49 protein-coding genes and 1 tRNA gene are annotated in these 57,671 nt (G+C 61.5%); 38 read left to right on the top strand and 12 right to left on the bottom strand.

Annotation, left to right across the window (positions count from 1 at the left end):
• Nucleotides 1–2 precede the first annotated feature (2 nt).
• Nucleotides 3–2,606, top strand: coding sequence for a DEAD/DEAH box helicase (locus LPC22_RS05140; RefSeq protein ID WP_229132923.1), 2,604 nt, complete (start codon nt 3–5; stop codon nt 2,604–2,606).
• Between the two features lie 11 nt (nt 2,607–2,617).
• Here LPC22_RS05140 and LPC22_RS05135 read toward each other — a convergent pair whose 3' ends face one another.
• The gene (locus tag LPC22_RS05135) at nt 2,618–3,433 is read right to left on the bottom strand and encodes an amino acid ABC transporter ATP-binding protein (RefSeq protein WP_229132921.1); all 816 of its coding nucleotides are present in this window, start codon (nt 3,431–3,433) and stop codon (nt 2,618–2,620) included.
• Nucleotides 3,430–4,944 carry an amino acid ABC transporter substrate-binding protein/permease gene (locus tag LPC22_RS05130; RefSeq protein WP_229132919.1) on the bottom strand — a complete coding sequence of 505 codons (1,515 nt, stop codon included), beginning with the start codon at nt 4,942–4,944 and terminating at the stop codon, nt 3,430–3,432. The genes LPC22_RS05135 and LPC22_RS05130 overlap by 4 nt, the downstream gene beginning before the upstream one ends.
• A gap of 268 nt (nt 4,945–5,212) precedes the next feature.
• On the opposite strand from LPC22_RS05130, the gene LPC22_RS05125 reads away from it, so the two are divergent.
• Nucleotides 5,213–6,607: a replication-associated recombination protein A gene (locus tag LPC22_RS05125; protein WP_229132917.1), complete on the top strand. Its 1,395-nt coding sequence runs from the start codon at nt 5,213–5,215 to the stop codon at nt 6,605–6,607.
• Between the two features lie 185 nt (nt 6,608–6,792).
• Nucleotides 6,793–8,190: an MFS transporter gene (locus LPC22_RS05120; protein WP_229132909.1), complete on the top strand. Its 1,398-nt coding sequence runs from the start codon at nt 6,793–6,795 to the stop codon at nt 8,188–8,190.
• Between the two features lie 16 nt (nt 8,191–8,206).
• Here the strand turns inward: LPC22_RS05120 and LPC22_RS05115 are convergent, their stop codons facing one another.
• Nucleotides 8,207–8,647, bottom strand: coding sequence for a MarR family winged helix-turn-helix transcriptional regulator (locus LPC22_RS05115; protein WP_229132907.1), 441 nt, complete (start codon nt 8,645–8,647; stop codon nt 8,207–8,209).
• A 432-nt stretch (nt 8,648–9,079) separates the two neighbouring features.
• Here LPC22_RS05115 and LPC22_RS05110 point away from each other — a divergent pair, with 432 nt between their 5' ends.
• The 8 genes from LPC22_RS05110 to LPC22_RS05075 all read left to right on the top strand — a co-directional run bounded on the left by LPC22_RS05110 (nt 9,080) and on the right by LPC22_RS05075 (nt 18,810).
• Nucleotides 9,080–9,658: a haloacid dehalogenase-like hydrolase gene (locus tag LPC22_RS05110; RefSeq protein WP_229132906.1), complete on the top strand. Its 579-nt coding sequence runs from the start codon at nt 9,080–9,082 to the stop codon at nt 9,656–9,658.
• A gap of 120 nt (nt 9,659–9,778) precedes the next feature.
• The gene (gene mtrA, locus LPC22_RS05105; protein ID WP_284143465.1) at nt 9,779–10,492 is read left to right on the top strand and encodes an MtrAB system response regulator MtrA; all 714 of its coding nucleotides are present in this window, start codon (nt 9,779–9,781) and stop codon (nt 10,490–10,492) included.
• An 80-nt stretch (nt 10,493–10,572) separates the two neighbouring features.
• A complete protein-coding gene (mtrB, locus tag LPC22_RS05100) occupies nt 10,573–12,126 on the top strand; it encodes an MtrAB system histidine kinase MtrB (protein ID WP_229132904.1) in 1,554 nt (517 codons plus the stop codon).
• A gap of 68 nt (nt 12,127–12,194) precedes the next feature.
• On the top strand, nt 12,195–13,871 hold the full coding sequence (locus LPC22_RS05095) for an LpqB family beta-propeller domain-containing protein (protein WP_229132903.1): 1,677 nt from the start codon (nt 12,195–12,197) through the stop codon (nt 13,869–13,871).
• A gap of 192 nt (nt 13,872–14,063) precedes the next feature.
• Nucleotides 14,064–15,038: a fructose ABC transporter substrate-binding protein FruE gene (fruE, locus tag LPC22_RS05090; protein ID WP_045924190.1), complete on the top strand. Its 975-nt coding sequence runs from the start codon at nt 14,064–14,066 to the stop codon at nt 15,036–15,038.
• 135 nt (nt 15,039–15,173) lie between these two features.
• Nucleotides 15,174–16,730: a fructose ABC transporter ATP-binding protein FruK gene (fruK, locus tag LPC22_RS05085; RefSeq protein WP_144086018.1), complete on the top strand. Its 1,557-nt coding sequence runs from the start codon at nt 15,174–15,176 to the stop codon at nt 16,728–16,730.
• Nucleotides 16,727–17,806 (top strand): fructose ABC transporter permease FruF, encoded by a 1,080-nt coding sequence (gene fruF, locus LPC22_RS05080; protein ID WP_045924192.1) that lies wholly within the window; start codon nt 16,727–16,729, stop codon nt 17,804–17,806. Before fruK ends, fruF begins: the two co-directional genes overlap by 4 nt.
• A complete protein-coding gene (locus tag LPC22_RS05075) occupies nt 17,803–18,810 on the top strand; it encodes an ABC transporter permease (protein WP_229132901.1) in 1,008 nt (335 codons plus the stop codon). The genes fruF and LPC22_RS05075 overlap by 4 nt, the downstream gene beginning before the upstream one ends.
• A gap of 79 nt (nt 18,811–18,889) precedes the next feature.
• On the opposite strand, the gene LPC22_RS05070 is transcribed toward LPC22_RS05075, so the two are convergent.
• Genes LPC22_RS05070 through LPC22_RS05050 form a run of 5 tightly spaced genes read right to left on the bottom strand, consistent with a single transcriptional unit; the run spans nt 18,890 to nt 22,028 of the window.
• On the bottom strand, nt 18,890–19,936 hold the full coding sequence (locus LPC22_RS05070) for a Gfo/Idh/MocA family protein (protein WP_229132899.1): 1,047 nt from the start codon (nt 19,934–19,936) through the stop codon (nt 18,890–18,892).
• Nucleotides 19,902–20,393, bottom strand: coding sequence for a very short patch repair endonuclease (locus LPC22_RS05065; RefSeq protein ID WP_229132898.1), 492 nt, complete (start codon nt 20,391–20,393; stop codon nt 19,902–19,904). The genes LPC22_RS05070 and LPC22_RS05065 overlap by 35 nt, the downstream gene beginning before the upstream one ends.
• Before the next feature lie 12 nt (nt 20,394–20,405).
• Nucleotides 20,406–20,945 carry a peptidylprolyl isomerase gene (locus LPC22_RS05060; RefSeq protein WP_045924196.1) on the bottom strand — a complete coding sequence of 180 codons (540 nt, stop codon included), beginning with the start codon at nt 20,943–20,945 and terminating at the stop codon, nt 20,406–20,408.
• 28 nt (nt 20,946–20,973) lie between these two features.
• Entirely contained in the window at nt 20,974–21,330 is a 357-nt protein-coding gene (locus LPC22_RS05055; RefSeq protein WP_045924197.1) for a YccF domain-containing protein, read from the bottom strand.
• Nucleotides 21,321–22,028 (bottom strand): TetR/AcrR family transcriptional regulator, encoded by a 708-nt coding sequence (locus tag LPC22_RS05050; RefSeq protein ID WP_229132896.1) that lies wholly within the window; start codon nt 22,026–22,028, stop codon nt 21,321–21,323. The genes LPC22_RS05055 and LPC22_RS05050 overlap by 10 nt, the downstream gene beginning before the upstream one ends.
• A gap of 207 nt (nt 22,029–22,235) precedes the next feature.
• Here LPC22_RS05050 and LPC22_RS05045 point away from each other — a divergent pair, with 207 nt between their 5' ends.
• The 15 genes from LPC22_RS05045 to LPC22_RS04975 all read left to right on the top strand — a co-directional run bounded on the left by LPC22_RS05045 (nt 22,236) and on the right by LPC22_RS04975 (nt 40,838).
• The gene (locus tag LPC22_RS05045) at nt 22,236–23,930 is read left to right on the top strand and encodes an MFS transporter (protein WP_229132894.1); all 1,695 of its coding nucleotides are present in this window, start codon (nt 22,236–22,238) and stop codon (nt 23,928–23,930) included.
• Nucleotides 23,931–24,012: 82 nt separating this feature from the next.
• Nucleotides 24,013–25,692 carry an NAD+ synthase gene (locus LPC22_RS05040; protein WP_373312897.1) on the top strand — a complete coding sequence of 560 codons (1,680 nt, stop codon included), beginning with the start codon at nt 24,013–24,015 and terminating at the stop codon, nt 25,690–25,692.
• A gap of 5 nt (nt 25,693–25,697) precedes the next feature.
• Nucleotides 25,698–25,934, top strand: a complete 237-nt coding sequence (locus LPC22_RS05035) for a hypothetical protein (protein ID WP_229132892.1) — start codon at nt 25,698–25,700, stop codon at nt 25,932–25,934.
• Nucleotides 25,935–26,176: 242 nt separating this feature from the next.
• The gene (gene pflB, locus LPC22_RS05030; RefSeq protein WP_045924199.1) at nt 26,177–28,552 is read left to right on the top strand and encodes a formate C-acetyltransferase; all 2,376 of its coding nucleotides are present in this window, start codon (nt 26,177–26,179) and stop codon (nt 28,550–28,552) included.
• Between the two features lie 98 nt (nt 28,553–28,650).
• Nucleotides 28,651–29,532: a pyruvate formate-lyase-activating protein gene (gene pflA / locus LPC22_RS05025; protein WP_015021700.1), complete on the top strand. Its 882-nt coding sequence runs from the start codon at nt 28,651–28,653 to the stop codon at nt 29,530–29,532.
• A gap of 368 nt (nt 29,533–29,900) precedes the next feature.
• Nucleotides 29,901–31,187, top strand: coding sequence for an HRDC domain-containing protein (locus LPC22_RS05020; protein ID WP_229132891.1), 1,287 nt, complete (start codon nt 29,901–29,903; stop codon nt 31,185–31,187).
• Between the two features lie 49 nt (nt 31,188–31,236).
• Nucleotides 31,237–32,613, top strand: a complete 1,377-nt coding sequence (gene tig, locus LPC22_RS05015; protein ID WP_229132889.1) for a trigger factor — start codon at nt 31,237–31,239, stop codon at nt 32,611–32,613.
• Nucleotides 32,614–32,792: 179 nt separating this feature from the next.
• Nucleotides 32,793–33,380 carry an ATP-dependent Clp protease proteolytic subunit gene (locus LPC22_RS05010; RefSeq protein ID WP_029676324.1) on the top strand — a complete coding sequence of 196 codons (588 nt, stop codon included), beginning with the start codon at nt 32,793–32,795 and terminating at the stop codon, nt 33,378–33,380.
• Nucleotides 33,381–33,389: 9 nt separating this feature from the next.
• On the top strand, nt 33,390–34,058 hold the full coding sequence (locus tag LPC22_RS05005; RefSeq protein ID WP_229132883.1) for an ATP-dependent Clp protease proteolytic subunit: 669 nt from the start codon (nt 33,390–33,392) through the stop codon (nt 34,056–34,058).
• 144 nt (nt 34,059–34,202) lie between these two features.
• On the top strand, nt 34,203–35,516 hold the full coding sequence (gene clpX, locus LPC22_RS05000) for an ATP-dependent Clp protease ATP-binding subunit ClpX (RefSeq protein ID WP_229132881.1): 1,314 nt from the start codon (nt 34,203–34,205) through the stop codon (nt 35,514–35,516).
• Nucleotides 35,517–35,585: 69 nt separating this feature from the next.
• Nucleotides 35,586–36,524: an NAD kinase gene (locus tag LPC22_RS04995; RefSeq protein ID WP_121914580.1), complete on the top strand. Its 939-nt coding sequence runs from the start codon at nt 35,586–35,588 to the stop codon at nt 36,522–36,524.
• Entirely contained in the window at nt 36,524–38,296 is a 1,773-nt protein-coding gene (locus LPC22_RS04990; RefSeq protein ID WP_229132879.1) for a DNA repair protein RecN, read from the top strand. The genes LPC22_RS04995 and LPC22_RS04990 overlap by 1 nt, the downstream gene beginning before the upstream one ends.
• Nucleotides 38,297–38,738: 442 nt before the next feature.
• A complete protein-coding gene (locus tag LPC22_RS04985; protein ID WP_229132877.1) occupies nt 38,739–39,146 on the top strand; it encodes a GntR family transcriptional regulator in 408 nt (135 codons plus the stop codon).
• Nucleotides 39,147–39,168: 22 nt separating this feature from the next.
• The gene (locus LPC22_RS04980) at nt 39,169–40,125 is read left to right on the top strand and encodes an ABC transporter ATP-binding protein (RefSeq protein ID WP_373312910.1); all 957 of its coding nucleotides are present in this window, start codon (nt 39,169–39,171) and stop codon (nt 40,123–40,125) included.
• The gene (locus tag LPC22_RS04975; RefSeq protein ID WP_229132869.1) at nt 40,122–40,838 is read left to right on the top strand and encodes an ABC-2 transporter permease; all 717 of its coding nucleotides are present in this window, start codon (nt 40,122–40,124) and stop codon (nt 40,836–40,838) included. The genes LPC22_RS04980 and LPC22_RS04975 overlap by 4 nt, the downstream gene beginning before the upstream one ends.
• 17 nt (nt 40,839–40,855) lie before the next feature.
• Here LPC22_RS04975 and thrC read toward each other — a convergent pair whose 3' ends face one another.
• Nucleotides 40,856–42,337 carry a threonine synthase gene (thrC, locus tag LPC22_RS04970; RefSeq protein WP_229132867.1) on the bottom strand — a complete coding sequence of 494 codons (1,482 nt, stop codon included), beginning with the start codon at nt 42,335–42,337 and terminating at the stop codon, nt 40,856–40,858.
• A 202-nt stretch (nt 42,338–42,539) separates the two neighbouring features.
• Between thrC and glyA the strand changes: the two genes are divergently transcribed.
• The 12 genes from glyA to LPC22_RS04910 all read left to right on the top strand — a co-directional run bounded on the left by glyA (nt 42,540) and on the right by LPC22_RS04910 (nt 53,536).
• Nucleotides 42,540–43,847, top strand: coding sequence for a serine hydroxymethyltransferase (gene glyA / locus LPC22_RS04965; RefSeq protein WP_029678938.1), 1,308 nt, complete (start codon nt 42,540–42,542; stop codon nt 43,845–43,847).
• A gap of 119 nt (nt 43,848–43,966) precedes the next feature.
• Entirely contained in the window at nt 43,967–45,280 is a 1,314-nt protein-coding gene (locus LPC22_RS04960) for a glutamate-5-semialdehyde dehydrogenase (protein WP_373312909.1), read from the top strand.
• Complete coding sequence (locus tag LPC22_RS04955) at nt 45,277–45,834, top strand: phosphoribosylglycinamide synthetase (RefSeq protein ID WP_121914587.1); 558 nt, start codon at nt 45,277–45,279, stop codon at nt 45,832–45,834. The genes LPC22_RS04960 and LPC22_RS04955 overlap by 4 nt, the downstream gene beginning before the upstream one ends.
• A 5-nt stretch (nt 45,835–45,839) precedes the next feature.
• Complete coding sequence (nadD, locus tag LPC22_RS04950) at nt 45,840–46,520, top strand: nicotinate-nucleotide adenylyltransferase (protein ID WP_229133146.1); 681 nt, start codon at nt 45,840–45,842, stop codon at nt 46,518–46,520.
• A 103-nt stretch (nt 46,521–46,623) separates the two neighbouring features.
• A complete protein-coding gene (locus LPC22_RS04945; protein ID WP_029676331.1) occupies nt 46,624–47,640 on the top strand; it encodes a ribose-phosphate diphosphokinase in 1,017 nt (338 codons plus the stop codon).
• An 82-nt stretch (nt 47,641–47,722) separates the two neighbouring features.
• A tRNA-Gln gene (locus LPC22_RS04940) sits at nt 47,723–47,793 on the top strand.
• Between the two features lie 67 nt (nt 47,794–47,860).
• Nucleotides 47,861–48,658: an HAD-IIA family hydrolase gene (locus LPC22_RS04935; protein ID WP_024627950.1), complete on the top strand. Its 798-nt coding sequence runs from the start codon at nt 47,861–47,863 to the stop codon at nt 48,656–48,658.
• Nucleotides 48,659–48,672: 14 nt separating this feature from the next.
• A complete protein-coding gene (gene glmU, locus LPC22_RS04930) occupies nt 48,673–50,049 on the top strand; it encodes a bifunctional UDP-N-acetylglucosamine diphosphorylase/glucosamine-1-phosphate N-acetyltransferase GlmU (RefSeq protein ID WP_284143468.1) in 1,377 nt (458 codons plus the stop codon).
• A 41-nt stretch (nt 50,050–50,090) separates the two neighbouring features.
• Nucleotides 50,091–50,567, top strand: coding sequence for a ribosome silencing factor (gene rsfS, locus LPC22_RS04925; protein WP_024627952.1), 477 nt, complete (start codon nt 50,091–50,093; stop codon nt 50,565–50,567).
• On the top strand, nt 50,560–51,300 hold the full coding sequence (locus tag LPC22_RS04920) for a histidine phosphatase family protein (protein WP_183129771.1): 741 nt from the start codon (nt 50,560–50,562) through the stop codon (nt 51,298–51,300). The genes rsfS and LPC22_RS04920 overlap by 8 nt, the downstream gene beginning before the upstream one ends.
• Before the next feature lie 95 nt (nt 51,301–51,395).
• Nucleotides 51,396–52,322, top strand: coding sequence for a hypothetical protein (locus tag LPC22_RS04915; protein ID WP_229132858.1), 927 nt, complete (start codon nt 51,396–51,398; stop codon nt 52,320–52,322).
• Between the two features lie 128 nt (nt 52,323–52,450).
• On the top strand, nt 52,451–53,536 hold the full coding sequence (locus LPC22_RS04910) for a glycerol dehydrogenase (RefSeq protein WP_229132857.1): 1,086 nt from the start codon (nt 52,451–52,453) through the stop codon (nt 53,534–53,536).
• 89 nt (nt 53,537–53,625) lie between these two features.
• Here the strand turns inward: LPC22_RS04910 and LPC22_RS04905 are convergent, their stop codons facing one another.
• From LPC22_RS04905 to LPC22_RS04895, 3 genes are all read right to left on the bottom strand, one after another.
• Nucleotides 53,626–54,594, bottom strand: coding sequence for a PfkB family carbohydrate kinase (locus tag LPC22_RS04905; protein ID WP_229132855.1), 969 nt, complete (start codon nt 54,592–54,594; stop codon nt 53,626–53,628).
• Nucleotides 54,587–56,053: a purine-cytosine permease family protein gene (locus tag LPC22_RS04900; RefSeq protein ID WP_229132846.1), complete on the bottom strand. Its 1,467-nt coding sequence runs from the start codon at nt 56,051–56,053 to the stop codon at nt 54,587–54,589. The genes LPC22_RS04905 and LPC22_RS04900 overlap by 8 nt, the downstream gene beginning before the upstream one ends.
• Nucleotides 56,054–56,206: 153 nt before the next feature.
• Complete coding sequence (locus LPC22_RS04895; RefSeq protein ID WP_024627958.1) at nt 56,207–57,202, bottom strand: ADP-ribosylglycohydrolase family protein; 996 nt, start codon at nt 57,200–57,202, stop codon at nt 56,207–56,209.
• Between the last annotated feature and the right edge of the window lie 469 nt (nt 57,203–57,671).

The raw sequence follows: 57,671 nt of genomic DNA, 5'->3' as shown, positions 1-57,671 counted from the left end.
ACATGGTCCAAGAACATGCTGATTCCTCAACCGCCCCAACCGACCAGCCTCCCTCCTTGGGCGACCTGGTTCCCGAGGCGGGAGGTCCCCGCAACCTGACCGAGGATCAGATTTATGACCGCTTTTTCTCCTGGGTGGCTTCCCGGGGCATCACCCCCTGGCCGCACCAGGAGGAGGCCGTCCTCTCCCTGGTTTCAGGCGACCATGTGATTCTGTCGACCCCGACCGGCTCCGGTAAGTCCATGGTGGCCCTGGCCATGCACTTCATCGCTCTGTGCACCGGGCGGCGCTCCTACTACACGGCTCCCATCAAGGCCCTGGTCTCCGAGAAGTTCTTCGACCTGGTTTCGATTCTGGGCCGCGACCGGGTGGGCATGATCACCGGCGATACCCACATCAATACGGATGCTCCGGTCATTTGCTGCACGGCCGAGATCCTGGCAAACCAGGCTTTAAGGGAGGGTCGCCGTGCTGATATCGGCTGCGTGGCCATGGATGAGTTCCACTATTACGGGGATCCTGACCGTGGCTGGGCATGGCAGGTGCCCCTGCTGACCCTGCCCGATGTACAGTTTTTGCTCATGTCGGCCACCTTGGGCGACGTGGATCAGATCGCTCAGGACCTGGAGCGCAAAACCGGGGTGGGTGTTGACGTCGTCGCCGATGCCCCCCGACCGGTGCCTCTGGATTACCGATACGTGGACACCCCTCTGCCTGCGACTGTGGAGTCCCTGCTGGCCGATGGGGATTCGCCGGTCTACATCGTTCATTTCTCCCAGGATGCCGCCTTGGAGACGGCCCAGGCCCTGTCCAGCACGGGGGTCTCCGACCGGGGCCAGCGCGAGCGGATCAAGGAGGCCATGGCCGGCACTCGTTTTACCACGGCCTTTGGCAGGATTTTGCAGCGGCTGTTGCGTACCGGGGTCGGGGTCCACCATGCAGGCATGCTGCCCAGGTATCGGCGCTTGGTGGAACAGCTGGCCCAAGATGGCCTCCTGCCGGTCATTTGCGGCACAGACACTCTGGGGGTCGGTATCAACGTGCCCATCCACACCGTCCTGCTGACCGGGCTGACCAAGTTCGACGGTTACAAAATGCGCCGTCTGCGAGCCAGGGAATTCCATCAGATCGCAGGCAGGGCCGGACGCATGGGTTTCGATACCAGCGGACTGGTTGTGGCCGAGGCACCTGAATACGAGATAGAGAACGCCAGGGCTGTGGCCAAGGCGGGCAACGACCCCAAGAAGCTCAAGCGGATCAAACGCAAGAAGCCCCAGGAGGGGTTCGTCACCTGGGGCAAGGGGACCTTCGACAAGCTGATCGAGGCCCGTCCCGAGACCCTGACGCCGCACCTGAAGATCACCCACGCCATGGTCCTCAATGAGGTTGATCAGGGCGGGGATGCCAGGAGGCGGGTGGAGGACCTGATCGAGGACTCCCGCCAGACCCCGCAGCAGAAGGAGCATCTGCAGGACCGGGCCGGCGAGATTTTCCAAACCCTGACCGACACCGGGGTCATCGAGACCGAACGGAACCCGGAGGGCGGCCTGGACTACTTCACGACCGTGGATCTGCCCGAGGATTTCGCCCTGGACCAGCCCCTTTCGCCCTTTCTGTTGGCCGCCCTGGAACTGCTGGATCCCGAGGACCCCGATTACGACATGAATCTGCTCTCCATGGTTGAGGCCACTCTGGAGGATCCCCGGCAGATACTCAAGGCCCAGCACCGGCAGGCCCGCGATGCGGCCATCCAGCAGATGAAGGAGGATGGCCTGGAGTATGAGGAACGGATGGAGCGTCTGCAGGAGGTGACCTGGCCCAAGCCCCTGGAGGAGCTTCTGGGGGAGGCCTTCGACCGCTACCGTCGGGATGTTCCCTGGGCCAATGACTATGAGATCCACCCCAAGTCCGTTCTGCGCGACATGATCGAGACGGCCTCGGACTTCAACGGCTACATCGCCCGCTATGGGATATCCCGGTCGGAGGGGACCCTGCTGCGATACCTGTCCGATGCCTATCGGGCGCTCGGCAGGACGGTTCCCGAAGAGTTCATGGATGAGCGGCTGGAGGACATCCTGGCTTGGCTGGGACTGATCGTGCGCTCGGTGGACTCCAGCCTTGTGGATGAATGGGAGGCTGCAGGCAGGATTGAAAACGGAGATGTCACAAGCGGCTTGGACGCCGCCCCGCCCAAGGTGGAAAATCAGGTGGTGGCAGACCGGCGGGGGCTGACCCTGCTGGTGCGCAATGCCATGTTCCAACGGGTGGAGCTGGTGGCCGCTGACCGGCCGGAGGCCCTGGCCGATCTGGATACGGACTGGGGCTACGGCCTGCGAGCCTGGAGCGACGCACTGGATGACCTCTACGAGGACCATGAGCAGATCCTGACCGATGCCCAGGCCCGGTCATCGGACTTCTTCAGCCTGGATGACCGGGACGAGCGTCAGGGACACACCTGGCGGGCTCAGCAGATCTTCGACGATGTGGAAGGCGAACGGGACTGGGGCATCGCCGGCATCGTGGACCTGGACGCCACCCAGGAGAGCGGTCAGGTGGTCTTCAAGGAATACCGGGCGGGTCCCATCGAGGAGCTGATGGACCTATAGACCCGGATCCTTTACAGGACCTTGGAGAGGAAGGACTGCAGCCGAGGGCTCTGCGGGTGGCCGAAGATCTGTTCGGGCGTGCCCTCCTCCTCGATGATTCCAGCGTCGGTGAAGATCACCCTGGAGGAGACCTCACGGGCGAAGGCCATCTCGTGGGTGACCAGGATCATGGTCATGCCGCCCTCAGCCAGGGAGCGGATGACTTGGAGCACGTCGCCCACCATCTCCGGATCCAGGGCCGAGGTGGCCTCGTCGAAGAGCATGATATCCGGGTGCATGGCCAGTGCGCGGGCGATGGCCACACGCTGCTGCTGCCCGCCAGACAGATCCGTGGGCCGCGCGTCCGCCTTCTCCTGAAGCCCTACGGTCTCCAGCAGGTCCAGGGCCTGCTGCCGGGCATCCTCCTTGGGTGTCTTGTGCAGCATGTGGGGGGCCAGCGTGATGTTGTCGGCCACGCTCATGTTGGGGAAGAGGTTGAAGTGCTGGAAGACCATGCCCACGTGCTCGCGCAGCTTGTCGATGTTGGTCTTGGGATCGGAAATGTCGATTCCATAGACGCTGATGGTGCCCGAGGTCGGCATCTCCAGGGCATTGATGCAGCGCAGCAGGGTGGACTTGCCCGCGCCCGAGGGGCCGATGATGGAGATGACCTCGCCCGGCTTGACCTCCATGTCGATCCCCTTGAGGACCTCGGTGTCGCCGTAGCGCTTATGCAGGTCGCGGATGGATACGGCCGCCTGGGAAGTTCCCTGGTTGAGGCGACTTTGGTTCTGGCGGATGCGACGTGTCAGTCGTCCGGTGTCCATGTCCGGGTCCTCGAAGTTCATCGATGCAGCCTCCTATCGAGCATATTGGCCATCCAGGTCAGGGCGCTGATGGCGACGAAGTAGATGACGCCCACCATGAACAGGGTCTCGGTCACGCGGAAGTTGGCCGCGTAGATCTGCTGGGCCTGGTAGAGCAGCTCGCCGAAGCCGATGGCCAGCAGCAGGGAGGAGTCCTTGAGCATGATGACCAGCTGGTTGATGATGGAGGGCGTGGCGAATCTGACGGCCTGGGGCAGGATGACCCGACGCAGGGCCATGCGACGTGTCAGGCCCAGGCTGCGGGCTCCCTCCATCTGCCCGACATCCACCGACTCGATGGCACCGCGCACGATCTCCACCAGGTAGGCTCCGGAGTTCAGGGACAGGGTCAGCGCGCCGGCCAGCCAGATGCTGATGCGGTGACCGATCAGCTGGGGGACGCCCAGGTAGAAGAAGAAGGCCCAGACCAGGACGGGTGTGCCCCTGAAGACCGCCACGTAGATCCGGGCGATCCAGGACAGTATCCGATTGGGGCTGATCCGCCACAGTCCCAGGATGATGCCGATGGCCAGGGCGATGACGAAGGATATGGCCGTGATGGCCAGGGTGTTGCGCAGGCCCAGCATCAGGGAGGGGAAGGCCTGGCGGACCAGCTCGAAGAATCCTGGCCTGGAGGCTGGGGCGCTCTTGCTGGACTGGCCGCTGCCCACATAGGAATCGACCAGCTGTTTATAGCTGCCGTCGGCCTTCATCTTGGCCAGACCCTCGTTGAAGGCGGCCACGAACTCCTTGTTCTCGCCCTTGCGGACGGCCGCCCCGTAGGAGGCGCCAGGCTCCTTCTTGGTCACGGTCTTCAGCCCGTTGCCCTGGGCGATGCCGTAGGCCAGGACCGGGTAGTCGTCAATGACCGCCTGGGCATTGCCGGACTTGACCATCTCGTACATGGTGGAGGACTGGTCCACCGCCTTGACGCTAAACCCGTACTGGGCCGCACGCTGCTTGGCGAAAGCCTCGCCCTCGCTGCCGGTCTTGACGGCCACCACGCTGCCTCGCAGATCCTTGTAGCTGTGGATCTGGTCGTTGTCCTTGGCGATGGCCATCTGCACGCCGGAGTCGAAATATGGGTCGGTGAAGTCGTAGACCTGCTTGCGCTGGTCGGTGATGGTCATGCCGGCTATGACCACGTCGGCCTGCTGGGAGTTCAAGGCCTGCAGGGCGGCGTTGAAGCCCAGGGACTGGATCTGCACCGAGAAGCCCTCGATGTCGGCGATCTTGCGGATCAGATCCATGTCGATGCCGACCAGCTTGCCGGAGGAGTCGCGGAATTCGAAGGGGGCAAAGGTGGTGTCGGTGGCGACGCGGAAGGTGCGTCCGTGGACCGCCTGCGCGGCGGGTGAGTCCTGGGCCGCCTGCGCCGGCGTGGCCAGGGGGGCGACAATCAGGGCTGAGAGCCCCAGGACCAGGGCGAGCAGGCCCATGGCCCACCTGCCTGGACCGGATGTCCATCCCTGGCGAACATGCTTGGCGATCACTGGCGATTCTCCTTATTGCTCCTACTGTGCCGGTCCCGGTTGTTTCAGGGCGCAGGCCTTGCTGCCGCCCATGGGCCTACCTGAAGATGATCAGGCGGATGACCAGTAAACTGTACACACACCGGGTTTCCGGGACCCAACTACGCGCTGGGCGATACGGTCATATAGGTTTCCAGTCTAGCGCGTTCGTCTTGCTGTTTGTGGCAGGTGCAGGCTTATGCTGGTGAAGGCGGGGAGCCATAGGGCCCCGAGGAATGAGGTATTGCAGATGGTTGATGATCTCTTCCAGGCGGCGGATCCCCCCGAGGAGCACACTCTGCCTCTGGCGGTCAGGATGCGGCCCAGGAGCCTGGACGAGGTGGTCGGCCAGGACAAGGTCACGGCTCCTGGAACCCCCTTGGAGCGGCTGGCCCGGTCGGATCCGAACAACCGCCTGACGGCTCCCAGTTCGGTCATTCTTTTCGGACCTCCCGGGGTGGGCAAGACCACCCTGGCCTACATTGTCGCCCGACAGTCAGGGCGGCATTTCGAGGAGCTTTCGGCCGTCACCTCGGGGGTCAAGGAGGTCCGGCAGGTCCTCGCCCAGGCCCGGGAGCGGCTGGTCAGCCAGGGCCAGGAGACGGTCCTCTTCATCGATGAGGTCCACCGCTTTTCCAAGTCCCAGCAGGATGCCCTGCTGCCCAGCGTGGAGAACCGGGATGTGACTTTCATCGCAGCCACCACGGAGAATCCCAGCTTTTCGGTCATTGCGCCCCTGCTTTCGCGCTCGGTGGTGGTCAAGTTGGAGGCCTTGGACGACCAGGACCTGGCCAAGCTGGTCCGCCGGGCTGTCAAGGACCAGCGGGGGCTCAAGGACCAGGTGCGGCTGGATGCAGAGGCTCTGGACCAGATCGTGCGTTTTTCCGGGGGCGACGCCCGCCGGGCCCTGACCATTCTGGAGGCTGCGGCCGGGGCCGTCACCGAGGGCGGGCCTCGTGCCAAGGGGGCGCGTCGGTCCCTGATCAATGCCAAGGTGGTCTCCTCGGTCATGGACGTAGCTGCAGTCCGCTATGACAAGAAGGGCGACGACCACTATGACGTGGCCTCGGCCTTCATCAAGTCCATGCGGGGTTCCGACGTGGATGCGGCCCTGCACTACCTGGCTCGGATGATCCGGGCAGGCGAGGACCCGCGTTTCATCGCCCGACGGATCATGATCGCCTCCGCCGAGGAGGTGGGCATGGCCTCTCCGGAGGTGCTGGAGATCACGGTCGCGGCTGCCCAGGCCGTGGCCATGGTGGGCATGCCGGAGGCCCGGCTGATCCTGGCCGAGGCAGTCATCGCCGTGGCCACTGCGCCCAAGTCCAACGCCTCCTACCTGGCCATCAACCAGGCCCTGGAGGATGTGGACGCCGGGCATATCGGCCAGGTTCCCCTGCACCTGCGCAATGCCCCCACCAAGCTGATGAAGGCCTGGGGCAACCATGAGGGCTACCAGTATGCCCACGATGCGCCGGATGCGGTGGCGCCCCAGCAGTACATGCCCGACGAACTGGTCGGGCGACGCTACTACCACCCCAATGATCGTGGCTATGAGCGTCAGCTGGGTCCACGACTGGAGGCCATCAGGGCCATCCTAGACAGGGCAGCTGGGCCGGGGGGAAACGCCGGGTCTGGGCAATGACCGTCCAGACTCCTATACTGGGCACCCAATAGACGTTGAGCAGCCACACAATGACCGAAACGCCGCAGGGTCCAGGCCTTTCATATTGACGGTCGCCACGCTCCCAGAAGGAGCCTGTCGTCGTCGGCAGGTCTGGCATGGACGCATGGGGCATGCCTGCCTCATGCACGGGCGCGAGGGTGACGATGTCGACAGCGGTCATTGACAATGCAGACATATCCGAACAATCAAAGGGCCTCGGCGTGGCCGAGGACGACCTGGCGGTCCGCGAGATTACCCGGCGAGTAGACAATGCTCGTGAATCGGCTACTTTTTACAAGATCGTGGCCTTGGTGGCCGCGGGAATGCTCATGGACAGCATCGATGTCTATGTGGGCAGCGCAGTAGCCAGTTCGGCATTGAGCACCGGGTGGTCCACGGTCGCCCAGAACTCCCTCTTCCTGTCGGCTGGTTTCCTGGGGCTCCTGGTGGGCTCGCTGCTGGCCGGATTCATCGGAGATCTGCGTGGGCGCAAGACCGCCTATCAGATCAACCTGCTGCTCTTCGGAGGCTTTACCCTGCTGGGCGCTCTGGCCCCGAACATGGCCGTCCTCTCGGTCTGCCGCCTGGGGGCCGGCCTGGGGCTGGGCGCCGAAATCGTCACCGGATTCTCCATGGTCAACGAATTCGCTCCCATCAAGCATCGCGGCCGCTGGAGCGCCATCGTCTCGCTGGTGGCCAACACCGGAGTGCCCCTGGCCATGCTCCTGTGCGCCTGGATCATTCCGCGCTGGTCCTGGCGGCCGCTCTTCGTGGGCATTGGTCTGGCAGCGGCGTTGATCTGGTATCTGCGGCGTGACATCCCCGAGTCCCCTCGCTGGCTGGCCCTGCATGGGCGGATGGACGAGGCCATCCAGGTGGTTGAGCTTCTGGAGGCCGACAATGGCCGGGGAGGGTCAAGCTCCGATTCTGCCAGCGGTTCCGCACTTGCCGGCAAGGATGAGGGCCTTGAGGCACCCGCCAAGGCATCGGGTAGCGTGGTTCGCGGACTGATTGTGGCCACCGTGGCGGTATCGGCCACCAACGTCTGCTCCTACGCCTTCACCTCCTGGGTGCCCACCATCCTGCTCAAGCGGGGCATAAATCTGAGCGGATCCCTGTGGATCAGCACCCTGATGATGCTGGGCGCTCCGCTGGGCTGCCTGATCGGATCCCTGCTCCTGGACCGGATCGGCCGCAAGCGGATCATCGTCACGGCCTTCCTGCTGACGGCGGTCTTCGGCCTGCTCTACGCTGCGCAGACCAGCCAGGTCACGGCCATTCTGGTGGGCATCCTGCTCATGGCCAGCCTCTACGTGCTCATGTCTTCGGTGGTGGCCGTCTATGCGCCCGAGCTCTTCCCGACCACGGTCCGCTTCCGCTGCGTGGGCATCGCCAATGCCGTTGCCAAGCTCTGCAATGTGCTCATGCCCGTGCTGATCGGTGCCATGCTCAGCGTATGGGGGAGCACCTCGATCTTCATCACCATCAGCCTGGTGGCCTTGGTCTCCATGCTGGTCGTGGGCCTGATGGGTTGGGAGACCTCGGGCCGTTCGGTGGGCTGATTCTGCGGTAAGCGGGTCAGAGCTGATTGGCCAGCAGACGGTTGTAGACGCAGCGCAGCTCGGACTGGAAGGTCTCGGGGTCGATATCGGGGTTCTGCTTGAACAGGTCCGTCCACCAGTTGTTGACCGACCTGATCCGTTTGCGCGCTATGTCTGCGCCCGACCTGGTCAGGGCGATGATATTGACGCGGTGATCGGCGGGGTTCTGTTCACGGCTGACCAGGCCCTGGGCCTTCAGAGCCTTGAGATCCCTGGCCAGCAGACTGGGGTCTACGCACAGATCCCGGGCGATCTGCCGCTGGCTGAGGCCTGGATGATCATAGAGATATACGATCAGATCACCTTGAGTGCCCCGTAAGGTGGAGTCGCCTGTGTACCGGCTGGTGTCATTGCGTGCATGCCGGTAGATTCCGGCTATGCAGCTGCTCAGGTTGTGGTAGTGGCTCTTCTTCAACATCGCTGCTGCCCCCTAGCTGGTAAGGAAAATCAAAGAGCTCGGCGGACATGATTGACCGCATAGACCCCTTCGGCGCCGTTCCCCTTCCAGGCCTATTTTCGACAAGTCCCAAACCTCGGCCTTATGTGAACAACGCATTTTCATCATATCAATACCGTCGACACCATGGGGATGATCCACGATCAGGACATGGATCAGGCAGGCCATGATTGCCTAGACGACGATTCCGATCGAGGCCTGTCACGGTCGATCGTCTAGGGATTGTCGGTCTCCTTCGTGCTTGTGGGCTGAAAAAGGACTGCCTATTCGTGAGGCTGTGCGGGTCAGCATTTGGGGGAGTATGACCCATGGAAGTCGGGGACTATCACCGTCATTGCTCCACGGTATGCTAAGATGTTCGCTTTTTAGCGCTGAGATCTGGAAAGGACTGGCATGCGGGTACTGGACTTCGATGGCACCATCTACGATGGCGAGAGTCTGCTTGACTTCTACCTGTTCACCGCCCGCAAGGATCCGCGGGTGCTTGGCTACCTGCCGATTGCCCTCTTCTATGCCGTCCGCTACCGTCTGGGCCGGGTCACACTCGAGCAACTGGACTCGGCCATGCGTCGGGTGGGCTCGCGCTACCTGCGTCGCCTGACCTCGCGTCCCGGCTTTGACATGGACCGGTTGGTCAACCAATTCTGGGATGCCAACATGCACAAGATCATGGATTGGTACACCCCCCAGGCTGACGATGTGGTGGTGACCGCCTCCTTCGATCTGGTGGCGGGGGAGGCCTGCCGCCGACTGGGCATCACCCGCTGCATCGGCTCAACCCTGGATTTGGAATCCCTGACCGTGGGCTACCTCAACTTCGGGCCTGACAAGCCCCTGCACTTTCAGCGGATCCTGGGCAAGAAGACGGCCATTGACGCCTTTTACACCGATTCGGCCTTCGATCTGCCCATGATCGATCTGGCGCGGCGTGCCTATATGGTGGAGCATGGCCGGGTCCGTCGCATCAAATAGGTCAGCTCTGCCAATTCCCGCCAAGATCCGTCGGCGGGTTCAGCCCCGACCAACCCTGCTATCGTTCTGCTTAGAAGCAAGTGAGCATAATGGCATGCTGAGAACGAGGGAGGGCTTCTTGTGAAAGAGCCGGCCACGATACTGATTGTCGACGATGACAGGGATCTGGGCGAGATGTTGTCAATAGTGCTGCAGACAAAGTCCTACAGGCCGGTGACCTGCACGGATGGATCCAGGGCAGTGGAGATATTCCCTACGGTGGAACCTGATCTGGTGCTTCTGGACATCATGCTGCCCGGCATGGATGGGATTGGCATCGCCCGCTGGATCAGGTCCAGATCCAATGTCCCCATCATCATGCTGACGGCCAAATCCGATACCAAGAACATCGTCGAGGGTCTGGAGGCTGGAGCCGATGACTATGTGGTCAAGCCCTTCAGCACCGATGAACTCCTGGCCAGGATTCATGCACGTCTGCGTCCGGTCTCGGTCCGGGCTGATCAGGAGGGGCAGGAGTCACCGGCCGCCATCCATGGCCTGATAGAGATCAACCGCCAGGAGCACACTGCGGTCAAGCGGGGCAGGCAGCTTTTTTTGACACCCACGGAGTTCGAGCTGCTCTACGTGCTGGCCTCGCATCCCGGGGAGGTGCTCAGCCGGGGAGAGCTGCTGCGGAAGGTCTGGGATTACCAGGATATGGGCGATACCCGTCTGGTCAACGTCCACGTGCAGCGTCTCAGGCAGAAGATCGAAGACGATCCCGAAAATCCCAGAATCATCGAGACGGTTCGGGGCATCGGTTACAAGTATGCGGCTGAGCAGCCAGGATCATGAGCAGTCGCACGAGGCACAGGGTCGTGTCTTCCGCAGTCGGGATGTTCCTGCGCAGGCTCTACAGAGCAGTCAGGAGCTCTTTGCAGGTACGTATGGTCCTTCTGGCGACGGTTTCGGCGCTGCTGATCGGCATCGTCTTCATGACAGCATCCCTGTATTCAGTCAGGACCTCCCTCTTGAACCAGGTTCTGCGACAGGCACAGGCCGACTTTGCAGCAGAGCTGAACAGGGCTCAGGGGGGACTCGACTCTGCAGACATCTCCGACGACGAGGGGAGCTATCAAAAGCTGGTGGTCAATATGGCGGCCAATGTTCAGAGTGAGGGGGCTCCTAATATGGTTGGGGTCTTCATCTGGCCGGATGACTCCACGGCCCGCAGGTTCGTCCCCGTATCGACGGCCCCGGGAGACAGCGACCTGATCACTCCGGAAATCAGGAATGCCGTCGTCTCGAATGGCAGCCACTCATACTCGCAGATGATCAATACGGCCGACAAGGGCCAGTACCCGGTCCCGGGCATCGTCATGGGTTCCATGCTGAGGCCGGCCACCACCGGAGGAATAGAGTTCTACGCCATCTACTCGTTCGCAGACCAGCAGCGCTCCGTGCTCTCCGTGCAGATGGCCCTTCTTGCGGTCAGCGTGGTGACTAGCGTGGTGATGGGGATCATCGTGTTCCTGGCCCTGCACTCAGTCATCCGTCCGGTGACCAAGGTGGCAGGTGCCGCCAAGGGATTGGCCCAAGGGGAGTCGGATGTCCGGGTCACCGAGGACCGGACCGATGAGCTGGGCACCCTGCAGCGTTCCTTCAACGTGATGGCTGATTCCATCAATGAGAAGATCGGTCAGCTGGAGGAGGCCGAAGCCTATCAACGCAGGTTCGTATCAGACGTCAGCCATGAGCTGCGAACCCCGGTCACCACCATCCGCATGGCCACGGACCTGCTTTTCCAGAGTCGGGACGACCTGGATCCAAACAAGCGCAGGACCGTGGAATTGCTGGACAAGCAGGTGTCGCGCTTCGCCAGCATGCTTGAGGATCTTCTCGAAATATCCAGGTACGAGGCTGGCCAGACATCGCTGAATCCGGACCTGTGCGATGCCTGCGATCTGGTCCGCAACGTGGTCCAGCAGGTCGCCCAGATAGCCAGGACGAAGGGGGTTCCCGTGAAGGCGCTCCTTCCCGACCACAAGGTGATGATCACCGTCGATGCCAGCCGTTGCACTTCGATTCTGCGCAACCTGGTCAACAATGCCATCGATTTCGCCGAGGACGGGCCGGTGCAGCTGCGGCTGGCCGTCTCGGAGCACGCCGTGGTATTCAGTGTGCGCGACTGGGGAACCGGCATTGCGCCCGAAGACCTGACTCATATCTTTGAACGGTTCTGGCGGGCCGATCCGTCGCGATCTCGGTTGACGGGCGGTACAGGTCTGGGGCTGTCGATCGCCTTGGACAATACCAACCTCATGCATGGCCTGCTCCAGGTGCGCTCGCAGGTTGGGCAGGGGACCTGGTTCCTGCTGACCCTGCCCAGGGATGTCTGTGAGCAACTGGATCAGGGGAGTGCGCCGGTCCGATTCCAGCCAGGCCAGGGTCTGGATGTGGAAGGCTCCTTTGAAGAGGCTGCATCATGAGTGTTTTCAGACCGTCCCGCCGGCCAAGATTTGTTCGTCCTGTGCGGATGCTGGGCCTGTGTGTCGCCATGGTGACTGCACTGGTTACCGGAGGTTGCTCCATTCCATTCGGGCTCCCCACTTCCGGGTCGGTCCGTCAGCTCAGTCCCATCGAGAATCAGCCCCATCGCGTCTTCTCGTCTCCGGAGGGTCCAGTGGACGGAGCCGGACCAGAGAGCATTGTCAAGGGCTTCCTGGCGGCTCTCCCGACCGGCATTCAAAGCGATGGCTTTGCTGTCGCCAAGTCCTACATGACCAAGCCGGCCTTTGCAAAGTGGGATTTCAATGCACCTGTGTCGATCTATAAGGGTTCCCCTGTCTATGACCGCGTGGATGACCAGGGCAGCGGGCAGAGGACTGCCCTTGACCTGACGACCGAGTGCATTGGCTCCTTGGATGCCCATGGCATATTCTCCGTCACCGAGCAGGATTGCGGCTCAGGGTACAAAACCGAACGGTTCGAGCTCGCTCAAGTTCGCGGCCAATGGCGGATCAGCAAGGCCCCGGCGGGGATCGTGATCTCTTCGGATGATTTCATGCAGGTCTACCGTCAGGTCGTCATCTATCAGTTCCCCTTGGCCAAGGGTGTGCCTGTTCCTGACAACCGGTGGTTCGGCTGGCGAAACTGGCGGACCCTGGCCCTGAAGGAACTGCTGAAGGGCCCTCCGGCTTGGCTGCGGGATTCCGTGACGAACTTCAACACCGCCAAGGTCTCCCTGGCAGTCGATGCGGTCCAGCAGGTCAAGGGGCAGATGGAAATCAAAGTCAGCAGCTCCTTCGCCACCCTGAGCAGCGAAAACCAGGCCATGCTGGTCCATCAAATGCGGATGCTCCTGGGCGACGGCAATGGCGAGTTTGATCTGCGCGTGGTCGATGCGTCCGGGACTGACTACTCCCATGCGGATGACGACCTGACCATGGCTTCTGGGCTGACTTCCAACCGCATCTACAGTCTGGGCAGCAGCGGGGTGGTAGGTTTCAACTCCTCCAACCTGATCAGGGTCGGACAGCCTCCGGTCTTTCATGAGCCCAAGGGGCTGGTCTTTTCCTCCAACGGGGGTGCGCTGCTGTCCGATCAGGGTCAGGTGACCTGTCTGAAGCCTGATGCTTCATCCTGCGGGAAGCTGTTTGCCGACACGCCCATTGCCGCGATAACGGGCAGTCTGACCGATGAGATCTGGGCGGTCAGGCAGAGTGATTCCGCCATCCTGGTCGAAACGGGCAAGCCGGGCGTCCTGGAATTCGCCCTGCCCTGGCTGCATGGGCGGCGTGTGGTTGCCCTGGCTCTGGCGCCTGAGGGGCAGCGTCTGTGCCTGGTGCTCGATGACGGTTCGCAGGGTATGAACACCCTGGTCATGCTGGGCATTGTCCGAGGCGAGAACCAGCGGCCGAAGGGCTTGAGCGATCAGATCCAGGTCATCGCCCGACATCGGGACATCAGGGCCTTGACCTTCTACAATGACAACACCCTGGTCTACAAGGATGGCGACATGGATGCGGGCGGGCATTCCCAGATCGCCCCTGGTCCGGAGACGGTCCAGCATTTGCCGGCCGGAACCACAGGCTTGGCTGCAGGGCAGGTCAATCAGATGCAGAGCCTGATCGCCCTGGACCGTTCGGGCATCGTTCACTGCCTTTCCGGAGCCCTGGAGGGTATGTGGTACATCATTGATTCCCAGGTGGATACGGTTACCAGCGGCAGGTGACAATCACCAGGATGGGTGGGACCGGCTGCGGCTCGGCTGCGGCTTGGCTGTCGGTGTGGTTGAACTGTTATCGATTTGTTATCACTGCGCCTTGAGCTCGGCAAGAGGAAAAACGATACTGAAAATCGTGGATGTCATCATCGATGATCATAATGCTGTGGCTTCGATGGTGACTACTCAAGGAGGAGAACAATGAATACAGTACTGAAGAAGGCACTGACCATCGCCACGGCCTCGGCTGCGGTCTTGGCCATGGGAGCTTGCGGGTCTTCCGGATCCAGCTCCAGCAAGGGCGGCGACAAGCAGAAGACCATCGGGTTTGTTGCTGTGGGTCCTGAGGGCGGCTTCCGTACGGCCAACGAGAACGATCTGAAGAAGGCCTTCAAGAACGCCGGATTCAACATGATCTATTCGCCGACCCAGAACAACGATCAGCAGAAGCAGATCCAGGCCTTCAACAAGTTCGTCAACGACGAGGTGGATGCCATCGTCCTGTCCTCCACCGAGGACAGCGGATGGGATGAGTCGCTGAAGAAGGCCAAGGAGGCCGAGATCCCGGTCTTCCTGGTCGACCGCAACGTGCAGACCAAGGACGAAAGCCTGGTCGCCTCCCACATCGGGCCTTCCAACGAGTGGGCAGGGCAGCAGGCGGCAGAGTTCGTCAACAAGAACTTCCCTGATGGAGCCAATGGCCTGATTCTGGAGGGCCCTGCCGGCCTGTCGGTGGTCAAGGACCGCCAGAAGGGCTGGGATTCCAAGATCGGTGGCAACATCAAGGTTCTGGAGAGCCAGTCGGCCAACTGGTCCACTGACGAGGCCAAGACCGTCACCGCCGGACTGCTGGACAAGTACAAGAGCCAGAATGTCCAGTTCATCTTCTCGCAGAACGACGAGATGGGCCTGGGCGCTGCACAGGCTGTCGATGCCGCAGGTCTTAAGGGCAAGGTCAAGATCATCACCATCGATGGCACCAAGCCTGCTCTGAAGGCCCTGATCGACGGCGATCTGTCGCTGGTGATCGAGTACAACCCGCTCTTCGGCGAAACGACCGCCAAGACCGTCAAGGATTACCTGGACGGCAAGAAGGTCAAGAAGAACATCGTCATTGATTCGAAGGTCTTCACCGCCGACGAGGCCAAGAAGGTCATCGATTCCAGAGCGTACTGATCTATCGCTGATCGCATAGGACGCACAGGACGGCGCACCCGGGAAGGTTGCGGTACGCCGTTTTTCATGGGCGGGAAAGGGTCTTTGGGCCGCGGTACCGCCCCCGATCAGCATTCAGTTTGATGAGGCAAGACAATGACAAAAGAAGCACCCTTGGTCTCCATGAAGGGAATCAGCATTGAATTCCCTGGTGTCAAGGCGCTCGACAATGTCGATCTGCGTCTGTTCCCCGGTGAGGTCCATGCTCTCATGGGGGAGAACGGCGCAGGCAAATCGACCATGATCAAGGCGCTCACCGGGGTATACAAAATCAACGCGGGAACCATCACCGTCAACGGCCAAAACAGGATTTTCAACGGCACAGCCGATGCGCAGAACGCCGGCATCGCCACGGTCTACCAGGAAGTCAACCTGTGCACCAATCTGAGCGTGGGCGAAAACGTCATGCTCGGGCACGAGGTGAGGGGGCACCTGGGCATCAACTGGCGCAAGACCCATGAGGCGGCCAAAGGCTTTCTGGCCCAGATGGGCCTGACGGATCTGGATCCTCACACACCGCTCAATGAGATATCCATAGCCATGCAGCAACTGGTGGCCATCGCCAGGGCCATGGTCATCGATGCCAAGGTCCTGATCTTGGATGAGCCGACATCTTCGCTGGATGCCAATGAGGTTCAGGATCTTTTCCGGATCATGCGCAAGGTCAGGGACCGGGGCATCGCCATACTGTTCGTTTCCCACTTCCTGGACCAGGTCTACGAGATCGCCGACAGAATGACCATTCTGCGCAATGGCAAATTCGTCGAGGAGACCATGGTCAAGGACATGCCGCGCGATGTCCTTATTACCAAGATGATCGGCAAGAACGCCGATGAGCTCTCGCTGATCGGCACCAAGTCGAGGAAAGAGACACCCCAAGCCGCAACAGACCGGCCTCTGGCCAGCGTCCGCGGCTTCGGCAGAAAGGGCAGCATCTACCCCTTCGACATGGATCTTTTCAAGGGCAAGATCATGGGACTGGCCGGCCTGCTGGGTTCCGGCAGAACCGAAATCGGCCGCCTGCTCTTCGGCGCAGACAAGCCCGACAAGGGTACCTACACCTTTGATGGGAAGAAGATCTCCATCGACAGCCCGGCCAACGCCCTGAAGAACAAGATTGCCTACTCTACGGAGAACAGAAGGGATGAGGGCATCATCGGCGACCTTACGGTCAGGGAGAACATCATCCTGGCCCTCCAGGCCACCCGGGGCATGTTCAGGCCAATCCCCAGGAAGGAGGCTGACCGGATAGTCGACAAGTACATCAAGGAGCTCAATGTCCGCCCGGCCGATCCCGACAGGCTGATCAAGAACCTTTCAGGAGGAAACCAGCAGAAGGTCCTGCTGGCCAGGTGGCTGGCCACGGATCCTGAGCTGCTGATCCTGGACGAACCGACCAGGGGAATCGACATCGGCGCCAAGGCGGAGATCCAGCAGACGGTGCTGGATCTGGCCGCTCAGGGCATGAGCGTGGTCTTCATCTCCTCCGAGCTTGATGAGGTCGTCCGCCTCTCCGATCAGATAACCGTCCTCAAGGACCGTCACAAGATCGACCTGATGGACAACGATGACACGGTTTCCCAGCAGACCATCGTGGAAGACATAGCCAACACCTCGGTCTCCGGACAATCTCAAGGAAAGGAGGAAAGATGAGCAAGCCCGCCAAGCAGCAATCGGAGGATGAAGGTCCATCCTTCCTGCGCCGCATATTCGGCAATCAGCTGATTTGGAGCGTGGTCGCCTTCCTCGCGCTGATTGTGGTCTGCACCCTAGTGGATCATTCCTTCCTCAGCCTGTCATACAATCCGCGCACAGGCGGTCTGGCAGGACCCCTGATCACCATGATCCAGGAGTCTGCGCGATACCTGATGATCGCTACCGGCATGACCCTGGTCATCTCGACCTCGGGCATCGACCTTTCGGTCGGCTCGCTCATGGCCGTGGCCGGAGCTGCAGCCATGCAGATGCTGATCAACGGGGTGAACGTCTGGATGGCCATTCTGATCTCCCTGGCCGTAGGTCTGGTGCTGGGCTGCATCAACGGCGCCTTGGTCTCCATTCTGGGACTCCAGCCCTTCATCACCACGCTGATCATGATGCTGGCAGGCAGGGGACTGGCCAAGGTCATCACCAATGGGCAGAATGCCGACGCTTCAGGCGTGGCCGGCAGCGGACCATTGCGCTGGATGGCCAATGGCTTCATTCTGGGAATCCCGGCCAATTTCGTCATAGCCGTGATCATCGTCTGCCTTGTCGGTCTTCTGATGAGGAAGACGGCAGCCGGCATGATGATCGAGTCGGTGGGCATCAACCAGGAAGCCAGCCGAATGACCGGCATCAAGCCCCGTCGGATCCTCTTCCTGGTCTACGCCATCTCGGGTCTGCTGGCCGCTGTGGCAGGGCTGTTCGCGACTGCTTCAGTGATGAGGGTCGACGTGGTCAAGACCGGTCAGGACCTGGAGATGTACGCCATTCTGGCTGTAGTCATTGGAGGCACCTCCCTGCTGGGCGGCAAGTTCTCGCTGCTGGGAAGCGCTTTCGGCGCCGTGATCATTGCGATGATCCGCAAGACCATCATCACCCTGGGCATTGATTCAGCCGCCACGCCAGCCTTCTTCGCCGTGGTGGTCATCATCATCTGCGTCATGCAGGCGCCCAAGGTGCACAACGCGGTCGCTGAGTTCAAACGCAGGCGTGCCATGAGGCAGTCTGCAGAGGTGGTGGCATGATGAAGAAGAGTGCAAGCAGACAAGCAGGTTTCCGGCTGAGCCCCAGGGCCATTCCGACAGTCGCTGCCGTGGTCATCTTCCTGCTCATGCTGATCATGGGCCAGGTGCTCTTCGGCACTTATATCCGGCTGGGATTTATGTCCTCGCTGTTCATGGACCACGCCTACCTGGTGATCCTGGCAGTAGCCATGACCTTCCCCATTCTCACCGGCGGCATCGATCTGAGCGTGGGGGCCATAGTCGCCATCACAGGCGTCGTCGGTGTCAAGCTCATGATCGCCGGCGTGCCGGCGGGGTTGGTCATCGTCATCATGATCGCCATTGGCGCAGTCTTTGGGCTGCTGGCCGGCGTGCTCATCGAAGAGTTCAACATGCAGCCCTTCATCGCCACGCTGTCCACTATGTTCCTGGCCAGGGGCATAGCCTCCATCATCTCAACTGATTCGCTCAATATGCCGCAGAACAACAACTTCAGCTGGATCGGCGGCGAGGGACTGAAAATCATCGACAACCCGAAGATTTCCAATGACCTTTCGCTGAACTTCGGCGTGGTAGTCGCTCTGGTCGTTGTGGCAGTCAGCTATGTCATCCTCCACAAGACCAGGACGGGCCGTACCATCTACGCCATCGGCGGTTCCCGGTCCTCGGCCGAGCTGATGGGCCTTCCGGTCAAGCGGACGCAGTATGTCATCTACCTGACTTCGGCTGTCCTGGCCTCCATCGCTTCCATCGTCTATGTGGCTGGCATCGGTTCAGCCAAGAACACCATGGGCGTGGGCTGGGAGCTGGACGCTGTAGCTGCGGTCGTCATCGGCGGCACCCTGATCACTGGCGGTTACGGCTACGTGCTGGGTTCTGTCATAGGTGCGCTGGTCCGTTCGATCATCGATCCTCTGACCTCGGACTTCGGCGTTCCTGCCGAGGCTGTCACCATCGTGGTTGGTCTGATGATTCTGGTCTTCGTCATCCTCCAGCGTCTGGTGACCTTCGTGAGAAAGGAATGAAGCAGGGTTTTCCTGGATGATCTGAATGGGGGCTGATGCCGTGGCGATTGCGGCATCAGCCCCCATTCGCATTGCTGGTTCATGATTCGAAGGGGAAGACCAATCCCCACTGGCGGCGCAGAGAGTCCATGAGCTCCATGATCCGCAGGGTGTCCTTGTGGGGCATCTGGGCGCACTCGGTCTCGCCGTCCAGGATGGCCTGCGCTGCACTGGACACCTCATACTCATAACCGGTCAGCTGGTCAGGGATGGGGTAGCGCTTCTTCAATTGGTGATCCGCGTCGTACAGGTCGATTGACTCCACGTTGTTGATGTTGGCGCACTGCAGGTAACCATGGTCTCCGCAGATGCTGCCGGTCCGGTCACTGGCCGAGACCATGGAGCTGGTCGCTGCCCCCATGGATCCATCCTGGTAGAGAATGATCGTGGAGTTCTGGCTGTCCACGCCCTCCGGGCTGCGGACCCAATCCGTGCAGACCCGCTGAATGGGCTTGGGCCCCATGACCATGTCGATGAAGTTGAGAGGGTAGACGCCCACGTCGAGCAGGGCGCCGCCGGCCAGGGCCGGGTCGGTCATTCTGGCCTTGCCCACGGTCACATATCCCAGGTTGGCGGTGACCGTTCTGACGGTGCCGATTTCTCCCGAGGAGACGATGTCGTCGATGATGGAGCGCGAGGGCATGTACCTGGTCCAGATGGCCTCGGTGCAGAGCAGGCCGGTGCTCTCGGATGTTTCGATGACCTGCCTGGCCTGGTCGGCGTTGGCCGTGAAGGACTTCTCGACCAGCACGTTCTTTCCCGCCTTCATGCAGGCGATGGCCTGCTCGGCGTGGAGGCTGTGAGGCGTGGCGATGTAGACCAGATCCACTTGGGGATCGTCCAGGAGCTCTTGGTATGAACCATAAGAGTGCTCGAATCCATATTTTTTGGCGAAAGCGGCTGCGCGATCCCCATCCCTCGAGGCCACGGCGTATGGGGCAACCAGATGGCTGTATTGCTGGTCTTTGGCCATCATGACCACCGTCTTGGCCAGGGCGTTGGCTATCCGTCCGGCGCCGAGAATGGCGAAGTTGACCCGCATGCCCTTCTGCTTAGCCTCTTGTCCTTTGCCGTTCAATCTGCTCATCCTTGACTCCTTCGTTTGGACGGCCATCTGCTGTGATGGCCTCATACAATTTCTTCAGGGTTTCCTCGGCATTTCGGGTGTCCAGCTGGCACTCCCAGACTGTGAAAACCCGCCAACCCATGGCTTTCAGTTTTTCGCCCTGTTCCTGATCCCGCAGACGGTTCCTTGTCAGCTTGGTGGTCCAATATTCCACATTGGATTTGGGAAGGGAGAATTTGGCACAGCCCTGATGCATGTGCCAGAAACAGCCATTGACGAATACTATGGCCTTCCACTTGGGCAGAACCACATCGGGATGGCCCGGATACCTCTTGTCGTTCTTGCGGAACCGCAGACCGCGCGAGAAGAGATATGACCGGACCTGGCGTTCTATTGATGTCTCCGTGCCCCTGATCCGGGACATGGTGTAGCTGCGTGTGCCGGGCTGGAATCTGCTGGGTGTCTTTTTCGAAACCATCCCCGGCCCGGCTCAGAGGACTTCGACGCTGTTGATGAAGACCGGCTCAAGGGGACGGTCGCTCGAATCGGTGGCTACGGCGTCCAGCTTGTCGACTACCTTCCGGGAATCCTCATCAGCCACCTGGCCGAAGATGGTGTGATGCCCGTTGAGCCAGGGGGTGGGCACGGTGGTGATGAAGAACTGTGATCCGTTGGTGCCGTGGGTCTTTCCTGTGGCCGGATCCCGGCGCAGCCCTGCATTGGCCATGGCCAGCTTGTAGGGTTCCTCAAAGGTCAGAGAGGGATCGATCTCGTCATCGAACTCGTAGCCTGGGCCGCCCGTGCCCGTGCCCAGCGGGCAGCCGCCCTGGATCATGAAGTCCTTGATGATCCGGTGGAAGGTCAGACCGTCATAGAAGGGATCCTGACGCTTCTGGCCCGTCTCGGGGTCGGTCCAGTTTTTGCGGCCTGCGGCCAGGTCCAGGAAGTTGGCTACGGTTTCAGGGGCCTGATCGTCAAAGAGGTCCAGGCGAATATCGCCCTCCGAGGTATGCATGATAACTGTGCTCATGTCACCAATTCTTTCATAAGATGGCGACTCACACTGAGGATCCGAAGGGCATCAGGGCCAGGCGGGCCATCTTGAAGGCCTGCAGACCGAAGGGGATGCCCACCACGGTCAACATGGTGACCAGTCCGGCCACCAGATAGGCCAGGGCCAGCCACCAGCCGCCCAGAATGATCCAGAGCAGATTGGCCAGCCATGATCCCAGCCCGCCTCCATAGATGACCTGTCGGCCAAAGGGGGTCAAAGTCAGTCTGGCCATCTTGAAGGCCTGCAGACCGAAGGGGATGCCCACCACGGTCAGGCAGAGCAGGATGCCTATCAGGGCCCATGCCAGGGCAATGGCCAGTCCTCCCAGCAGCAGCCAGCAGATGTTGCCGATCAGGCGCATGTGGATCCTTCCGTCAGGGTGGCGGTGACGGCCTTGGCGCAGGCGGTCACCTTCTCGATGATGATAGTCAGTCGTTTCTGCCGCTGCTCGGGCGCAAGCTCCTGGTCCAGGGCATCAATCAGCCGCATGCCTGATTGGACGATGCCCCGCGTCACCTCCACGCCCATGGCCGGATCCGCTGGGCGCAGGGCCGTCCATGCCTGGATCAGCGGCTGGTTGACCTGTCGGTGGAAGTCCAGCAGGGCTTTGACCTGCCGGCCTGTGGACCGGTCGCTCCCTGGGGCCGGCTCATGGGAATTCGAGGGGTTGCCATAGATCAGGGCCTGGCGTAGCTGCTCGTCGTGCTGCTCGGCGTAGAGGTTCATCAGCCAGCCGTGTCCGTGCAGTCCGGCCTGCTCCAGATTGGTGCGGGTCCAGACCTCGATCGTCCGGGGCGGGTCTTCTGCCTTGCCCAGGGATTGGTCCAGGGCACGGCCCCAGTCGGGCAGGTGCCGTTCCATGACCATGTCGCAGAGCTGGTCAGCGTCCCGGGCGTAGCGGTAGAGGGAGTTCCGGGCCAGATTGGCGCGCCGGGCCACCTCGGCCATGGTCAGTTGGCCTCGCCCGCCAGTGCGCAGGATGGCCTCGGCGGCGGCGATGATCTGGTCCAAGGTCTTGGCGCGGTGCTCCTGGAGCGTGGATTCGCGGATCCTGGGCATGGTTCTCCTTGGTCCGGCCTCCTGGGTGCAGCGATTGGGAATCGGGCCGGGCCGGTCTTGGGGCATATGATATGGCCTATTTGCTGAGGAACCAAGCTGTCAGGACTGGTTCAGCGTGCGGCTTGTCCGCGCAGAGTGAACTTGCCAGACGAGTTTTCGCGACGTATAGTCGCAAAAAATTCGCAGACCAGGGTGAGGGGAGCTCCGATGACCGGATCGGCAAGTGCGGACGTGAAGATGGGCAGCCAGAAGATCCGTCAAGAGTCTCAGGAGGCAGCACCGCCCTGGCGTGCCCTCTGGGTGCTGGCCCTGGGTCTGGCGATGATTGTGCTGGATTCGTCCATCGTCAACGTCTCCATCCCCTCCATCATCGCTGCCATCCACATCAACCTGGCTCAGGCCCAGTGGGTGACCGCCCTCTACAGCATCGTCCTGGCGGCCCTGCTCCTGCCTTCCGGTCGACTGGGGGACATGATCGGACGCAAGCGGATCCTGCAGGTGGGCACGGTCATCTTTGTGCTGGGTTCCGTCTTCGCCGCATCGGCCTCCTCCGGCACAATGCTGCTTCTGGCCCGGCTTGTTCAGGGAATCGGCGGCTCCCTGGTCATGCCTTCCACCCTGTCTACCGTGTCCGCCACCTTCCGGGGCCGGCACCGGGCCACTGCTTTCGGCATCTGGGGGGCCGTCATGTCATCCGCTGCGGCGGTCGGCCCCTTCCTAGGCGGGGTCTTCACCAGCACCATCGGATGGCGGTGGATTTTCCTGGTCAATCTGCCCCTGGGCCTGATCGTCCTCCTGGCCAGCGCAGTCTTTGTGCCCGAGACCAAGTCAGCGCCCCGGCAAACGGGCGACCGGTGGGGGATGCTTGCCGACTGGAAGGGCATACTCCTTTCGGCCCTGGGGTCGGCTCTGGTGGTCTTTGCGCTGATCGAGGGGCAGACCTACGGCTGGTGGCGTCCCCGCGCTGCACTCGATTTGGGCCCTCTGCACTGGTCCGCATCGGCACCGCTGTCGCCGGCCCCGGTCAGTCTGCTCCTGGGGTTGGTCCTGCTGGCCGCCTTTGCGATGACCGAGCTGGCCAGGGCGCGCAGGGGCAGGATGGTTATCCTGGACGTTTCCATGTTCGCCATCGGCACTTTCGGCTGGGGCAACCTGACGGCCGCCATCGTCAACGCTGGTCAGTTCGCAGTCATGTTCATCCTGCCCCTCTACCTGATCAACGCCAGAGGCCTGAGTCCACTGGGGGCCGGATCCATCCTGGGCGTCATGGCTCTGGGGTCAGTTGTTTCGGGCGGTCTGGCCCGGGTGGTCTCAGCCCGTCTTGGGGCCGGCGGCACGGTGCAGACGGGCCTGCTGATGGAGATCATCGGCGTGGCCCTGTCCCTTCTGCTCATGCGCGGGTCGGTGCCGGTCTGGCCTATGACCCTGACTCTGATCATCTACGGTGCCGGCCTGGGCTTTGCCTCGGCACAGCTGACCAGCCTGGTGCTTTCCGGTGTTCCGGTGGCCCAGTCCGGCCAGGCTTCGGCCACCCAGTCCACCATTCGTCAGTGGGGGACCGCCCTGGGTGCTGCAGTCTCCGGTTCCGCCCTCTCCCTGGCTCTGAGCCTGGTGCTGCCAAGGCATCTGACGGCGCTCAAGGGGATCTCGGCGCAGATGGCCGATGGCCTGGTCAGATCCGTTCAGTCCTCTGCCGGGAATGCCATCGTCGGCCTGCGTGCCCAGGGCACACGGGGTCGGCTGGGAGCCCTGGGTCCTCAGGTGACCAATGCCCTGACCGAGGGATTCACCCAGGGCGCCCAGTGGGCCATGGGCTTTGCAGTCCTGCTGCTTCTCGTGGGACTGGTTGCCTCGGTGCTGGTGCGTCGGGCCGCCCGCAAGGCTGGCGCCGACAAGGTCTGAGGCGTCCGCGATCCCGCTTTTCCCGGGTCCCTCCCCGCACGGAACTATTTGCCCGCTGGCCGGCCCGGCACGGTTTAGAATCATGGGTATGGGCATACAAGACGAACAGCCGCGGCGGAATGGCGATCTGCTGGTGGCTCTGGCTCAGATCGACACCTGTGTGGGCGATCTTGACGGCAACGCCGACATTATTATGGATTACTCCCATAAGGCAGCTAAGCAGGGGGCGACCCTGGTGGTCTTTCCTGAGATGAGCCTGACCGGTTACCCGATCGAGGACCTGGCATTTCGCGCCAGCTTCCGTCGGGCCGCCTGGTCCCGGGCCGACCGTCTGGCCCGGGAGCTGGACGAGCAGGGTCTGGGCCATTTGCATGTGATCGTGGGGACCGTTGGTACCGATACGGAGCAGGACCGGCCTCGCAACCGGCTGGTAGTCCTGCACCAGGGTCGCGTCGAAGCTGGCTACGACAAGCACTTCCTGCCCAACTACGGAGTCTTCGACGAGTACAGGATTTTTACTCCGGGGGACAGAACCGTGGTCCTGGAGGTGCAGGGGCACCGGATAGGGCTGGCTATCTGCGAGGACATCTGGCAGGAGGGCGATCCCATCAGCGACCTGGCTGGCCGGGACATCGACCTCCTGGTGACCATCAACGGCTCACCCTTCGAGGAGGGCAAGGGGCATGTCCGCTACGAGCTGGCGGCTCGCCGGGCCAAACAGGTCGGTGCGCCTCTGCTCTACCTGAACCAGGTGGGCGGGCAGGACGATCTGGTCTTCGACGGCGGCAGCTTTGTGGTGGACCAGGATGGCACCCTGCTGGAGCGCTCGCCCAGGTTCGTCCAGGATCTGTCCACGTGGACCTTGCCTGCACGAGGGGAGCGCCCAATGCCCAGCAAGTCATGCATGGCCGAAGAGATGCCTGGAGACGAGGAGGTCTATCGGGCCTGCGTGCTGGGGCTACAAGACTATATGGCCAAGAATCACTTCACTGGCGTGTGCCTGGGGCTCTCAGGCGGAATCGACTCGGCCCTGGTGGCCACCATGGCCGCCGATGCCTGCGGGGGAGAGCATGTGCGCGGCATTTCCATGCCCAGCCGTTACTCCTCGGAAGGTTCCCGGGATGATGCTGCCGACCTGGCCCAGCGTCTGGGCGTGCGTTACGTGGTCCAAGCCATAGGCCCGGAATTCAATGCCTTCCAAGGGCAGCTGCATCTGGAAGGGGTGGCTGAGGAGAACCTGCAGGCCCGGATACGCGGCATCATTGTCATGGCCTACGCCAATGCCGAGGGGCTTCTGGCCCTAGCCACAGGCAACAAGTCCGAGCTGGCTTGCGGTTATTCAACTATTTATGGCGATGCAGTCGGAGGCTACGCGCCCATCAAGGATCTGCTCAAGACCCGGGTCTGGCAGCTGGCCCGCTGGCGCAACGCCCAGGCCCAGGCACGGGACGAACGTGAGCCCATTCCGGTCAATTCCATCGTCAAGCCGCCTTCGGCCGAGCTGCGCCAAGGGCAGAAGGACTCTGATTCCCTGCCCGACTACAGCCTGCTTGACAAGGTTCTCGAGGCATACATCGAGCATGCGCATGGTCGGGCCGACCTTCTGGCCGATGGCTTCGATCCCGACATGGTCGACACGGTCATGCGGCTGGTGGATCGAGCCGAGTGGAAGCGGCGTCAGTACCCGCTGGGGCCCAAGGTCACCTCCCTGGCCTTCGGCCGGGACCGTCGGCTGCCTGTCACCAACGCCTTCAGGGAATGATCACCATGGGTTCCGAACAGGAGAGGACGGCCTGGTACTTCAACACCGTCACCGGCGAACCCGAACAGGGCAAGCTGTCTCCCCAGGACAGGCGGATGGGCCCCTACCGCAGCAGGCAGGAGGCCCTCGATGCCTGGAAGATCGCCAAGCGCCGGAACAAGGAATGGGATGAAGAAGACCGTCGCTGGCGGCAGGCCTGGGAGGGAGACCCTGGGCAGGGACAGTCATCAGCTGACAGATGAAGCTCCTGCTGGATCGCTCACTAGCGTTAACGACCAGTCGGCCATTCAGGCAGAACGAATCGGGACTCAGACGGTGTGCCGGGCGAGTTTGCAAGATATGGGCGTGGCGTCCATTGCGAGTCTGTCCTTAGTGTGATATAGCTCACGTCGCGTTTCGGTTTCTCGTGGTAGTGCGCACCCTATACTTGAAAGTGACAGTGGTGTGAGGAAGCGCCATTGACCATATCAACAAGGAGTTGACTATGACAGCAGTTGAGACCAACACCGTCTCTCCCGCAGAGCTGCAAGCCAAGGCTTGGAAGGGCTTCAAGGGCGAGGACTGGAAGAAAGACATCGACGTTCGCGACTTCATTCAAAAGAACTACACTCCGTACACCGGTGACGAATCCTTCCTGGCACCGGCCACAGAGAAGACCAAGTTCCTGTGGAACTACCTGGATGACAATTTCCTCGCCGTGGAGCGCAAGCAGCGCGTCTACGACGTGGACACCCACACTCCGGCGGGCATTGACGCCTTCCCGGCCGGATACATCGACGGCAAGCCTGCCGGCGAGACTCAGGATGACGTGATCGTCGGCATACAGACCGACGTGCCCTGCAAGCGTGCGATGATGCCCTACGGCGGCTGGCGCATGGTTGAGCAGGCCCTCAAGGAGGCCGGCAAGGAGCCCGACCCCGAGGTCAAGAAGATCTTCACCCGGTATCGCAAGACCCACAACGATGGCGTCTTCGACGTTTACACCAAGAGGATCAAGCTGGCCCGCCACAACAAGATTCTGACCGGTCTGCCCGATGCTTACGGCCGTGGCCGCATCATTGGCGACTACCGTCGTGTGGCCCTCTACGGCATTGACGAGCTGATTGCCCGCAAGAAGGCCGACAAGGATTCGATTCCTTACCGCAACGACTTCACCGAGGAAGAGATCGAGCACTGGATCCGCTTCCGTGAGGAGCACGCCGAGCAGATCAAGGCTCTGAAGCAGCTGCTGAACCTGGGGAAGGAGTACGGCCTGGATCTGAGCCGTCCTGCCATGAACGCCAAGGAAGCTGTCCAGTGGACCTACATGGCCTACCTGGCCTCGGTCAAGAGCCAGGACGGCGCCGCCATGTCCATCGGCCGTCTGTCCGCATTCTTCGACGTCTACTTCGAGCGTGATCTGGCCGCTGGCCTGATCGACGAGACCGATGCCCAGGAGATCATCGACAACATCGTGATGAAGTTGCGCATCGTGCGCTTCCTGCGGACCAAGGACTACGACAACATCTTCTCGGGCGACCCCTATTGGGCCACCTGGTCCGACGCTGGCTTCGGCGATGACGGCAGGCCCATGGTCACCAAGACCTCCTTCCGTCTGCTGGCAACCCTGACCCTGGAGCACCTTGGACCCGGCCCCGAGCCCAACATCACCATCTTCTGGGATCCGAAGCTGCCTGAGGGCTACAAGCGCTTCTGCGCCCGTATCTCCATCGACACCTCCGCCATCCAGTACGAGTCCGACAAGGACATTCGCGCCCACTGGGGCGATGACGCTGCCATCGCCTGCTGCGTGTCCCCCATGAGGGTCGGCAAGCAGATGCAGTTCTTCGGCGCTCGCGTCAACTCCGCCAAGGCCCTGCTCTACGCCATGAACGGCGGCCGTGACGAGATGACCGGCATGCAGGTCATCGACAAGGACGTGATCAAGCCTGTCACCCCCAAGGAAGACGGTTCTCTGGACTTCCAAGAGGTCAAGGACAATTACGAGAAGGCCCTGGAGTGGCTGAGCGAGACCTATGTCGAGGCCCTGAACATCATCCACTACATGCACGATAAGTACGACTACGAGTCCATTGAGATGGCCCTGCACGACAAGGAGGTCTACCGCACCCTGGGTTGCGGCATGTCCGGCCTGTCCATCGCCGCTGACTCCCTGTCGGCTATCAAGTACGCCAAGGTCTACCCGATCTACAACAAGGATGCCAAGGGCACCCCTGAGTATGTCGAGGGCGCTGACGACGACCTGATCGTCAACTACAAGACCGTCGGCGAGTTCCCGGTCTACGGCAACGACGACGATCGCGCCGACGACCTGGCCAAGTGGACTGTCTCCACCGTTATGGGCCAGATCAAGCGCCTGCCTGTCTACCGTGGCGCTGTGCCGACCCAGTCCATCCTGACCATTACTTCCAACGTGGAGTATGGCAAGAACACCGGGTCCTTCCCCTCCGGCCACAAGAAGGGCACTCCGTACGCTCCCGGCGCCAACCCCGAGAACGGCATGGATTCGCACGGCATGTTGCCCTCCATGTTCTCCGTGGGCAAGATCGACTACGACGACGCCCTGGACGGCATCTCGCTGACCAACACGATCACCCCTGACGGCCTGGGCCGCGACGAGGATGAGCGCATCAACAACCTGGTGGGCATCCTGGACGCCGGCAACGGCCACGGGCTCTACCACGCCAACATCAACGTACTGCGCAAGGAGCAGCTGGAGGATGCCGTCGAGCACCCCGAGAAGTACCCGCACCTGACCGTGCGTGTCTCGGGCTACGCCGTCAACTTCGTCAAGCTGACCCGCGAGCAGCAGCTCGACGTGATCTCCCGCACCTTCCACCAGGGCGCGGTGACCGACTGATCGCCCTTGTGCGATAGTCAACCGTTGATGAGACGGTGAATCATGGGGCGGGGCGCACCAAGGCCCCGCCCCCTTTTCGTCTTTTTCAGGAGGATCCAATGACGGAGACCACCACCTTCCATACCACACAGCCGCACATGCTCAAGGAATCCAAGGTCTACCAGAGTCAGACCCTGATGGGCGGCCTTTCGGGGTTCGAATCGCCCATTGGACTGGACCGGCACGACCGTATGAATGCCCTGCGCACGGGCGACATCGGATTTGTTCACTCCTGGGACATCAATACCTCAGTGGACGGGCCGGGCACAAGGATGACCGTCTTCATGAGCGGATGCCCCCTGCGCTGCCAGTACTGCCAGAATCCTGACACCTGGAAGATGCGCGATGGTCAGCCCGTATACCTACAGGCCATGATCGATAAGGTGGCCCGTTACCAGGACCTCTTCAAGAGCACAGGCGGAGGAATCACCTTCAGCGGCGGCGAGTCCATGATGCAGGCAGCCTTTGTCTCACGCGTCTTTCGCGCTGCCAAGGAGATGGGCGTCCACACCTGCCTGGACACCTCGGGCTTCCTCAATCGCAACTACACCGATGCCATGATTGACGATATCGACCTGTGTCTGCTGGACGTCAAATCCGGCGACGAGGCCACCTACAAGAAGGTGACCGGCGGCACGTTGGCCCCCACAATCGAATTCGGCAAGCGTCTGGCTGCCCGTGGCAGCAAGATTTGGGTTCGCTTCGTGCTGGTACCGGGGCTGACCGACTCCGAGGAGAACGTCGAGAACGTCGCGCGGGTGTGCGAACAGTTCAAGGATGCCATCGAGCACATTGATGTGCTTCCCTTCCATCAGCTTGGACGGCCCAAGTGGCATGAGCTTCGCATCCCCTACCCGCTGGAGGATGCCAAAGGCCCTTCGGCGGCCCTGAAGGATCGGGTCAAGAAGCAGCTTGAGGCCCACGGCTTCGTAGTTTACTGAGCCGCAGAACCCACTGTGGTTCCCGGGCGGTCCTAGGAGCAACCCGAATAATCAACTTGTGACTCCTCACGGCAGATGCCGTGGGGAGTTTTGTTTGCTTGGGCGCAGGCCAGCCAGCCAATCAGCGAACGACCGACTCACTGAATGCCTTGCACGCTGAATGACCGACTTAATGGTTGGAAGAGCCAATGGGTGGCGGATCCAATGGATGACCGACACTGTAAATCGATAAATTGCTGACCAGTCATGCTCGGTAAACGATTGTCAGCGGGTTGAGGCCATGGACTATGCTTTCAGGCGAGTGTTTTCCGGGCCTGGTCGGCCCGGTAGCGTTATGGAAGACAAACTAAAAAAGAGGTTGAGCGCAGGTGACCACGGATCCTAAGACGCAGCTGCTTTCAGAGCCCGCCCAGGGTGTACCGTCGGTCATCGACGATATGGCCGGATACCGCCGGGCATGTCGGCTGCTGTCCCAGGGGAGTGGTGCGCTGGCCGCGGACGCTGAACGCGCATCAGGCTTCCGCTATGGCCACGACGACTACCTGGTCCAGTTCAAGCGCCAGGGGGCGGGGATATTCCTGCTGGACCCACCGGCTCTGACGCAGGCGGGCTGCGACTGGTCGGAATTCAATAAGGCCGTTGATGGTGCCCAGTGGATCATTCATGACTCCCCCCAGGATCTGCCAGGCTTCTACGCACTGGGCATGAGGCCCTCATCGCTCTTCGACTCCGAGCTGGCGGCCAGGATGCTTAATCTCGGTCATTACGGCCTGTCTGCAGTGACCGCACACTATCTGGGGCTGACCCTGGCCAAGGAGCACTCCGCCGCAGACTGGTCCTACCGCCCACTGCCGCGTGATTGGCGCAATTACGCCGCCTTGGATGTGGAGCTGCTGGATCAGGTGCGATCGTGCGAGCTGGAGGATCTGCGCCGTCACGGCAAGGATGAGTGGGCCAGGCAGGAATTCACCTGGCTGCTGGAGCAGGGAAAAATCCCCAAGCCGGAGCCCGAGCAGCCCTGGCGGCATATTTCGCATATCAATGCCCTGCACAATGACCGTCGAGGCCTTGCTGTGGCCCGTTCGCTGTGGACCACCCGAGACCAGCTGGCCCGGCGCAACGACATCGCTCCGACGCTGCTCCTGCCCGACAAGGCCATCATCGAGGCCGGCAGGCTCAAGCCCCGCAACAACGCCCAGTTCCGAGCCATCAGATCCTTGAACGAACGGGTCAGAATCCACACCGGCGGTGAGCAGGACCGCATGTTCGAGCGCTATGCTCCCATCCAGCGCCGGGTCAGACCCTCAGTCTGGAAACAGGCCATTTTGGATGCGTTGCATCTGCCCACCGAAGAGCTGCCTGTGCCTCCCAAGCCGCGGTGTGAGGAGACCAACGCCCCCAAGTCCATGCAGGTCTGGCGGCACCGCCACCCGGAACGATATGCCAGGCTGGAGGCAGCGCGCAAGGCGGTGACAGAGGTGGGACGCCAGACCAACACCCCCGACGATATTCTGATCAAGCCCCGCTACCTGCGCAACCTCTGCTGGACCGATCAACCGGAGAAGCGTGATGTAGCCGACTTCCTGCGTCAGGAGGGTGCCCGTCCCTGGCAGGTTTCGCTCCTGTCAGAGTCCCTGACTCGCGCTATTATGTAACGGTTGCCTTACTGGCAGATCAAACGGTTTGGATGAATTGGAGCGCAGCGTGAAAATCAGCGTCAGAAACCTCGAGCCCACCAAGGTCAGGCTCACCATCACCGTCGATCCCGATGAGCTGAACCCCTACCTGGATCAGGCCCGTAAGGAGATCGGCAAGCAGGTGACCATCCCCGGCTTCCGCAAGGGCCATGTACCCGGACCCATTATCGATCAGCGCGTAGGCTTTGCCAGCGTGGCGGGCGAGGCCGTCAACGCCGGTGTGCCCGAGCTCTACTCCAAGGCCCTGGAGGAGAAGCAGCTGCACGCCATGGCCCAGCCTCAGATCGATGTCAAGGACATCCCCTCCTCCGCCAAGGACGACACCAAGCTCAAGTTCACCGCCGAGGTGGAGATTCGTCCCAAGTTTGAGCTGCCCGATATTGAGGGCATGGAGATTGAGGTCCCCAAGCCCGCCGTCACCGACGAGGACGTGGACAAGCGCCTGGACAACCTGCGTCAGCGCTTCGGCACCCTGGTTAGTGTGGATCGTCCCGCCTCCAAGGGCGATTATGCCAACATCGACCTGGATGCCGTCATCGACGGCGAGTCCGTGGACTCCCAGCAGGGGGTCAGCTACGAGCTGGGCTCCAACACCATGCTGGACGGCCTGGATGAGGCCCTGGACGGGCTGTCCGCCGGGGAAGAGACCACCTTCGAGGGTACCCTGGAGGCCGGTGAGCACCAGGGCGAGAAGGCCCAGATCAAGGTCAAGGTCAACTCGGTCAAGGCTGAGGAGCTGCCCGACCTGGACGACGAGTTCGCCAAGGAGGCCTCGGAGTTCGAGACCCTGAAGGAGCTGCGCGAGGACGTGCGCAAGCAGTGCCAGGTGGATGCCGAGGGTCGGCAGGCCACTGACGCCCGCGACGCCTTCATTGCCAAGCTCCAGGACGGCCTGGACATCCCGGTACCCAAGGGCATCAAGCAGTCCATGGTGACCGATCAGCTCAAGAACACCGGCAAGGATCCCGACAAGGCCAGCAAGGATGAGAAGGCCGAGGCTGAGAAGAGTGTCGAGAAGGAGCTGCGCGACCAGATGACCCTGGACGCTCTGGCTGAGAAGCTGGGCATCACGGTCAGCCAGGCCGACGTAACCAACTTCCTGGCCTCCATCGCCCAGCAGTATGGCATGGATCCCAGCGCCTTCATCAACGGCATCGTCCGCAACGGACAGCTGGGTTCTGCTGTGCAGGAGGTCGGTCGCTCCAAGGGCATGCTGGCCGGCATGCGGGCCGTCACCTTCAAGGATCCCGATGGCCAGGAGGTGGACCTGAGCCGTTTCCTGGGCGAGGATGAGACCGAGGCCCAGGAGGAGCAGGACGAGAGCGTCCAGGCTGCCTCCGCTGCGGCTGAAGTGGCTGACCAGCTCTCACAGGATCAGGAGTAGCTTTCAAAGCAGTTAGCAGGGCCGCACCCAGTGGCGAAACAGCCTGGGTGCGGCCCTGTCGTAGCGGTTGCGCAAAGAGCGGAAAGACCAAGACCGCGTCGATTGCGGGGGCTACTCTCAATACAGATACGTTTATCGAAGGAGACAGGGTGAACAACTCATTGGCAACCAGTCCCGTGATGGAGGAGGGGGAGGCCCCTGCGCCGACCGATCCCATCTTCAACCGACTGCTCAAGGACAGGATCATCTGGCTGGGGGACGAGGTCAAGGACGCCAACGCCAACGTCATCTGCGCACAGATGCTGATGCTGGCGGCCGAGGATCCCAAGAAGGATATCTGGCTCTATATCAACTCGCCTGGCGGCTCCATTACGGCCGGCATGGCCATCTACGACACCATGCAGCTGATCGAGCCCGACGTGGCCACGGTTGCGGTTGGCATGGCGGCCTCCATGGGCCAGTTCCTGCTCTCCAGCGGGGCCAAGGGCAAGCGCTTCGTCACCTCCCACGCGCGGGTGCTCATGCATCAGCCCTCGGGCGGTGTCGGAGGCACGGCCACTGATGTCAGGATCAACGCCGAGCTGATCATGGACATGAAGCGCACGCTCTCCCAGCTGACGGCCGAGCAGACTGGCCACACCCTGGAAGAGATCTACCGGGACAACGAATACGATCACTGGTTCACGGCCCAGCAGGCCCTGGAGTATGGCTTCGTCGACCGGATCGTGACCACCCACGGCACTATGACCGCGGATCAAGGGAAGTGAGCACTCCACATGGCATCTGAAGAAGCGCAATTCGTAGCACGGGCCCGTCGACTGGCCGGCCCTCGTGGCCTGGCCGCCATGCCCGCCGACCGCTATGTGCTGCCGCAGTTCGAGGAGCGCACCCCCTACGGCTACAAGCGTCAGGACCCCTACACCAGGCTCTTCGACGACAGGATCATCTTCATGGGCGTCCAGGTGGATGACACCTCCTCGGACGACATCATGGCCCAGCTCCTGGTTCTGGAGAGCCAGGATCCCAACCGCGACGTGATCATCTACATTAACTCGCCGGGGGGATCCATGACGGCCATGACCGCCATCTATGACACCATGCAGTACATCAAGCCCGATGTGCAGACCGTCTGCCTGGGCCAGGCCGCTTCGGCTGCTGCCGTTCTTCTGGCCGCCGGGACCAAGGGCAAGCGTCTGATTCTGCCCAACGCCCGTGTGCTGATTCACCAGCCGGCCATGGAGCAGGACTTCGGCAAGGCCACCGAGATCGAGATCCAGGCCAAGGAGATGCTGCGCATGCGCACCTGGCTGGAGGAGACCCTGGCCAAGCACACCGGCCAGAATGTGGAGAAGATTCGCAAGGACATCGAGGTGGACACCATTCTGACCGCCCAGCAGGCCAAGGAATACGGGATGGTGGACGAGGTCCTGGAGCACCGCAATTAGCTCCGGTGACTGCACGCATGATTGATCGTCCGGATGGCGGCGGGCCCCTGGGGCCCACGGCCTCCGGACGTTTTTGGCATCATGGACGATGCCGGTCATATATGATTTCGCCGATCCTTGCGGATTCTCCGGGAAGGGAGAGCCATGGGCCGTGTGGTCAGCTACAATGACGGACTGAATCGCTGCGAGTTCTGCGGCAAGGACGAGCATCAGGTGCGCCGCCTGGTCAAGGGGCCTTCCTGCGCCATCTGCGACGAATGCATACGTCTCTGCGCCCAGATCATTCAGGAGGACATGGCCAAGGATGCTGCCGACCAGCGGGTGACCCTGCCTGCACCCTCGAAGATATTCGCCTATCTGAACCGGTATGTCATAGGCCAGGAGGCTGCCAAGCGCACTCTGTCGGTGGCGGTCTATAACCACTACAAGCGTGTCAATATGGACCTGGGCGACCGTGGCCGTACTGCTGACATCGCATTGGCAGGCAAGGATGCGGTCGCACGCGTCCAGGTGGACAAGTCCAACATCCTGCTCATGGGGCCCACCGGCGTGGGCAAGACCTACCTGGCGAGAACCTTGGCCACCATCATGAATGTCCCCTTTGTCATTGTGGATGCCACCAGCCTGACCGAGGCGGGGTATGTGGGCGAGGATGTGGAGTCCGTCCTGCAGGGGCTGCTCCAGGCTGCCGACGGCAACATGGACCTGGCCCAGCGGGGGATCATCTACATCGACGAGATCGATAAGATCGCCAGGAAGTCTGGCGAGAACACTTCCATTACTCGCGACGTGTCCGGCGAGGGGGTCCAGCAGGCTCTGCTCAAGATCATCGAGGGCACCCAGGCCCGAGTGCCGGTTCAGGGTTCCCGGCGGCATGGGGATGTCCGCACGGTCGTCATGGACACAGCCAACATTCTCTTCATCTGCGGTGGCGCTTTTGTCGGTCTTGAGGAGATCGTCCGTCGGCGGCTGGGCCTGCGGGAGAGCGGATTCTCGGCTACTCAGGGGAATGACAGAGTGCCCGACGACCGGGTCATGAGCCAGGTCAGGGCCGAGGATCTGGAACAGTTTGGCCTGCTTCCTGAGTTCGTGGGGCGTCTGCCGGTCATATCCACTCTGGAGCCGCTGGGTGCCGATGAGCTGCGGCGGGTGCTGACCGAACCGGACAATGCCCTGGTTAACCAGTACCGGCGCATGTTCCTGGATGACGGGGCCGATCTGGTCTTCACTGATGCCGCTCTGGACCGTGTTGCTGCCATCGCCTTGGAGCGCAAGGTGGGTGCCCGCGGGCTGCGCGGAATCATCGAGCACACCCTTGAGGCGACCATGTTCGAGCTGCCCGACAGGACGGATGTCTCTCGTGTCGTGGTGGATGCCGACGCCGTAGACGGAACGGGATCGCCCCGGTATGAGACCGGGCAGGGGATGGCCGCAGCCGCTGGTCGTCGTTTGGCCTGACCCCACCACGATGAGCGCCGCTGTTGGCCGCGCCCGATAGGATGATCATTGATGCCGGAAGGAGGGCCCATGGGTGCTCGTAGCGCTGTCGTGGTCACGCACAGCCGGGTCCGGGCAAGCGGCCACCTGGTGGATGAGGTCGAGGAGCAGCTGCGCCGGGACGGATTCCGCGTCTCGATTGTCGACAACATTGCCGCCCCGGAATTCGGCAGCCCCAGCCAGCAGGTGGCCGACGACACCGAGATCGTCATCGTCCTAGGCGGCGATGGAACCATTCTGCGGGCTGCAGAGTTGGTCAAGGGCACCGAGGTCCCCATCCTAGGGGTCAATCTGGGTCATGTGGGGTTCCTGGCGGAGTTCGAGAGCTTCCAGATAGGGGAGGCCATTCGCCGGGTGGCTGATCATGACTACTCCATCGACGAGCGCATGGTGGCCCATGTGGACTTGTGGATACCCGGGGCCGATCGACCACTGAGCGACTGGGCACTTAACGACATGACCCTGGAACGATATGATCGGGGCAAGATGATCGAGGTATCGGTCCGAGTGGACGATGTGGAGATGAGCTCCTTCGGCTGCGACGGCATGATTGTGGCCACCCCGACCGGATCGACGGCCTATGCCTTTTCGGTGGGCGGGCCCATCGTCTGGCCGGATGCGCAGTCTCTGCAGATGGTGCCCATAGCTGCCCATGCCCTCTTCGCCCGATCTCTGATCATCGGTCCAAAGTCGCAGTTTACCCTGGATATTCTGGGTGATTCCCAGTCGGCCGGCTGGATCTGCAATGACGGGCGCCGTCAGCGGCCAGTGCCCAAGCGGTCCCGCATCGTGGTGCGGCAGTCTCACGATATTCTGCGGCTGGCCAGGCTGTCCGGGGTGCCCTTCACCAGACGGCTGGTTTCCAAGTTCGACCTGCCGGTAGTCGGCTGGAGGGAGCAGCATCGCCCCTCGGCGGCTGCGAATGGACAGGACCAGGGGGAGTCGCAGGAGTCGAATAAGGAGCACTGATGCTGGAAGAGCTGGAAGTACGAGACCTGGGTCCCATCCATCATGCTCTGCTACGGCCTGCCGCTGGCATGACGGCCATCACGGGGGAGACCGGGGCTGGCAAGTCCATGCTGCTCAACGCCATCAGGCTGATCTCGGGGTCCACTGCCCGCCCCCAACTGGTGTCGCCTGGAGCCCATGAGTCCTGGGTGCAGGGGATTTTTGATGCCGGAACAGCGGGAGCTGAGAATCCAGTGACCGCTGCCATCTCCGAGGCTGGCCTGCCCTTGGAGGATGAGGGGCAGATCTTTCTGGCGAGGACCATGCCTGTCAAGGGGCGTTCCCGTGCCGCCTTGAACGGCAGGACGGCACCTCGTGGTCTGCTGGAGGAGGTGGCTGGCATGCTGGTCACCGTCCATGGGCAGGCGGATCAGATGCGTATGGCCAGTCCGGCCCGGCAGCGCGAATTTTTGGATGCCTATGCCGGTGACGGCCCGCAGCTGGAGGCCTTTTCCAAGGCCTGGAGGCAGTACCGACAGGCCCAGGACCATTTGGAGGAGCTGCGCAACCAGCAGTCCGGTGCTATGGCTCAGGCTGATTATCTTCGCGAATCCATCGCCCGGATTGACCGGGTCGACCCCCATTCCGGCGAGGATCGTGAGCTCAAGGCTCAGCGGGACCGGATCGAGCATGCAGCCCAGATCAGTCAGGGGGTCATGGCCGCACTATCCGCCTTGGACTCTGGCCAGATCGACCCCGATGCCGACGCTCCATCAGCCACGGCCCTGGTCGAACGAGCAATAGCCGCCCTGGAGGGCATCGGTGTGGAAGGGGTCTTTCAGGAGTCGGCCCAGCGGCTGCGGTCGCTGAATGCCGATCTGTCTGACCTGGTCTTCACCCTGAGCAGCCAGCTGGATGATGAAGGCCAGGAGGGCGATCTGGACAAGATTAACGCCCGTATTCATGATCTGGATGAGCTGACCCGACGCTGGGGACCAGACATCGATGACGTTCTAGCCTGGCGCAAGAAGGCTGCATTTGAACTTGAGGACATGGATGCCTCACCCGAGAAGCTGGATGAGCTCCAAGGTCAGGTTGAGCAGCTTCGCGGAACCGCCTTGAAGGCTGCCCGGGCTCTGTCAGCATCCCGGGCCAAGGCTGCACGCAGACTGAGCGATCTTGTCGACGGCGAATTGCGCTCCCTGGCCATGGCGGGCGCTGGGCTGGAGATCCGCGTCAGACCACGCCAGGACCAGGCTATGGACGCGCATGGTCTGGATCAGATCGACTTTCTCTTCAGACCATATCCAGGTTCGGACCTTCTGCCCATGGGCAAGAGCGCCTCGGGCGGCGAACTCAGCCGGCTCATGCTGGCTCTTGAGCTGGTGGCGGCCGAAGCCCGTACCTCATCAGGACCTGACGGGTCTGCGCGTGGACATACTGGCCTTGATTCCCGGGCTGGTGATCCGACGATGACCTTCATCTTCGATGAGGTGGATGCTGGGGTTGGCGGTCGGGCTGCCGTTGAGTTGGGTCGTCGTCTGGCCCGGCTGGCTGTCACCGCCCAGGTGATTGTGGTCACCCACCTGCCGCAGGTGGCTTCCTGGGCTGATCGACAGTTCGTCGTGGCCAAAGGGCGTGAAGGCGGCGATGCCGTAGAAACCCTGGTCCACCAAGTAGAGGGCGAAGACAGGGAGCGGGAAATCGCCCGAATGCTGGCCGGCAGCGAGTCCGCAACCTCCCTGAAGCACGCCCGAGAGCTTCTGTCCTCCAGCAGGCTCCAGACCCGATAAGTCTGGTTGTCGTCTGCTCTTTGCTGTACCTAAGTCCGACAATTCTGCGAATTCGACAAGTTTTGGCGACTTTGCTGCCTTTTGTGGCCGTGCCGATGCATGCTCGACGTCTGCCATTCCGTTGCTTTTCACTCTGATGCTTTGACTGTAGGCAATCGGCTGTCAATGGGCCTGTGGCAATGAACGTGCTGGATTTTAGTTGATGACACCGTACCTGCCCTAGACATGAGCAATGCGGCGTTGACCTGTTCCAAATGGATTTTGTTCGAAGTTGTGATCGGCCGGGATCGCAGTACTACAGCGCTGTTCCACCGAATCTGTGAATCATGGCCTCAGCAGATCATTGGAGGGTTTGTCTTCATGGCTAAACTGTTATAGTGTATACATGAACACCGGCACAGCTCAGCCAGGGTCGTGCTGACAATCAATGAAAGGGGCTTGGATGAAGCTGATCATCTCATCCCTGTCCGGACAGCCGATTTATCGGCAGATCGAGGACCAGATACGTTCGGCCATCCTGACCGGAGACTTGAAAGCGGGGGAGGGACTGCCTTCTCTGCGACATCTCTCGCAGGAGCTCAGGGTGTCCGTGCTGACCGTGACCCGCGCCTATACCGAACTCGCTCAAGAGGGCTTGGTGGAGAACATCCAAGGCAAGGGGACCTTCGTGGCCGACAGCGGCGACAAGGTCATGCGGCAACATCTGGAGAACCGCGTGCAGTCCCTGCTGGGGGAGGCAGTCGATACGGCTCGTCGGGCCGATATGGAGCCGGACCGGATTCGCGGCCTGCTCGACGGCCTGCTCGGCAACAGGGGTTCTGCACCCGCGTCCGAAGAAGGAAAGGAATAGGAGTATGCGTGCATCACCGCCGATGACAACTTCCGGTGAAGAGGTCGACTATGCCTTGCGCGTCAGTGACCTGGGAAAAAGCTATGTCAAGGCTGACGGCACGGGTTTCCGTCTGCAGCAGGTCACCATGGACCTGCCCATGGGTTACATCATGGGATTGATAGGCCCCAACGGCGCAGGCAAATCCACCCTGATCCGGCTCTTGCTGAACATGACCCGCCGAGACAGCGGAGAAATCAGCATTCTGGGCCGCGATCCCTCGAGTCAGGAGGAGGAGGTCAAAGCGGATCTGGGCGTGGTCTTCGATTCCATTTATTTCCTTGAGGCGTGGAAGGTCAAGGCCGTCGAGCCAGTGATGGCACCCATGTATCCCTCTTGGAACAGTGATCGCTATCAAGACTACCTGCGTCGGTTCGGGCTGCAAGAAAACCGCAAAATCGGCAAGCTCTCCCGCGGCATGCAGATGAAACTGATGCTGGCTGTCGCCCTCAGCCACGACGCAAGGCTCTTGATTCTGGATGAGCCCACCAGTGGTCTGGATGTTCTGGCCAGGGACGAGCTCATGAATATTCTGCTGGACTACATCGGTGACGGTCGTCATTCCGTGCTGTTCTCCACGCACATCACCACGGATCTTGAACGGGTGGCTGATTTCGTTACCTACATCAATCGAGGGTCTGTCTTCTACACCGGCCCCAAGGACGAGTTGATGGAGGCTTTCCAGATAGTGAGAGGAGGGCCGGACGATCTGGCTAGAGCGCAAATGCCACATCTGATGGGCTTGCAGCGTTCCGCCACCGGTTTCGAGGCTTTGGTCCCTGCTGAACACTTGAAGGATTTTCTGGCATCGGCTTCTCCTGCCGCCGTGGAGCCTTCGGATGGCCGCTACCTGGTGGAGCGGGCCGACTTCGACAACATCATCAGACTGACCGCGGGCTCACCTGCCGCGACCGACGGGGATAAGGAGGTGGAGTCATGAAGGCGATAGCCAAGCAGATCAGGTTGGACATGCAACGTTTCTCAGGAACAGGGAGACCTTGGGTTGGTGTGCTGATTTACATGTCCGTGCCCTGCATCGGAATCCTGCTGAACCTAGTCATGGCCCTGACAGGCAATGATGGGGAAGATGCAAGGACTGCCTTGACGGGAGCAGTGGTCGGCATGGGAATCGGACTGATTGTAGGCCAAGTATTTGGCTTGTTCGCTGATTTCAACAATACGGCAATTCGGTTGAATGGTCTGCTGCCCATAACACGTGATCACCAGGTATTCGGACGCTATGCTGCTGTAATTCTGCTGGTTCTGGTTCAGTCTTGCGGCTATGCAGTATTCTTCTTCTACGCTACTGATTCATTTTTGCATGGTCGGGACCATTGGCGCGATACTGTCTTGTTTGCTCTGGGGTTGTTCCTGTTGGAATCTTTGCTCTTTGCAGTAGCTACGCCCTTGTTTTATTGGCTGGAACCAGTTAAGGCAATGATAGTCTTCCTGGCGCTTCTTGGTTTGGTACCAATCATGGCCCTTATCGGCAGTTTGCTGCCCTTGGACTGGGGGACCTTCTGGAATTCAATCTTGCAATTTTTGACATCCGACCTGTGGCGGCCAGTGCTCCTTGGGCTGGCCTTGATTCTGGCGGTTGATATGGTTTCGATAGTCTTATCTCGCAAGGTCTATGTCAGGAAGGAGATCTGAGCCAATTCGCTCAGGCTTTAGGACTGCATGACCGCGTGGCGGACGTAGTCGGACATGTCCCCTGGATCGATGCAGTCCTGGAAGCGCACAGGTGCGTTTTCCAGGGTGCGCAGAGCCTTGGGGGGCCTGGTGTTGGTGGCCTCTGCCAGGATGTCCATGCAGTCGAAGTCGCTGTCCGGGGTCTCCAGGCCCAGGGATTGGCAGACCACGCGGGGGAACTTGTAGGGGCTGGCCGTGGACAGCAGTACCCGGGGTATGGCAGGATCCCGGTCGGTCTGCCCGGTCATAACCTGGTAACCACAGGCCGTGTGCGGATCGATCAGGTATCCCCGGTTCTCCCAGCAGTTGCCGATGGCTGATGCCACCTGGTTCTCGTCGGCCCAGCCGCAGGAGAAGAGCCCGCGGATTCTGGTCATCAGAGCATCAGACACCCGGTAGCGTCCCGTGGATTCCAAATCGCTCATAAGCGAGGCAATCAGTTTGGTATCGCCGTCGGCCATGTAGTAGAGCATCCGTTCCAGGTTGGAGGAGATCAGGATGTCCATGCTGGGGGAAGTGGTGGTGTAGAAGGGGCGGTTGCGGTCATAGACGCCTGTGGTCAGGAAGTCGTTGAGGACCCGGTTGCGGTCCGAGGCCACGGTCAGGCGGGCCACTGGAAGGCCCATCATCTTGGCATAGTATCCGGCCAGCACATCGCCGAAGTTGCCGGTGGGCACGCAGAACTCGACCGGATCCCCAGGTCTGATCACTCCCCGTTCCATCAGAGACCCGTAAGCCCGGAAGTAGTAGACGACCTGCGGGGCCAGGCGGCCCACGTTGATGGAGTTGGCCGATGAGAGAACGGTCGAGGCCTTCTCGTCCAGCTCGCGAGCCAGGTCAGCGTCGGCAAAGATGGACTTGACTGTGGACTGGGCATCGTCGAAATTACCGCGAACCGCGCAGACCCGCAGGTTGCCCCCCTGCTGGGTGACCATCTGCAGACGTTGAATCTGGCTCACCTTGCCTTGCGGGTAGAAGACGGTGATGCCCGTGCCCGGCGCGTCTGCGAATCCGGCCAGCGCTGCCTTGCCCGTATCACCGGAGGTGGCGGTGAGCACCATGATCCGCTCGCCATCGTCCCCGGCCAATGCCATCAGTCTTGGCAGAAGCTGCAGGGCCACGTCCTTGAAGGCCGATGTGGGACCGCGGAAGAGCTCCAGTACGAAGTCGTTGCCGCCCAGATCCACCAGAGGGGTGATTGCCGGATCGGACCACTGCTTTCCGTATGCTGCGTCCAGGCAGGAGTCCAGTTCTGGGGAAGAGTAATCACTCAGCAGTCTCGAAAGGACCAGTTTGGCCGTGCCCTTGTAGTCCAGGCCGGCTACCGAGGCAGGGTCGATGGCCTCGGCGTCCAGTTCATCGCTGACGTAGAGTCCGCCGTCAGGAGCCAGGCCTCGTCTGATGGCCTGCTTGGACTGCAGTTGCTCCTTGCCGCCTCGCGTGCTGTGGTATGTGCTCATGGTTGCCTGCCCCTCCGCCATGTCGCCGAACAGATCATTACCAGGGCATTCTACCCCGTGCAGGGGTCCGAACCATGGCCTTGCTCGGCTCGCGGAGGAAACCGTCTATGGACGCCACGGCCTGCCAGGGGTTGGCATGGCGTACAGTATTGCCCACCAGCCCTGTATCCGAGGCTGGACCTTATAGACAAAGGAGTGACCCATGGTCGAAGAGAACCCGGTACAGCAATCCTACGATGTCCTGAACTCTTCGATCTCGCAGGTGGATCCGGAGATCGCTGCACTGCTGGATGGGGAGTTGGAGCGCCAACGTGGTGGTCTGGAGATGATCGCCTCAGAGAACTTCGTGCCCAAGGCCGTCCTGCAGGCTCAGGGATCCGTACTGACCAACAAGTATGCCGAGGGCTATCCTGGCAGACGCTACTACGGGGGTTGCGAGTGGGTGGACCAGGTCGAGAACCTGGCCCGGGACCGCGCCAAGGCCCTGTTCGGCGCCGAGTATGCCAACGTCCAGCCCCATTCGGGTGCCCAGGCCAACGCCGCCGTTTACCAGGCACTGATCAAGCCTGGCGACACCGTGCTGGGTCTGGCCCTGGATCATGGCGGCCATCTGACCCACGGCATGAAGATCAATTTCTCCGGACGCTTTTACCATGCCGAATCCTACGGAGTCGATCCGGACACCTTCCGCATTGAGCCCGAGATCATCCGCCAGCGGGCTCTGGAGACCCATCCAGCCCTGATCATCGGCGGGTGGAGCGCCTATCCGCGCATCGAGGACTTCGCAGCCATGAAGGAAATCGCCGATGAGGTGGGAGCCAAGTTCTGGGTGGATATGGCCCACTTCGCGGGTATGGTGGCAGCCGGCCTGCACCCCAGCCCGGTGCCCTATGCCGATGTGGTCTCCTCCACGGCCCACAAGACCCTGGGAGGGCCCCGATCCGGATTCATCCTGGCCCGTCAGGAGTATGCCAAGAAGCTCAACTCCTCGGTCTTCCCCGGCAACCAGGGCGGCCCGCTCATGCATGTGATCGCCGCCAAGGCTGTGGCCTTCAAGCTGGCCGGCACGCCTGAATTCAAGGAGCGGATGGAGCGCACCCTGGAGGGCGCCAAGATCCTGGCTGAGCGCCTGATGGCCAAGGATGTGGCCGACAACGGCATCACCGTGCTCACTGGAGGGACGGACGTCCACCTGGTCATGGTGGATCTGCGCAACAGCGAGATGGACGGCCGCCAGGGGGAGGATCTGTTGGCCAAGATCGGCATCACCGTCAACCGCAATACGGTGCCCTTCGATCCCCGCCCGGCATCCGTGGCCTCCGGTCTGCGCATCGGAACCTCCGCCCTGGCCACGCGTGGATTCGGCCCGGCCCAGTACGAGGAGGTGGCCGACGTGATCGGCACTGCGCTGGCCCAGGGTCCCCAGGCTGATCTGGATGCCCTCAAGGCCCGGGTGGACCGGTTGGTCGAGGCCTTCCCGCTCTATCCCGAGCTGGATCAGACCCACTGATCGGCCCTTGGAGGAGGGAGGTGCAGCAATGCCCTCCCTCCTCCTGTCGTCATTGCCTCCGCTGAGGGTTACAATCGGTACAGAATATGGGTCTGGCAGGCCCGTGAGGGCGAAAGGATCTGACGAACATGAGTGAAAACGACGACTCCGATCGCCAGGATGTGTTTGATCGGGTCTGCGCCATGGCCGATGCTGCGGCGGCTGCGCAGGCAGGTCTGGCAGGTATGACCGGCCAGGCAAGGAACGCCCTCCTGCTGGCCTTGGCCGATGCGCTGATCGATCAGGCTGAGCAGATTGCCGCAGTCAATGAGCAGGACTGCGCTCAGGCTTTCGAAGAAGGAATGAGCGCCGGTCTGATTGACCGTCTGCGCTTGGATAAGGTTCGTGTTGCGGACGCCGCCCGTGGCGTGCGCATGGTGGCGGGACTGACCGATCCGCTTGGCGAGGTGGTTCGCGGCCATGACATGCCCAACGGCATGCGGCTCAATCAGGTGCGGGTTCCCCTGGGCGTGGTGGCCATGATCTACGAGGCCCGGCCCAATGTCACCATCGATGTGGTGGCCCTCTGCCTCAAGTCCGGCAATGCGGCCCTCCTGCGAGGGGGTCACGCGGCCCAGCGCACCAATCGCGCGCTGGTGGAGCTGATAGGCGGGGTGCTTCGTGAGCAGGGGTTGGATCCGGCTCTGGTGGCTTCCGTGGACCGATACGGTCGTGAGGGGGCCCAGGCTCTGATGAAGGCGCGCGGTCATATCGATCTGTTGGTGCCCAGGGGTGGCCGGGGGCTGATCCGCAGCGTAATTGAGCAGGCCACCGTGCCCACCATCGAGACCGGGGCTGGCAATGTCCATATTTACGTGGATCGCACGGTGGATATGGATCAGGCCATCCCCATCATCGTCAACGCCAAGACCCAGCGGGTGGGCGTCTGCAACGCTGCTGAGAAGCTGATCGTCCACCGGGATGTGGCCGCTGAATTCCTGCCCCGCGTGGCCCAAGCGCTGACGCAGGCCCAGGTCGAGCTGCACCTGGATGCGGTCTCCATGGACATCCTCGCCGGGCATGGTTTGCCTGAAGAACTGCTGGTCCGCGCAGAGGAAGCCGACTGGGATCGTGAGTATCTGGATCTGAAGATGGGGGTGCGTGTGGTCGACTCCCTGGATCAGGCCATCGAACATATCAACCGTCACTCCACCGGCCATACCGAGGCCATCCTGGCTCGGGACTATGAGGCTGTGGAGGAGTTCTCCCGTCGGGTGGATTCGGCCGTGATCATGGTCAATGCCTCAACGAGATTCACCGATGGCGGCATGTTCGGCATGGGCGCCGAGCTGGGCATCTCCACCCAGAAGCTGCATGCCCGAGGACCCATGGGTCTGCAGGAGCTGACGACCACCAAGTGGATCGGCTACGGCAGGGGACAGGTGCGGCCGTGAATGAGAAGATCGAAGAGCTCTTCCAGCGCGAGCACGACAATCCCCGCATCTGGCTGAGGGTGGCTTCCGAACGGCTGAGCCTGCTGCGGTACGTCTTTCTGGTGCAAATCGAGGATGGCATCCCGGATGCAGACCAGCGCTCCTGCCTTGAGTACGCCGACGCTGTACTGATTGGCTGGCCTGACGAGCATGCCGATGATGTATACGACCTGGACCAGGACCAGCTCAATCAGGTCAGGCACAACATCACCGTCATGGAGGAGCGGGTGCCGGTCTTCCGCAAACAGGAGCAGGAGGGGCGCATCGCTGACCTGTCCGATTCATTGGTGGCTATCACCGGATGCGTGGCTCAGGTTCGTCGGGCATACCAGCCGGGCTTCCCCCTGCCCACCTATTCCGAGATCCGCCGGGTGGTCCAGGAGGAATGGAATGCCGACATGGAGCGGATCGATCCTGACAGGGTCAACCCCAGCGCCGAGCAGATGCGTCAGGAAGCCAAGTCGGAGAACGAGGAGAACGCCTCGGAAGCCAGACGGGAGGGCGAGCAGGCGTGAACCGGATGATGTCTGAGCTGTCCAAGGAGGGGGAATCCGGGCAGGAGCCATCAGATATTGATCGGACCGCTGGGTCGGCCCACCATAACCATCGACCCCGTGTGGGGATTATGGGCGGCACATTCGACCCCATTCACAATGGCCACTTGGTGGCTGCCTCGGAGGTGGCCTGGGTCTACGACCTCGATGAGGTCATCTTTGTGCCTACCGGCCGCCCGGCTTTCAAGCTGAACAAGACGGTGACCAATGCTGAGGATCGCTATCTGATGACCGTGATCGCCACGGCCTCCAACCCCAAGTTCACGGTCTCCCGGGTGGATATTGAGCGTCCTGGCATCACCTACACGGTGGACACTCTGCGCGACATCAAGCGAATGCGCCCCGACAGCGACCTCTTCTTCATCACCGGGGCGGACGCCGTGGCCGAGATTATGCGCTGGAAGGATGCCAACCGGATGTGGGATCTGGCCAAGTTCGTGGCTGTCTCCCGGCCCGGCTATTCCTCCAGCCTGGACGACCTTCAGGTGCCTGCCCAGCGGGTGGATACCTTGGAGATTCCGGCCCTGTCCATCTCGTCCACGGATGTGCGCCGTCGTTCGGCCCGGGGTATGCCAGTCTGGTACCTGGTTCCGGACGGGGTGGTGCAGTACATCAACAAGCACGGGCTCTACCGCTCGGCTTCCTGAACTTTGCATTCCGCCTGACTCGTCAACACGGACTGCTCGGCTGTGTCAGCGCGCGCCATTATTATGGAGGCTGTCCGCTTCAGCGAAAACAACGTTTGGAGATATGGTGAGCGCGATACTCAAAGGCAGACCAGGAAAAAATCTCATACTTGTCACAGGCCGGACCCATCCCAGACTCGCGGCGGACGTGGCCGATCAGCTCGGCATCGACGTCCTGGAGACGACAGCCTACGACTTTGCCAATGGCGAGATGTATGTGCGTTATACGGAGTCGGTGCGTGGTGCGGATGTCTTCGTCCTGCAGACCCATTCCGACCCGGTCAACAAGTCCATCATGGAACAGCTGATCATGATCGATGCCCTCAAGAGAGCCTCGGCGCGATCCATCACGGCAGTCTGCCCGCTCCTGGGGTACTCCCGTCAGGACAAGAAGCACCTGGGGCGCGAGCCCATTTCCTGCAGGCTCATGTTCGACCTGCTCAAGGCGGCCGGTGCGGATCGAATCATGTCAGTCGACCTGCACGCTGCCCAGTCACAGGGCTTCTTCGACGGGCCTGTGGACCACCTGATCGCCATGCCTGTGCTGGTGGACTATGTGCGCGACCGGATGGATCTGTCCAAGGTGGCCGTGGTCTCGCCAGATGCCGGCCGTATCCGGGTGGCCGAGCAGTGGGCCCAACGCCTGGGTGGCGTGCCCCTGGCCTTCATCCACAAGACCCGTGACATCACCCAGCCCAACAAGGCTGTGGCCCATCGGGTGGTGGGCGACGTACGCGGCTTGGACTGCGTGCTGGTGGACGACCTGATCGACACCGGCGGCACCATCGCTGAGGCCTGCAATGTGCTGGATGAGGCTGGCGCCAATTCCATCACCATCGTGGCCACTCATGGCGTCATGTCCGGACCCGCCGTGGAACGTCTCAAGTCCTGCCAGGCCAAGGAGGTCATTCTGACCGACACGGTTCCCATTCCCCAGGAGAAGCGTTGGGATGGATTGACTGTGCTGTCCATCGCCCCCCTGCTGGCCTCGGCCATCAAGGCGGTCTTTGAGGATGGCTCAGTGGCCCGGCTCTTCGATACGTATCCAGCTCATCACGGCCAGGGCTTCCTCTTCGCTTAAAGTCTTGCCTGTCCGGCATGGCGTGGCGTAATCGTCCGGCTGTGGCATAATAAACTTGGCGGGGCCTCAAGGGTTCCGCCCTTCCCCCATGGTGTAAAGGCAGCACACGGGTCTTTGGAACCCTTAGTCTTGGTTCGAATCCAGGTGGGGGAGCTTACGCTCGCCGATTCCGGTCGGAGACGGCCTCCTTGGGGTCGGTGACCAACCGAAAGGAACTGTCTTGGCAGTCAAGAAGATCGAAACCTGGCTCACCGACATGGACGGCGTGCTGGTGCACGAGAACACGGCCCTGCCCGGAGCTGCCGAATTCATCGACACCCTCAAGCGCAACAACCGCCAATATCTGGTGCTGACCAACAATCCCATCTACACCCCACGTGACCTTTCGGCCCGCCTTGGTCGTTCGGGCATCGACGTGCCCGAGGATCGGATCTGGACTTCAGCCTTGGCGACCGCCGACTTCGTGTCCCGGACCATGCCGCAGGGATCGGCCTATGTGATTGGTGAGGCCGGGCTGACTACGGCCCTGCACGAGGCCGGGTTCATTCTTTCCGACATCAACCCGGACTATGTAATCCTGGGCGAGACCCGGACATACTCCTTTGAGTCCATCACCACAGCAATCCGCCTGATCCTGGGCGGCGCCCGCTTCATCTGCACCAACCCTGACGCCACCGGCCCCAGTGAGAACGGCGTTCTGCCGGCAGCCGGCGCTGTGGCGGCCCTGGTGACCAAGGCCACCAACCGGGAGCCCTACTTCGTGGGCAAGCCCAATCCCATCATGTTCCGCACGGCCCTGAACAGGGTTGGCGGCCACTCAGAGACCACAGCCATGATCGGCGACCGAATGGACACCGACGTGGTGGCTGGAGTCGAGGCTGGCCTGAACACCTTCCTGGTGCTGACTGGCATCACCACACGATCCGAGGTGGAGACCTTCCCCTACCGCCCTGACCAGGTGGTGGATTCCATTCAGGATCTGATTGACATCGCCGAGAGCGGGGTGGTGGAGTTTTGAGCGGCGGGCAGACGCTGACCGCTGGCATCATCCTGGCCGCAGGCGAGGGCACTCGCATGCACTCGGCCCACCCCAAGGTTCTGCACACCTTGGCTGGCAAGACCTTTCTGCAGAGAGTCATGACTTCGGTGACCGCCCTGAATCCCGAGCTGACGGCCGTGGTGGTTCATCATCAGGCCGACCTGGTGGCGCAGGCCGCACGGTCCTACGATCCCCAGGTGCGGATCGTCCGTCAAGACAGCAGACCGGGTACAGGGCGTGCGGTCCAGTGCGCCGTGGACCAGCTGGATGGGGAGCTTCGACATGACGGTCAGGTGCTGATCGTGGCCTCGGACATGCCCCTGCTGGACGCGGACACGCTGCAAAGTCTGCTCGACTATCATGTCAGTTCCGGCGACGGGGCCACCGTGCTGACGGTCAACCTGGACGACCCCACCGGGTACGGCCGCATCATTCGTGACCAGGATGGACGGGTCCTGCGCATCGTCGAACAACGGGATGCCACCGGCACCGAGCTGGCCGTCAAGGAGGTCAACACTTCCGTTTACGTCTTTGAGGCTGATCTGCTTCGACAGGCGGTCCGTGGCCTGGACGACAGCAACGCCCAGGGGGAGTTCTATCTGACCGATGCCCTGGAGACAGCCCGTCGTTTGGGCCGGGTGGGAGCCTTCGCTGCTCCTGATCCGCTCAAGGTCGAAGGCGTCAACGACAGAATCCAGTTGGCCGATCTGGCCAAGGCCCATAACCTGCGGGTCTGCCACAAGTTCATGCGCCAGGGGGTGACCATCCTGGATCCATCCACCACCTGGATCGAGGACGACGTGGTCATCCAGCAGGATGCCGTCATTCTGCCCGGATGCTTCCTGCAGGGTCACACCGAGATTGCCTCGGACGCGGTTATCGGGCCCTATACCACACTGATCGATGCCATCGTCGAGCCACAGGCCAGGGTGGAGCGTTCCCGCGTGCAGGAGACCCGGATTGGAGCCAGGGCCAACATCGGCCCATGGACCTATCTGAGGGCCGGCAACGTTCTTGCCGAGGACACCAAGGCCGGGGCCTTCGTGGAGATGAAGAAGGCCACCATCGACCACGGGACCAAGGTGCCCCACCTTTCCTATGTGGGTGATGCCCACATAGGCCACGACAGCAACGTGGGCGGCGGGTCCATCACGGCCAATTACGACGGCGTGCACAAGAACCGCACCGAGATCGGGTCCCAGGTGCATGTGGGCGCTGGAAATCTCTTTGTGGCTCCAGTTCAGGTGGGCGACGGGGTCACTACCGGGGCCGGATCGGTCATCCGTCATCCGGTCGAGGACGGGGCCATGGTCTACTCCACCAATGACCAGCATCAGGTTCCGGACTGGAAGCCCGCCTGGGAGCGGTAACTATGGGAGCATCGGCTCCACAACAAGGAAAGGCGTGACAAGTGCCAGCATTGCAGGAATCCATCGACGCGGTCCGGGTGGCCGCTCGGGCTGCCAACGATGTCAAGGCCATGGACATCGTGGCCTTCGACGTCTCCCGGCCTATCGCCATCACTGATATCTTCATGGTGGCCACCGGCAGCAACGAACGTCAGGTCCTGGCCATCGCCGAGGAGGTGGAGAAGCAGCTCCACCTGCAGAAGAACCTGGATCCCCGCTCACGGGAGGGCGTCCAGGAGGCCCAGTGGGTTCTGCTGGACTACGGTGATTTCGTCATCCACATCATGCACAAGCAGGCCCGGGCCTACTACGATCTGGAACGGCTTTGGAAGGACTGCCCCCAGGTGGACCTGCAGCTGGAGCACCCCTTCACCCTCGCCGATGATGACCCGGATAGCCAGTTGGCCTCCAAGGCGGACGATCTGAATGGGGATGATCTGCGCAGCCGTTTCGCCGATCCGCAGGAAAGCCATGACTGACTCGGTTGCCACCGTCGAGGATGGACGGCATGTGCGCTCCATGACCGTGGTCCGTCACGGGCAGACTTCATATAATGCGAAGCACCGGATGCAGGGCCAGATCGACATTCCCCTCAACAGTGTTGGCCGCTGGCAGGTGGAGAGGGCTGCCGAGGAGCTCCGGGCTGAGTACGTGGATGGCGCTCCTCAAGACCGTCATCTGCTGGTGGTTTCCTCTGACCTGGGTCGGGCTGCCGCCACCGCTCATGCCTTTGCCGACCCCTTGGGCCAGACGGTCCATCTTGATCCCGGGCTGCGTGAGCGCAGCTTTGGCGAGTGGGAGGGGGCCAGCGCCGAGGAGGTTCGTCAACGTTGGCCCGAGGACTATGAATCCTGGTCCCGGGGCGCCGGGGGAGAGCTGCTGCACGGTGCCGAGACCAAGGCCCAGGTAGGTAAGCGCGGTCTGGAAACCCTGAACCGTTGGATCCACCGGGCTGGTCCAGACACGGATCTCATGGTCTTCTCCCACGGGTCCTTCATAGCCCAGGCCCTCCAGGCTCTGCTGGGCATGGCCAGTGAATATCCCGAATACCTGGGTCTGGTCACCATGCGCAATGCCCACTGGGCGCGATTGATGCCACGAGACCTGCCAGACGGCGGTTTGCGCTGGTCCATGATCGACTACAATCGCGGTCCTGCCATCGCCATGCGTGGGGACTGGGACAATCCCCGAGGGCTGGTCCAGACCGATTGAGGTGCTTGGGCGGTCGGCCGACCATCACAGGATCGCCATGACCACCAGCTACCATAAGAGCGCAGCAACCAGCCGTTGGATCAAAAGGGGTCGGAGTGAAGCAGTTCTTTCATGACATTTCCTGGGCGCAGATCGTCGCCGGCGCTCTTGCAGCCATGACCTCCTTCTGGCTAGCCGCCAAGATCGGCGTGGCGGGATCCATCATTGGTGTAGCCATCGGTTCCATCGTTTCTGCTGTGGCCTCGCAGATCTACAAGAATGTCTTGGAAGCCTCCGGTCAGAAGCTCCAGGAGTCCGTGGTTGGCAGTGCCGATCAGGATGATGACGATTCCAAGACGGATTCGAATTCCGATTCAGCCGCGGATGGACAGACCACGGTCTTGCCAGCACAGGGGAAGGGCACTGCGGACGATTCCAGCGGTGCTGCCGACGGGTCCACCCAGGTCATGGCGCCGGTTGATGGATCCACGCAGGTCATGCCTCCTGTCGGTGGCGAAAAGTCGGCAGCCAAGACCGGCAGAACCATTTCGTCCAATAATGGTCCTCGGGCCCACGCGGCCCCCATCGCGGCAACCAACAAAAAGAAACTGGATCAGCGCCGCCGCAACGTCATCATCGTCTCCGTGGTCAGCGCTTTGGTGGCCGTGCTGCTGTCCGCCCTGGCCATCAATGCCCTGACCAAAGGCGAAGGCACCGACAAGGTGGTCCGCAACGTGGTCAGCCCTTCGACCAGCCAGGTAACCCCCAGCCATGAGGAAGAGACCCCCTCCAAGCCTGCACAGCGTACTGAGCAGCCTGAAGACCAGGCGACCCCGGGTGCCCCCCAGAATCAGCCTTCGGGAACGAATCAGCACCAAGGCAATGAACAGGGATCCGGGCAAGGTCAACAGCAGGGAGGGAACCCCACGAGCTCGCCTTCGCCGTCTGCCGATGCGACCGGCTCCACGCCCAGCCCCTCAAGTACGGCTTCCACACCCCAGTCGTCGCCGACGAGCACGACCAATTCCTTGCCTCATAACTGACCGGTTGCACGGCGCGGCACACCCATCTCACCATGTAATGTGACTAGGGTCACTTTCAGACGGGCCAAGAGGCTCGTCACTAAGGACCTGGTCCCGAAGGCGGGATCAGCGATGAGAAAGGTGTATGTATGCGCAAGGTTCTGTGCTCTCCCGGCTCCTATGTTCAGCAGGAGGGCGCCATGGGAAAGCTGGCTGGAGAATACGCGGCTCTGGGCACCAAGGGCGCCCATCTGATCGTCGATCCGGTCATCGACGGGCTCTACCACGACGACATTGTCGCCTCCTTTGAGCACGATGGGATCCCCTACGAACTGATGAAATTCGGCGGCGAGTGCTCCATGGAGGAGATCGACCGTCATCGTGCCCATTTGGGCAGCAGCGACGCGGTGATCGGCATCGGCGGCGGCAAGACCTTGGATACCGCCAAGGCTGTGGCTCACTTTGCCCACCTGCCGGTCATGATTGTTCCCACGGCGGCCTCCTCGGATGCGCCATGCTCAAGGCTGTCCGTGCTCTACACGCCCGAGGGCGTCTTTGACCGTTACCTGCCCCTGCCTGCCAACCCCAACGTGGTCCTGATGGATACCGACGTCATCGCCAAGGCTCCGGTGCGCTTCTTGGTGTCAGGACTGGGCGATGCCTTCGCCACCTATTACGAGGCGGCCGCCTGTGTGCAGTCGAACGCCGTGACCATGACCGGGGGACACGCCACCATGGCTGCCTTCGCCCTGGCCCGTCTCTGCCGCGACACCCTGCTGGAGGATGGGGTCAAGGCCGTGGCCGCGGCCAAGGCCGGTGTCCGCACAGCCGCCTTTGAGAAGATCATCGAGGCCAATACGCTGCTGAGCGGTCTGGGCTTCGAGAGCTCCGGCCTGGCTGCAGCCCACGCCATTCATGACGGGATGACCGCCCTGGAGGGCACCCACTCCATGCTGCACGGCGAAAAAGTGGCCTTCGGCACCTTGGCCCAGCTGGTCCTTGAGGATCGGCCCCTGGAGGAGACTCGCGGGGTCTATGACTTCTTCCGCAGCGTGGGTCTGCCCACCTCCCTGGAGCAGATCGGCATCGGGCAGGCCAGCGAGGAGGATCTGCTCAAGGTCGGCGAGCATGCCTGCGGCCCTGACGAGACCATGGGCAACATGCCATTCGAGGTGACCCCCACCGATGTGGCTCACGCCCTGCGCGCAGCCGATCAGCTGGGCAAGCAGCTCTGATACGTCATTCTCTGGCCCCTCGTTGAGAGACCAAGCGGCCGTCGGCATGAAGTCGGCGGCCGCCTTTGTTTCCTCCGGTTTTGCGCCGGTCACCATTGCAGGGAGCTGGCGGCCTTTCGTATGGCTTCTTCACTTGGGCATGTGGCTGGACCCCGCTGGGTAGTGGAAAGTGCTCCTGCACAGTTGGCCAGCACCAGGGCCTCCTCAATGGGCAGACCTTGGAAGATGCCCGCGCAGAGGACGCCCGAGTGTGCATCGCCTGCACCGTTGGTGTCTATGGCATGGACTTGCGGGGTGGGAATGTACTGGCTCTGCATTGCATCCTTGGGTTGGTAGTACCAGGCACCGCGGGCCCCAGCCCTGAGAACCACCGGACTGTCCAGTCTCAACGAAAGCGAGCGGCAGAGGGATTCCAACTCAGTAACGTCGCCAGTTTCGGGTTGGCACCCTAGACGTTTCGCCAGGATTGGTCCCTCGCGTTCGTTGAGGGACCAGATAGGATGCAGACCGTTGACCGCATCAAGCACATCCGGTGCAATATCTGCCACCATGGGTCCCAGGTCGAAGAGCACCGGAAATCCTTCGCCCTGGTGTTTCTCAGCAAAACCGAGCAGGCTTCGGGTGTTGTCCTTGTGGCAGAAGGAATACCCACTCAGGTAGATGACATCACCGGGAACCAGATTCATGCTTTCGTAGGTGCCCTCCGGTACCCGGGTCTCTGCGCCCCTCGCCGATACAAAGGTGCGTTCACCCGAGGGTTCGATCATGGCTACCGAGTATCCGGTGTCACAGTCGTCCAGCACAGGCCCTTGTGCGGGAACCTGCAGGGCAGCAAGGGCTCCACGGGCCATGTCCGCCATCGGACCTGTGCCGATCGCCCCCATGTAGGCTATGGGTGCCCCCATCCGCCTGGCTGCCTGGATCACGTTGTATCCGCCGCCGACCTTTATGGCGGTTCGCCTGGCGAAAATGTCCCCTCCGCGTTCCGGGAGGTGGTCGATGTTCATGCTCAGATCAATCACCACCTGACCGAGATGAAGGATGCTGGGTTCAGTCATTACCGCTGCTCCTCACCGCCACGGAGTCCTTGGAGAGGAGGTGCAAAATGGCATAGAGGATTCCTCCCAGCAGGAGGGATACCAGCCATGCCAGGCCGTTCCTGCCCAGGAAGCTGCCGGCCAGCGGTCCTGAGAACCAGACCTCGTTCTTGGAGACCTGGGCCGTCACGAACAGGAAGCCGACGACTATCCCCACCAGCCAGCTGACGATGGCCGGGAGGTTGATGCCGTGCCAGTACCAGTATGGGGAATCGGCTCGCAAATTCAGAAGGCCGTCCGAATCGTAGCGCTTGCGGAAGATCATATCTGACAGGAAGATGCCTGCCCAGGTGCTCAGCGGCACTGCCAGCAAAGAGATAAAGGTAACAAAGGGACCGTAGAACCCGTCGGAGCCCAGCGTGAAGTACAGGGCTCCGCAGGTGGTCACCACCACATCGACGACGACCGCATAGACGCGGGGAATTCTGATGCCCAGGGTGATGGTGGTAAGGCCGGCCGAATATACGGACAGGTTGTTTGACATGAGCAACCCAGCGAAGGCGGCAATCAGATAGGGAATCGAAACCCAGGCGGGCAGGGCGCTTCGAACCGCGGCGACCGGATCAGCGGCGGAGGCAATGGTGGAGTTGCCTGCTGTCAGGACCGATCCCAGGCCGATAACCACGACCAGGGGGATGCCGGCGCCGGCCGCTGCAGTCAGGATCAGAGAGCCCGATTTCACCGAGGTCTTTTGGTAGCGGGCCATGTCTGCGCCGGAATTGACCCAGCCGATGCCCGTCCCTGCGGCTATGGTGCCGACTCCGATCAGGAAGGCGCTGGCTGACCCGGGGGCATTGCCGATGAAGGAGGACCAGTCGACGGTCGTGGCCAGATAGATGGCTACCAAGAGGGTAAGGGCTCCGAATATCCAGGTGGCCCACTTCTGCACAGTGAGGATGAAGGCGTGGCCTGCGGCCGAGACCACCACGGTCAAGGCTACGAAGACGGCAATACAGACGAAGGTCAGGAAGGGGGAGCGCTTGGCATCAGCTGATGTGCCGAAGATGATGGCGATCAGGGAGAGCAGGGCAAAAGCGCCAGTCATCGTGTTCACCGTCTCCCAGCCCAGCCTGGATAGCAGAGCCACCAGTGTGGGGCCCGCATTGCCTCTGACGCCGAAAATGGCTCGGGACAGGGTCAGCGTGGGGGCGCCGCCTCTTTTGCCGGCTATGGAAATGATGCCGACCAGTGCGAAGGATCCGAAGGCTCCGATGGTCGTGGCGAGCACGGCCTGCCAGAGGTTGAGGCCCTGGGCAATCAGGGTAGCTCCCAGAGGGATTCCCAGGATCGAGATGTTGGCGGCGAACCAGACCCAGAAGAGCTGACCGGGCGACCCGTTCCTCTGATCCTCGGGCACGGGTTCGATGCCCCTTTGCTCAACTCTGGAGAGGATGGTGCCCTCTTTTGGTGCAGTTGACATGGATTGTCTCCTTTGACTCACGATGTACTGGATGCAGCGATGGATTGTCTGGTCAGGCCTGTGGTGTGGTCTGGGTGGACCCCATGATCTCAGGGTTGACTGGATTTTATATTCTTGTATTCCTGAAGGATTCTGTCGTATCCGTTTTGCGCTTTACCTTAGGGTAATCAGGCCACGGGCAGTTTTCTGCAGGTCAAGGTGAGATACCGAAGCCACCTGGGAGCAGAGTGCAGGGTCGAACACCTCGGGGCCGGTGCATGCGCCGGTCATTGCGCCAGTCATGGCAGCGATGGTGTCCGTATCGCCGCCCAGGTTGACCGCGACGAATAGAGCCGATTGGGGATCGTCGGCGAATCTCCAGGCCAGGGCAAAAGCGGCTGCCACAGACTCATTGGCCTCCACCGAAGTGCCGCAGTCTTCGATGAGGTGGCGTTCGAAGTCGTCCTCATCGCTGAATTCTTCGGACACTTGTATTGCCTGGCGGGCCCGAGCGGGAACCGATGCCTTGGGTGTCCAGGCTCCGGCGGTTTCCATGGCGGGTACCAGGCGCAAGGACTCATTCAGTGCCTGGCGAACGGTCATTCCTTCAAGTCCCAGACTGACTGTCGTAGCGATCAGCGCTGCGCCTTGAAAGCCTGCGACCGTGTCGTGGGTGACCTGGCAGGACTCGTAGATGCGATTGGCCAGCCGTCTGGTGTCTTCGGGCCTGTTGGCTATCCCTACCGGGGCGACTCGCATGGCCGCCCCATTGGTGGTGCCGGTCCTTCCTGTTGTCATGATGTCCGCGCCATGGCGAACCTGTTCCAGGGCCAGCTTGGTGGATGGCCCGAGCAGGTCGAGTGATCCGCGTGACTTCATGCCGTCCTCCCAGGCCAGAAGGCGCTTAGCGAACTCTTTGGGATCGATGTGTCCTCTGCCCTCGATGATCAGTTCTGCGACAATCAGTGCCTGCTCGGTGTCATCGGTCACAGATCCCGCAGGCATACCGGGAGCTATCGGCTGATCCGCAATAGCATCACGAAGGGTGTCAACCCTGCCGTAGGCCTCATGGATGGCTGCTGGACTCATGCTCTGCGTGGGCATGCCCAGTGCGTCTCCCAAGGATAGCCCAGTAAGCGCGCCAAGTGCGCCCTTTTCAGTTCTGGTCATTGTTGTGCAAGCCTCCAGAGTCGTTGCGATGAGCCCATGAATCTGTTTGCAGATAGACTGCGACATTTTTAATCAGAATAATTGTAAGGCCCTTGGAGGTTTGTCGGCACAAAGGTTGTGGCAGGCATGATTCACAATGAAGAATGGGAGTCTGAGCGAGCTCTATCCTGTTAGGTGGGAGATAAAAACAATGCTGGTTAGTCGAGGTTAAAGATTTGATCGAGGTGTGGGTTCTATAGATTGCCGACAGTGATTGGCGAAGATTATCCCTTGATGCCGTAACGGAGTTTGTCGGGGTGTCCTAATCTTGGCTTCGGCATGGGTGGGCTATAGGAACTAAACGCGTTGTTTATGTTGGGGGTTTGGCCTTGTGGCTGTAAGCGTGTTGGGTGGTTGTTAATAGGTCGGGTTGTTAATAGGGGTCTTGCAGGGGTGCCCGTTCCTGTTCGATTGGGGAATGAGAACCAGA

This window comes from Bifidobacterium mizhiense (genome assembly GCF_020884755.1).
GTDB lineage: Bacteria > Actinomycetota > Actinomycetes > Actinomycetales > Bifidobacteriaceae > Bombiscardovia > Bombiscardovia mizhiensis.
The sequence above is the reverse complement of the archived record's forward strand: the minus strand, read 5'-3'. Positions and strand labels throughout refer to the sequence as shown.

Bases quoted from the DNA above. Each gene is read 5' to 3' on its own strand.
- LPC22_RS04895 (WP_024627958.1), bottom strand. From the start codon at position 57,202: ATGACCAGAACTGAAAAGGGCGCACTTGGCGCGCTTACTGGGCTATCC.
- nadD (WP_229133146.1), top strand. From the start codon at position 45,840: ATGATGTCTGAGCTGTCCAAGGAGGGGGAATCCGGGCAGGAGCCATCA.
- fruF (WP_045924192.1), top strand. From the start codon at position 16,727: ATGAGCAAGCCCGCCAAGCAGCAATCGGAGGATGAAGGTCCATCCTTC.
- LPC22_RS04985 (WP_229132877.1), top strand. From the start codon at position 38,739: ATGAAGCTGATCATCTCATCCCTGTCCGGACAGCCGATTTATCGGCAG.
- LPC22_RS04990 (WP_229132879.1), top strand. From the start codon at position 36,524: ATGCTGGAAGAGCTGGAAGTACGAGACCTGGGTCCCATCCATCATGCT.
- pflB (WP_045924199.1), top strand. From the start codon at position 26,177: ATGACAGCAGTTGAGACCAACACCGTCTCTCCCGCAGAGCTGCAAGCC.
- LPC22_RS05110 (WP_229132906.1), top strand. From the start codon at position 9,080: ATGCGGGTACTGGACTTCGATGGCACCATCTACGATGGCGAGAGTCTG.
- LPC22_RS05065 (WP_229132898.1), bottom strand. From the start codon at position 20,393: ATGGTTTCGAAAAAGACACCCAGCAGATTCCAGCCCGGCACACGCAGC.
- LPC22_RS05135 (WP_229132921.1), bottom strand. From the start codon at position 3,433: ATGAACTTCGAGGACCCGGACATGGACACCGGACGACTGACACGTCGC.
- LPC22_RS04945 (WP_029676331.1), top strand. From the start codon at position 46,624: ATGGTGAGCGCGATACTCAAAGGCAGACCAGGAAAAAATCTCATACTT.
- LPC22_RS05125 (WP_229132917.1), top strand. From the start codon at position 5,213: ATGGTTGATGATCTCTTCCAGGCGGCGGATCCCCCCGAGGAGCACACT.
- LPC22_RS05045 (WP_229132894.1), top strand. From the start codon at position 22,236: ATGACCGGATCGGCAAGTGCGGACGTGAAGATGGGCAGCCAGAAGATC.
- LPC22_RS05120 (WP_229132909.1), top strand. From the start codon at position 6,793: ATGTCGACAGCGGTCATTGACAATGCAGACATATCCGAACAATCAAAG.
- LPC22_RS04975 (WP_229132869.1), top strand. From the start codon at position 40,122: ATGAAGGCGATAGCCAAGCAGATCAGGTTGGACATGCAACGTTTCTCA.
- LPC22_RS05095 (WP_229132903.1), top strand. From the start codon at position 12,195: ATGGTGACTGCACTGGTTACCGGAGGTTGCTCCATTCCATTCGGGCTC.
- LPC22_RS05075 (WP_229132901.1), top strand. From the start codon at position 17,803: ATGATGAAGAAGAGTGCAAGCAGACAAGCAGGTTTCCGGCTGAGCCCC.
- fruE (WP_045924190.1), top strand. From the start codon at position 14,064: ATGAATACAGTACTGAAGAAGGCACTGACCATCGCCACGGCCTCGGCT.
- thrC (WP_229132867.1), bottom strand. From the start codon at position 42,337: ATGAGCACATACCACAGCACGCGAGGCGGCAAGGAGCAACTGCAGTCC.
- LPC22_RS05055 (WP_045924197.1), bottom strand. From the start codon at position 21,330: ATGCGCCTGATCGGCAACATCTGCTGGCTGCTGCTGGGAGGACTGGCC.
- LPC22_RS04905 (WP_229132855.1), bottom strand. From the start codon at position 54,594: ATGACTGAACCCAGCATCCTTCATCTCGGTCAGGTGGTGATTGATCTG.
- LPC22_RS05140 (WP_229132923.1), top strand. From the start codon at position 3: ATGGTCCAAGAACATGCTGATTCCTCAACCGCCCCAACCGACCAGCCT.
- LPC22_RS04995 (WP_121914580.1), top strand. From the start codon at position 35,586: ATGGGTGCTCGTAGCGCTGTCGTGGTCACGCACAGCCGGGTCCGGGCA.
- LPC22_RS05005 (WP_229132883.1), top strand. From the start codon at position 33,390: ATGGCATCTGAAGAAGCGCAATTCGTAGCACGGGCCCGTCGACTGGCC.
- LPC22_RS05115 (WP_229132907.1), bottom strand. From the start codon at position 8,647: ATGTTGAAGAAGAGCCACTACCACAACCTGAGCAGCTGCATAGCCGGA.
- fruK (WP_144086018.1), top strand. From the start codon at position 15,174: ATGACAAAAGAAGCACCCTTGGTCTCCATGAAGGGAATCAGCATTGAA.
- LPC22_RS04920 (WP_183129771.1), top strand. From the start codon at position 50,560: ATGACTGACTCGGTTGCCACCGTCGAGGATGGACGGCATGTGCGCTCC.
- LPC22_RS05070 (WP_229132899.1), bottom strand. From the start codon at position 19,936: ATGAGCAGATTGAACGGCAAAGGACAAGAGGCTAAGCAGAAGGGCATG.
- clpX (WP_229132881.1), top strand. From the start codon at position 34,203: ATGGGCCGTGTGGTCAGCTACAATGACGGACTGAATCGCTGCGAGTTC.
- LPC22_RS05060 (WP_045924196.1), bottom strand. From the start codon at position 20,945: ATGAGCACAGTTATCATGCATACCTCGGAGGGCGATATTCGCCTGGAC.
- LPC22_RS04900 (WP_229132846.1), bottom strand. From the start codon at position 56,053: ATGTCAACTGCACCAAAAGAGGGCACCATCCTCTCCAGAGTTGAGCAA.
- LPC22_RS05035 (WP_229132892.1), top strand. From the start codon at position 25,698: ATGGGTTCCGAACAGGAGAGGACGGCCTGGTACTTCAACACCGTCACC.
- LPC22_RS04980 (WP_373312910.1), top strand. From the start codon at position 39,169: ATGACAACTTCCGGTGAAGAGGTCGACTATGCCTTGCGCGTCAGTGAC.
- pflA (WP_015021700.1), top strand. From the start codon at position 28,651: ATGACGGAGACCACCACCTTCCATACCACACAGCCGCACATGCTCAAG.
- LPC22_RS05050 (WP_229132896.1), bottom strand. From the start codon at position 22,028: ATGCCCAGGATCCGCGAATCCACGCTCCAGGAGCACCGCGCCAAGACC.
- LPC22_RS04910 (WP_229132857.1), top strand. From the start codon at position 52,451: ATGCGCAAGGTTCTGTGCTCTCCCGGCTCCTATGTTCAGCAGGAGGGC.
- LPC22_RS05040 (WP_373312897.1), top strand. From the start codon at position 24,013: ATGGGTATGGGCATACAAGACGAACAGCCGCGGCGGAATGGCGATCTG.
- LPC22_RS05010 (WP_029676324.1), top strand. From the start codon at position 32,793: ATGGAGGAGGGGGAGGCCCCTGCGCCGACCGATCCCATCTTCAACCGA.
- glyA (WP_029678938.1), top strand. From the start codon at position 42,540: ATGGTCGAAGAGAACCCGGTACAGCAATCCTACGATGTCCTGAACTCT.